The following is a 55,079-nucleotide window of genomic DNA, read 5'->3' as shown; positions in this document are numbered from 1 at the left end:
ACCTCGATGCCGCACTTGCCGAAGAAGCCCGCCTCCAACGCGAGATGGGCAACGCCAACGACTACCGCGAGGGCGTCGAAGCCTTCCGCGCCAAGCGCGCGCCGGTGTTCAAGGACCGCTGAGCCATGAATGACACCACCCGCACCCCGCAGCAAACCGCCGAGTACGTCCGCGACGGCATGTTCGCGAACGACAACGCGAGCAAGGGCCTCGGCATGCGCATCGTCGAGATCGCACCGGGCCAGGCCACGCTCGAGATGCGCGTGCGCACCGACATGCTCAACGGCCACGCCATCTGCCACGGCGGCTTCATGGCCACGCTGGCCGATTCCACCTTTGCTTTTGCCTGCAACTCGTACAACGAACTGACGGTCGCCTCGGGCTTCTCGATCGACTTCATTGCGCCGGCGCGCGAAGACGACGTGCTCACCGCGCGCTGCTTCGAGGTTTCGAAAGCCGGCCGCACCGGCGTGTACGACGCCGAAATCACCAACCAGCGCGGCGAGCGCATCGCGATCTTTCGCGGCCGCTCCTACACCGCCAAGGGCCGCCCCGCCGTTGCCGCCTGAGGAGACAAGCCCATGACAGCCAGACACCCCGCGCCCGGCGAGCTCGAACCCATCGAAACCGCGAGCCGCGACGAAATCACCGCGCTGCAGATCCGGCGCCTGCGCGCCACGCTGCAGCGCGCATACGACAACGTGGCGCACTACCGCAAGGCCTTCGATGCCAAGGGCGTGCATCCGGAAGACCTGAAGACGCTCGCCGACCTGTCGAAGTTTCCGTTCACGGTGAAGAGCGACCTGCGCGACAACTATCCCTTCGGCATGTTCGCCGTGCCGCGCACGCAGGTTGCGCGCATCCATGCGTCGTCGGGCACCACCGGCAAGCCGACCGTGGTGGGCTACACGCTGAAGGACATCGACACCTGGGCCAATCTCGTCGCGCGCTCGATTCGGGCAGCAGGTGGGCGGGCCGGTGACATGGTCCACGTGGCCTATGGCTACGGACTTTTCACAGGCGGCCTTGGTGCGCACTACGGCGCCGAGCGCGCGGGCTGCACGGTCATCCCGATGTCGGGCGGCCAGACCGAGAAGCAAGTTCAGCTGATCCAGGACTTCAAGCCCGACATCATCATGGTCACGCCCAGCTACATGCAGGTGATCATCGAGCAGTTCGAACGCCAGGGCCTCGATGCGAAAGACAGCTCGCTCAAGATCGGCATCTTCGGCGCCGAGCCCTGGACCGAAGCGATGCGCCGCGACATCGAGGGCAAGGCCGGCATCGATGCGGTCGACATCTACGGCCTCTCCGAAGTGATGGGCCCGGGCGTGGCCAGCGAATGCGTCGAGAGCAAGGACGGCCCGGTCATCTGGGAAGACCATTTCTACCCCGAGATCATCGATCCCGACACCGGCGAATTGAAGGCCGACGGCGAAGAAGGCGAACTGGTCTTCACCTCGCTCAGCAAGGAGGCCATGCCGATCGTGCGCTACCGCACGCGCGACCTCACTCGATTGCTACCACCCACCTCTCGCGCCTTCCGCCGCATGGGCAAGATCGTCGGGCGCAGCGACGACATGATGATCATCCGCGGCGTCAACGTCTTTCCAACGCAGGTGGAAGAAATCGTGCTCGCGCACGAGCGCCTGTCGGGCATCTACCAGGTGCACGTGCGCCGCGACGGCCTGCTCGATGAGGTCGAGGTGCATTGCGAACTGGATCACCGCAACGCCGCCATCGACGAAGCCGATCGCAAGGCCATCGCCGCCTGGGTGCAGGAACGCGTGAAGACGCTGGTCGGCATCTCGACGGCGGTGCGCGTGTTCGACCCCGATTCCATCGAACGCACGCAGACCGGCAAGGCCCGCCGCGTGATCGACACGCGACCGCGCTGAGCGCCGCGCGCCGTTCATCAACCCCTTTTGCAAAGGACACGCACATGTATACCCAGGCGATGGACACCGTGGGCAAGGACGCCGGCGAAGACGGCAAGAAGAAAGCGGTGCGCTCGGCCGAAGAAATGCGGCTCGAGGAGCGCTTCGACGCGCACATCGACGCCGGCGATTTCATCGAGGCCAAAGATTGGATGCCCGAGCACTACCGCAAGACGCTGGTTCGCCAGATCAGCCAGCACGCGCATTCCGAGATCGTCGGCATGCTGCCCGAGGGCAACTGGATCGGCCGCGCGCCCACGCTCAAGCGCAAGGCCATCCTGCTGGCCAAAGTGCAGGACGAAGGCGGCCACGGGCTCTACCTGTATGCCGCCGCCGAGACGCTGGGCACCTCGCGCGACCAGATGTTCGACGCACTGCACACCGGCAGGGCCAAGTACAGCTCGATCTTCAACTACCCCACGCTGACCTGGGCCGACATGGGCACCATCGGCTGGCTGGTGGACGGCGCGGCCATCATGAACCAGGTGCCGATCTGCCGCTGCTCGTATGCGCCGTATGCACGCGCCATGATCCGCATCTGCCGCGAGGAAAGCTTTCACCAGCGCCAGGGCTATGAAGCGCTGCTGACGATGATGACTCGCGGCACCGAGGCGCAGAAGGCGATGGTGCAGGACGCGGTCAACCGCTGGTGGTGGCCTTCGATCATGATGTTCGGCCCGCCGGACGACCAGTCGCCCAACAGCGCGCAGTCGATGCGCTGGGGCATCAAGCGCTTCAGCAACGACGAATTGCGCCAGAAGTTCATCGACGCCGCCGTGGAGCAGGCGCGCATCCTCGGCGTCACGCTGCCCGACCCCGACCTGAAGTGGAACGAAGAGCGCCAGGCGCACGACTTCGGCACCATCGACTGGAGCGAGTTCTGGCGCGTGATCGGCGGCGACGGCCCCTGCAACCGCGAGCGCCTGCAGGCCCGTGTCGATGCATGGGAAGAAGGCGCGTGGGTGCGCGAAGCCGCGATGGCCCACGCCAACAAGCAACCAATGAAGGAGGCCGCATGAGCGCCGACATCCAGCAAGAGTGGCCCCTGTGGGAAGTGTTCGTGCGGAGCAAGGCCGGGCTCGACCACAAGCATTGCGGCAGCCTGCATGCGGTCGATCCGAAGATGGCAATCCAGATGGCGCGAGACGTGTACACGCGCCGACAGGAAGGCAGCAGCATCTGGGTGGTGCGCTCGGAACAGATCGTGGCGAGCGATCCGGGTGACAAGGACATGTTCTTCGATCCGGCGGAGGACAAGGTGTATCGCCATCCGACCTTCTATTCGCTGCCCAAGTCAGTCGACCACATGTGAGACTTTGATGAGCGCCCACGAGTGGACTTCGTGTTGTCCCCTCTCCCTCTGGGAGAGGGCTAGGGTGAGGGCCGCCGGCCTTCGCTACAGACAGATCTCTTCCACCGCCCGCGCCCTCACCCCCACCCTCTCCCCAAGGGGAGAGGGAGCAAGACAGAGTTGGAACCACTGAATGCAAGCCTCTATCGAACTGAACCGCACCCCCACAGTGCAATACCTGCTGCGCATCGGCGATACCTGCCTGGTGCTCGCGCAGCGCCTCGGCGAATGGTGCGGCCATGCACCCGTGCTGGAAGAAGACATCGCGATGGCCAACATCGCGCTCGACCTCGTCGGGCAAGCCCGCGCGCTGCTCACGCATGCCGGCAAGCTCGAAGGAGAAGGCCGCGCGCACGACGAAGACCAGCTCGCCTATCTTCGCGACGAGCGCGACTACTTCAACCTCACGCTCGTCGAATTGCCGCGAGGCGACTTCGCCTTTGCCGTGGTGCGCAACACCATGGTCGCCACGCTGCTCAAGCTGCTTTGGCAACGCCTTGCCGCATCGAACGATGCCGAGGTGGCCGCCATTGCCGGCAAGGCCGTGAAGGAAGCGCGCTACCACCAGCAGCATTCGGGCGACTGGGTGGTACGGCTTGGCGATGGCACCGAGGAGTCGCGCCGTCGCACCGAGCGTGCGTTGAAGCAGCTTTGGCTCTACGTGCCCGAGCTGTTCGAAAGCGATGCAGTCGATGCAGAAGCCAGCGCAACAGGCCTCGGCCCCGCGTGGAGCGAACTGCGCGAACCCTGGTTCGCCGAGATGCAACAGGTGCTAGACGCCGCCAATCTCGAGATGCCGAAGGAGGCCGCCTTCCGCAGCACCGGAAAGCAAGGCGTGCACACCGAACACATGGGCTACATCCTGGCCGAGATGCAGCACCTGCAGCGCTCTTACCCCGGAGGCGTGTGGTGAACAACGCCGTCGCATCTCGCGTCGACGCGGCCTGGGCCGTGCTGCACACAGTGCTCGATCCCGAGGTGCCGGCCGTGTCGGTCTGCGACCTGGGCATCGTGCGCGAAGTGATCGAACATGACGACGGGCTGGAGATCGTGCTCACGCCCACCTACTCGGGATGCCCCGCGACCGAAGCCATCGAGCAAGACGTGCTGGCCGCCATCGAAAAAGCCGGCCTCGGCCGCGCACGCGCAACTTTGCGCCGCGCGCCGGCCTGGAGCAGCGACTGGATCAGCGAAGAAGGCCGCGCAAGGCTCAAGGCCTACGGCATCGCACCGCCGGCCCACCTTACCCCCGAAGCCGCCGCCGGCACCGCGATGCCCATCCGCCTGTTCGGCCGCATTGCCGGCGTGAAAGAAAGCATCGCCTGCCCGCGCTGCGCGAGCGAGCGCACCGAACGCCTGTCCGCCTTCGGCTCCACCGCCTGCAAGGCGCTCTACCGCTGCATGGCCTGCCGCGAACCCTTCGAACATTTCAAGCCGATCTAAGCGATGAGCACCCTCTTCCACCCGCTGCGCGTGAAGGCCGTCGAGCCCGACACCTCGGAGGCCGTCGTCGTCTCGTTCGAGGTACCGCCCGAGCTTCGGGAAGTCTTCGGCTTCACGCAGGGCCAGTACCTCACATTGCGCCGCGACATCGACGGCCAGGACCTGCGCCGGTCGTACTCGATCTGCGCCGGCCTCGACGACGGCGAGCTGCGCGTGGGCGTGCGCAAGGTGCGGGACGGCGTGTTCTCCAACTGGATCAACGCGCACCTTCAGCCCGGCGACACGGTGCAGGTGATGGCGCCGCAGGGCCGCTTCTTCGTGCCCATCGAGCCGGCTTCCGCGCGCCACCACGTCGGCATTGCGGGCGGCAGCGGCATCACGCCGATCCTGTCGATCATGAAGACCGTGCTGGCGCGCGAACCCAGGAGCCGCTTCACGCTGATCTACGGCAACCGTCAGTTGCAGTCCACGATGTTCAAGGAAGAAATCGAGGACCTGAAGAACCGCTACATGACGCGCCTCGTGCTGCAGCACGTGTTCTCCGACGAGCACACCGATTCGCCGCTGGGCTTCGGCGTGATGAACCGCGAGAAGATCGGCGAGTTCCTGGGCACGCTGGTGCCGGCCGCGAGCATCGACCATGTGTACATCTGCGGCCCGTTCCAGATGAACGACGAGGCCGAGGCGGCGCTGCTCGCAGCGGGCGTGCCCGAAGAGCGCATTCACATCGAGCGCTTCGGCGTTGCACTGCCTTCCGGCGCTTCGGCCGGCGAGGTGGGCGCGGTGGTGCACGAGGCCCTGCCCGGCGACGCCAAGCAGGCGCGCATCACCATCGTGCGCGATGGCTTGCAGCGCGAGATCACTTTCACCGAAGGACAGCCGAGCATCCTCGATGCGGCTTCCGCAGCCGGGCTCGAGGTGCCGTTCTCTTGCACCTCCGGCGTGTGCGGCACCTGCCGCGCCAAGCTCGTGGAGGGGGAAGTCCGCATGGAAAGAAACTTTGCGCTCGACAAGAATGAAGTGGCCGCGGGCTTCGTGCTGACCTGCCAGTCGCACCCTCTCACCGAACGCGTGACACTGTCCTTCGACGAGCGCTGACCCCATAACAATTTTTCAACCGGAGACAAACCAAAATGAAATTCTTCAAGCCCCTGCTGATCGCGGCGCTGTGCGCCACCGCCGTTGCCGCATGGGCCGACATCAATGTCGGCGTGACGCTCTCGGCCACCGGTCCGGCTGCCTCGCTCGGCATTCCCGAGAAGAACACCATCGCGCTGATGCCCAAGACCATCGCCGGCCAGAAGATCAACTACATCGTGCTCGACGATGCCTCCGACACCACGGCGGCCGTGGCCAACACGCGCAAGCTCATCGCCGAGAACAAGGTCGACATCGTGCTGGGCTCCACCACCACGCCCAACTCGCTCGCAATGATCGACGTGGCCAGCGAAGCCAAGACGCCGATGATTTCCATCGCCGCCTCGGCCCGCATCGTGGAGCCGATGGACGCCAAGAAGCAGTGGGTCTTCAAGACGCCGCAGAACGACATCATGATGTCTCTCGCCATTGCCGAGCACATGGCAGCCAACGGCGTGAAGACAGTGGCCTTCATCGGCTTCTCCGACGCGTACGGCGAAGGCTGGTCGCAGGAATTTGCCAAGGCGGCGGAGCTGAAGAAGCTCAAGATCGTCGCCAACGAACGCTACGCGCGCACCGACACTTCGGTGACCGGCCAGGCCCTGAAGATCATGGCGACCAAGGCCGATGCGGTGCTGGTCGCGGGCTCCGGCACGCCGGCCGCGCTGCCGCAGAAGACGCTGAAGGAGCGCGGCTACACCGGCAAGATGTACCAGACCCATGGCGTGGCCAACGCCGACTTCCTGCGCGTTGGCGGCAAGGACGTGGAAGGCACCTTCCTGCCGGCCGGTCCCGTACTCGTGGCCGAGCAGCTGCCCGCAAGCCATCCGGTGAAGAAGTCCGCCTTGGCCTACGTCACCGCCTACGAGGGCGCGAACGGCAAGAACACGGTGTCGACCTTTGGTGCGCATGCGTGGGACGCGGGCCTCTTGATGACATCGGCCGTGCCAGTTGCGCTCAAGAAGGCGCAGCCGGGCACGCCCGAATTTCGCGCCGCGCTGCGCGACGCGCTCGAGCAAGTCAAAGACGTGTCTGGCGCTCACGGCGTATTCAACATGACGGCCAACGACCATCTGGGCCTGGACCAACGCGCCCGGGTCATGGTGAAGATCGAGAACGGCGCCTGGAAATTCCAGCCCTGAACGGTCTCGCTCCCTCCCCTCCCGGGGGAGGGTTGGGGTTGGGGCACGACGGCACGAACGTCCGCGCGGCTTTGAATGCAGGGATGCCCCCATCCCAACCTTCCCCCGGAAGGGGAAGGAGCAACACAACGCCCGGCTGAAGACGCAGGCGCCGGACACTGATTCGACACACGGGCAAGGCTCGAAGGTTTTTTTATGGATCTGCAGATCGCCCTTTTGCTAGGGCAGGACGGCATCGTGAACGGTGCCGTCTATGGACTGATGGCGCTCGCCTTGGTGCTGGTGTTCTCTGTCACGCGCGTCATCTTCATTCCGCAGGGCGAGTTCGTCGCCTTCGGCGCGCTGTCGATGGCCATGCTGCAGACTGGCCGCGTGCCGGCCACACTGTGGCTGCTGGTCACGCTCGCGGCCATGGTGCTGGTGGTGGAAGCCTGGCGCTGGAAGCGCGGCACGGTGGTGGACTGGGGTTCGGCGCTCACCTGGTGCGTGGCGCTGCCGGCGCTGGCCTGCGCGCTTGTGCTCGGACTCAAGCCGACCTCGATGGCAACCCAGTCGATCACAACGCTGGTGCTGATCGCGCCGCTCGGTCCGTTGCTCTATCGCCTCGCCTACCGGCCGCTGGCCGATGCCAGCGTGCTGATGCTGCTGATCGTCTCGGTCGCGCTGCACGGCGTGCTGGTGGGGCTGGGCCTGCTCTTCTTCGGCGCCGAAGGCTATCGCACCACGGCGTTCTCCGAAGAGCGCTTCGACGTCGGCGGCATTCCAGTCAGCGGACAGTCGCTGGTGGTGGTCGGCATCACGCTGCTGCTGGTGATTGCGATGTTCTTTTTCTTCGGCCGCTCGATGGTCGGCAAGGCACTGCGCGCCACCGCCATCAATCGCGTGGGCGCGCGGCTGTCGGGCATTCCAACGGAACTGTCGGGCGATCTGAGCTTCGCGCTCGCGGCACTTATCGGCGCGGTCTCGGGCCTCTTGATCGCGCCGCTCACCACGGTGTATTACGACACTGGATTCCTGATCGGCCTGAAGGGCTTCGTCGCCGCCATCGTGGGCGGGCTCGCGAGCTATCCGCTGGCGCTGGCCGGCGCGCTGCTGGTCGGGCAGCTCGAGGCCTTTGCCTCGTTCTGGGCCAGCCCGTTCAAGGAGGTGCTGGTCTTCACGCTGATCATCCCGGTGCTGTGGTGGCGCTCGCTGCACAGCCGCCATGTGGAGGACGAGGAATGAGCGCGCCGTCGAATCCCATCACCGCCCACCTGCCGCCCGCGGGCAAGCCGCTGGTCACCTCGCGCCAGCTCACGCTGGTGCTGGTCGTCGCGATGGCGCTGGCCTGGGGCTTCCTGCCCGAGTTCACGGTTTCGGTGCTCAGCAACATCGGGCTCTATGCGCTGGTTGCGGCCGGCCTGGTCATGCTGACCGGCGTGGGCGGCATGACCTCTTTCGGCCAAGCCGCATTCGTCGGCGTGGGTTCCTATGCCACCGCATGGATCTGCACCTCGCCCACTGTCGCGGCATGGATGGGCGGCTTCGTGGGGCCCGCGTTGCTGCCATGGGCAGGGCTGTTGCTCGGCCTGGTGCTGACCTTCGCGCTCGCATGGGCGCTGGGTGCGGTCACGCTCAAGCTGCAGGGCCACTACCTGCCGCTGTGCACGATTGCGTGGGGCCTGAGCCTGTACTACCTGTTCGGCAACATGGATTTCCTCGGCGGGCAGACGGGCATCACCGGCGTCCCGCCGCTGGTCATCGCGGGCTTCTCGCTGGCCACGCCGCGCGCACTCGGCATCGTGATCTGGGCCGTGCTGCTGCTCGCGCTCTGGGCCCTGCACAACCTGCTCGATTCGCGCGAAGGCCGCGCCATTCGCGCGCTCAAGGGCGGCCGACTCATGGCCGAGTCGATGGGCGTGGACACGGCGCGCCACCGCGTGAAGCTCTTCGTGCTCGCGGCCCTGCTGGCTGCCGTGTCGGGCTGGCTTTATGCACACCTGCAGCGCTTCGTGAACCCTACGCCCTTCAACCTGAACATCGGCATCGAGCTGCTGTTCATGGCGGTGGTGGGCGGCGCGGGCCACCTTTGGGGGGCGGTTCTGGGGGCCGCGCTCATCACGCTGCTGAAGGAAAAACTGCAGGACGTGCTGCCTTCGCTGCTCGGCAGCAGCGGCAACTTCGAAGTGATTGTGTTCGGCCTGCTCATGCTCTTCGTGCTGCAGCGTTTTGCGGAGGGCCTCTGGCCCACGCTGGCGCGCATCGCGAGCCGCTGGGTACGCCCGCATGCCGCTGCTGCGCCCGATGTGGCGCGGCCCGCCGTCCCGACCGTGCAACTTGCGCAGCGCAACCTGCCCGCCAAGGGCGAGGTGTTGCTGCAAGCCACCAGCGTCAGCAAGCACTTCGGCGGACTGGTAGCCAACAACGACATCTCGATGACGCTGAAGGCCGGCGAGATCCACGCGCTCATCGGGCCGAACGGCGCGGGCAAGAGCACCTTCTTCAACATGATCTCCGGCGTGGACGATCCAAGCGCCGGCGAAGTGCGGCTTGCGGGCCAGACGATGACTGCAAAGCCTTCTCGCGTGTTCGCCGCGCTGGGATTGGGCCGCACCTTCCAGCACGTGCGCCTGCTCGGCCAGCGCAGCGTGGTCGAGAACGTGACGCTCGGCGCCCATCTGCGCGCGAAGCGTGGCTGGCTTGCCGCCATGCTCAGGCTGGACCGTGCCGAAGAAGCGGCACTGATGGCTGAAGCTCGCCGGCAGATCGAACGCTGCGGCCTCGGCGCGCACGCCGACACGCCGGCCGCATCGCTCTCGCTGGGCCAGCAGCGCGTGGTCGAGATCGCGCGCGCCTTGGCCGGCCAGCCTTCGGTGTTGCTGCTCGACGAGCCCGCCGCGGGCCTGCGGCATCTGGAGAAGCGCGCGCTTTCCGTGCTGCTGGGACAGCTGCGCGCGGAAGGGCTCGGCATCCTGGTGGTGGAACACGACATGGAATTTGTGATGAACCTCGCCGATCGGATCACGGTGCTCGAATTCGGCACCGTCATTGCGACCGGAACGCCGGCCGAAGTGCAGGCCAACCCGCGCGTGCTCGAAGCCTACCTGGGCGGCGCAGACGACGAACTGCTGGAGGAGACACGATGAGCATGCCAGTTCTCCAGCTCGACGGCTTCAGTGTTGCCTACCGCACCGTCGAGGCAGTGCACAGCGTGCAGCTGCATGTGAACGAAGGCGAGATCGTCACTGTCATCGGCCCCAATGGCGCCGGCAAGACCACGCTGCTGTGCGCAACGATGGGCCTGCTGCCCTCCACCGGTAGTCTTGCGCTGCATGGCGAGCGCATCGCGCGGCCGGGCGTGGAGACCATGGTGGCGCGCGGCGCTGCGCTGGTGCCCGAAAGGCGCGAGCTGTTCGGCGACATGTCGGTCGAAGACAACCTGCTGCTGGGTGGTTTCTACCAATGGCGCAAGGGCACACGCGACCAGCGAGCGCGCATGGACGAAGTGTTCGAGATCTTTCCGCGCCTGCGCGAGCGGCGCCCCCAATTGGCGTCGACGCTTTCAGGCGGCGAGCGCCAGATGCTCGCCATCGGCCGCGCGCTCATGGCGCGTCCGCGGCTCCTGATGCTCGACGAGCCCTCGCTTGGCCTCGCGCCGCTGGTGGTGCGCGAAGTGCTGCGCGTGGTTTCTCAGCTGCGCAGCCACGGCGTCTCGGTGCTGCTGGTGGAGCAGAACGCGCGCGCCGCATTGCAGGTGGCAGACCGCGCCTACGTGCTCGAGATGGGTGCCGTGGCGCTCCAGGGCAATGCGCGCGACTTGATGCACGACCAAAGAATCATCGATACCTACCTGGGCATCGGAAAGAAGGAATGACCCGGTTTTTTCTCCCTCCCCTTTCGGGGGAGGGCTGGGGTGGGGGCATCACGGCGTTCGATAGAGCACTGTGCCGAATGAACGCCGTCTGCCCCCATCCCAGCCTTCCCCCGGGACGGGAAGGAGCAATACCTAGACATCGAAAGGACACCGCATGACCACCACCCTTCAGAGCTACATCGCCGGCCGCTGGATCGGCCAGGAGCGCGCGCAGCAATTGCGCAGCGCCATCAACGGGCAGGCCGTGGCCAGCACGCATGCCGAAGCCATCGACTTCGCCGAAGCGCTGAACCACGCACGCCGTGTCGGCCTGCCCGCGCTGATGGCGCTCGACTTCCAGCAACGCTCGGAGCGCCTGAAGGCCCTCGCCAAGTTTCTGGCCGTGAACAAGGAAACGCTCTACGCCATCTCGGCCCACACGGGTGCGACCCGCACCGACAGCTGGATCGACATCGAAGGCGGCGCCGGCACGCTCAGCGCCTATGCCGGCATAGGCACCAACGAGCTGCCGTCGGGCAACCTGGTACACGAAGGTCCGGCCTTCCCGCTCGGCAAGAAGGGCGGCTTCGCCGGCACGCACATCCTGGTGCCGCGCGGTGGCGTGGCGGTGCACATCAACGCGTTCAACTTTCCGGTGTGGGGCCTGCTTGAGAAGTTCGCGCCCAGTTTTCTCGCGGGCATGCCCTGCATCGGCAAGCCGGCCACGGCCACCAGCTACCTCACCGAAGCGCTGGTGCGGCTCATCGTGCAGTCGGGCATCCTTCCCGAAGGAAGCCTGCAGCTGGTGATCGGCGGCACGGGCGACTTGCTCGACCGGCTCGAGGGCGCCGACGTGGTCACCTTCACCGGCTCGGCCGACACCGCGGCCAGGCTGCGTGTGCATCCGAACCTGGTGCGCCAGTCGATCCCGTTCAATGCCGAGGCCGACTCGCTCAACTGCGCGATCCTGGCGCCCGACGTCACGCCCGACGACGAGGAGTTCGATCTCTTCGTGAAGGAGGTGGCACGTGAGATGACCATCAAGGCCGGCCAGAAATGCACCGCCATCCGTCGCGCCATCGTGCCGCGCCAGCATCTCGATGCGGTGGCCGAGCGCCTGCGGGCGCGGCTCGCCAAGACCGTCATCGGCGATCCGTCGCGCGAAGAGGTACGAATGGGCGCCCTCGCCTCGCATGCGCAGCAGGCCGACGTTGCCGAGCGCGTGGCCACGCTGCTGCAAGAGGCGGAGCTGGTCCATGGCGAACGCGACGGCTTCTCGCCCGTGGGCGACGGCGTCGCCGAAGGCGCCTTCTTCGCGCCCACGCTGCTGTTGAGCCGCAAGCCGCTCGAACACGATGCCGCGCACGACGTCGAGGCCTTCGGCCCCGTCAGCACGCTGATGCCGTATGACGGCATCGACGAAGCCCTGGCACTCGCGGCACGCGGTCGCGGCAGCCTTGTCGGCACGTTGGTCACGCGCGACCCGGCCATTGCGGCCCGGGCCATTCCGGTGGCCGCCGCATGGCACGGCCGCCTTCTGGTGCTCGACCGCGAGGCGGCGGCCGAATCGACCGGCCACGGATCGCCGCTGCCGCAACTCAAGCACGGCGGGCCGGGCCGCGCGGGCGGCGGCGAAGAGCTCGGCGGCCTGCGCGCGGTGAAGCACTACCTGCAGCGCGCCGCGGTGCAGGGCTCGCCCACCATGCTGGCCGCGATCACCGGCGAGCACGTGCGCGGCGCGGCCGTGCGCGAGAGCGAGGTGCATCCGTTCCGCCGTTACTTCGAAGACCTGCGGATCGGCGACTCGCTGCTCACGCACCGCCGCACCGTCGGAGAGGCCGACATCGTGGCCTTCGGCGGCATCTCGGGCGACTATTTCTACATGCACTTCGACGAGGTGGCGGCGAAGGAATCGCCCTTCGGCAAGCGCATCGCGCATGGCTACTTCGTGCTGTCGGCCGCGGCCGGCCTGTTCGTCTCGCCCGCGCCAGGGCCGGTGCTGGCCAACTACGGCCTGGACACGCTGCGCTTCGTCAAGCCCGTGGGCATCGGCGACACCATCCGGGCACGACTGACCTGCAAGCGCAAGACCGACCGCAACAAGAAGGACGCGAGCGGCCACGGCCAGGGCGTGGTGGCATGGGACGTGGAGGTGACCAACCAGGACGGCGAGCTGGTCGCGAGCTACGACATCCTGACCCTCGTCTCCAAGAAACCTCACGCCGCCTGATAACCGGCACAGCGATTCCGGTGGACGGCGGGGTTTTCTATCTCTGGCTGAAGCCGGGCGGGCCGTGTAAATTCGGCCGCCATGCTTCTCTGGTTCCAGATCTTCCTTTTCGTCGCCGGCTCGGCCGCTCTGCTGTATGTCTCGCGCGGGCCATTGAGCCAGCCCGGATCGCACGGCTTCTACCGCTTCTTCGCCTGGGAATGCATGCTGGTGCTGATCATCGTGAACCTGCCGGTGTGGCATCTCGATCCGCTGTCGCTCACCCAACTGCTCTCCTGCGTGTGCCTCGCGCTATCGATCTGGCTGCCGATCCACGCGGTCAAGCTGCTCAAGGCACAGGGCAAGCCGACCGCGGCGCGCAACGACGACCCGGCCCTCTACGGTTTCGAAAAAACGTCGTCGATCGTCAGCACGGGCGCATTCCGCTACATCCGCCATCCCATGTACACGGCGCTGATGCTGCTTGCCTGGGGCGCCTTCCTGAAGCAGTTCACCTGGCTCACGCTGGCGTTGGTGCTGGCCGCCACGGTGCTGCTGTTCCTGACGGCGCTGCGCGACGAGCAGGAATGCATCGCGCATTTTGGCGACGCCTACCGCGAGTACATGCGCGGCACGCGGCGCTTCATTCCGTTCGTGCTTTAGCTGGCTGCGACGGGCTTCAGCGGGCGATCCTGCGGTGGCGGATTGCCGCCGCGGGCCGTCCAGGGTCGCTCAACGGTAATATTCGCCTCTACCCTCGGCGCCCGAAGACCTCCATGCCCTCCCCGAAAAGCAAGGCATTTCCCTCTGCCACGCAGGCCGCGCTGCTGTTTCTGGCGGTATTCCTCTGCGAATTCGTCATTGGCGTTGCGCTGCGCGACGCCAACCGCTGGCTCGGGCTCAACGCCATGCAGCTCGGCGTTCTGTCCGCGGTGCTGGGCAACGGCTGCGTGTTCGCCGTGGTCATGCACCACCAGAAGCTCACCTACCGCGAACTCTTCCACCAGTCGCCCGCCTCCGCAAGGGCCACGCTGATGCTGGTCGTGCCGCCGGTGCTGCTGCTGGTACCGGGGCTGATGGTGGTGATGACGGCCGTGCTCAACCTGCTGGTGTTCATCGCGCCGCTCTCGGCCTGGGAGGAGTCGATGTTCAGCCGCATGGCCGATGGCAGCGTCGCGGCCACGCTGGCGGTGTGCCTGATGGCGCCGCTCCTGGAAGAAATGCTGTTCCGCGGCATCGTGCTGCGCGGGTTTCTGCTGCGCTACTCGCGGTGGCAGGCCATCCTGGGCTCGGCGCTGCTCTTCGGCGCTGCGCATCTGAACATCTACCAGTTCGTCGTGGGCCTGGTCATGGGCACGGTGCTCGGCTGGCTCTATGAGCGGACCCGTTCGCTCATTCCATGCATCGCGCTGCATGCAGCCTACAACAGCGGCACGATCTTCATCGGCGACTGGCCTGAATCCGCATCGACGGCGGACGCGGCGTGGGCCTTGCTGCTGGTCTTGCTGGCCGGTGGGTGCGGCGTGCTGGCATTGCGCCGCATGCTCGTGGTGCCGGTGATACGCACGCCTGTGCCCTGACTGACCCGGGACCGGGACCAGGACCGGCCGCCAGAGAAAAACCTAGGGCTGCGTGGGCGGCAGTGGCCGCGCATCGACGGCCTCGCCATCGACAATGAAATGCCCACCCGCCACATGATGCAGCGTGCGCAGATCGTCGTGGCCCTCGAAGTGCCAGCGGCCCTCGGAGAACACCCGCTCATCGGCCTGCGCCGCGATCACTTCGCCAAGGAACAGGTCGTAGCGCTGCTGTATCGGCGGTTCGGGCAATAGCCGGCATTCGAGCCAGGCCGCGCAACCTTCGAGCAGCGGCGCATCGGTCGCCACGCCCGCGAAGGTCTGGAGCCCATAGGCCGCGAACTTGTCACGGCCCGAACGCTCGACGATCTCGCGGCCCGAGCTGTTGCCCAGCGCCTCGGTCAGGTCGAGCTGCGCGCGCGTGGGCACCTGCAGCGCGAAGGTGCCCGCGCCCTCGAGCAGCACGCGCGTCCAGGTGCTCTTGTCGAGCACCACGGCTACCTTGGGTGGATCGAAGTCCAGCGGCATCGCCCAGGCCGCGGCCATGATGTTGCGCTGGCCGCCGTGCGCGGCGCTCACGAGAACGGTGGGGCCGTGGTTGAGCAGGCGGTAGGCCTTGGCGAGCGGAACGGGCTTGCGGTGAATGGCGTTCATGCACCGCATCGTACCGGCGCGCGCTGCCCCCGCATCTGCTATGCGCCGGCGCGCGTCAGCATGCGGCCGGCTCGCGCGAGCACGCTGGCTCCCTCGCCTTGCCCGCCGCAATACGCCAGCATGCCGTTCACGAACACGCGCTCCACGCCCAGGCTCACGCCGTGCGGCTTGTCGTAGGTGGCGGTATCGGCGATGGTCTCGGGGTCGAACACCACCACGTCGGCCATGGCGCCCGCGCGCAGCAGGCCGCGGTCGGCAATTCGCAGGTTGCGCGCGGTCATGCCGGTCATCTTGTGCACGGCCTGCTCGAGCGTGAACAGGCGGCGCTGGCGCCAGTAGCGCGCGAACACGCGCGGGAATGCCCCCCACAGGCGTGGATGCGGATGGCGGTCATGCGGCAGACCGTCGCTGCCAATCATGGTGAGCGGGTGCGCGATGACGCGCTCGACGTCCTCTTCCTGCATCTGGAAATAGCAGGCGCCGCCGGGCTTCAGGCGCAGGCAGGCTTCCTGCTCGGTGGTGCCCCACTCGCGCGCAATGTCGGAAATCAGGCGGCCCGTCATCTCGGGATGCGGGTCGGACCACGTCAGCAGCACGTCGATGACGCCGTCGACCAGGTCTTCGCGCAGCACGGTGGAGCCGGCCACGTAGGGGTACACGTCCATCGAGATCTTCTGCCGCTCGGCGAGCGCCTCGATCAGCGGCAGCGTTTCCTTCGTGCGGCCCCAGTTGGCGGGGCCGGCGCACTTGTGGTGCGAGATGACCAGCGGCACGCCGGCGCTGAAGGCCGTGTCACCGGCTTCGTGCAGCGCCTCGATGATCTGCTGCATCTCGCTGCGCAGGTGCGTGGCGTAGATGCCGCCGTGCCTTGCCACGATGCGCGCGAGCGCGGTCACTTCTTCGGCCGGGGCGGCAAACGCTTCTTCGTAGAAAAGGCCCGACGACAGGCCATGCGCACCGTCGGCCATGCAGCTGTCGAGCAGTGCCGCCATGCGCGCGAGCTCGTCGCCGCTCGCGGGCCGGTCGAGCGCCTCCATGGCCGCGAAGCGCAAGGTGGTGTGGCCCACCAGCGCCGCCACGTTGAGCGCCGGCTGCGCAGCATCGACGGCCGCGCGGTACTCGGCCATGGTGGCATGCTTGAACGACTCCGCGCCCAATAGCGTGAGCGGGGGCTTGGACTGCGGCGTGCGGAAGGGCGCGAGCGAAATGCCGCAGTTGCCGGTCACCACCGTGGTGATGCCCTGCGACACCTTGGGCAGGCACAGCGGATCGCGCAGCACGATGGCGTCGTCGTGCGTGTGGGCGTCGATGAAGCCGGGCGCGATCACCTTCGTGCGGCAATCGACGATGTCGAGGTCGCCGAGTGCGACCCCTTCCGGCAAGCGCTCGCGCAGCCCTTCGCCGAGCGCGACGATGCGGTCGCCCTGCAGCAGCACGTCCCCCGGCCACGAAGGCCCACCCGAACCATCGACCACAAGGCCGGCCTCGAGCAGGATGGCTTTGGCGCCGCTCACGATGCGCGGCCCTTGCTGTTGATGCCGCCCCCGTCCCAGCTTTGCAGCGGGTGCGTCGTGGCGTCGATGCCGTGGCGCTGGAAGGCTTCGCGCGCGCGCTGCAGGCGCTGCACCGCGGGCTCGCCGCGGCGCTGGGCCACCAGCACCGTGAGAATTTCGATGGCGGTGAGGTGCGTCAGGTAGGCGTCGATGCCCACGTGCATCACGGCGTCGTCGGGCACCGAAAGGCCTAGCAGGAAGTCGGCCTTGGCTGCCAGCGCGGTGCCCGGCCGCGTGAGCGCGACCACCTTGGCGCCTTGCCCGCGTGCGATGTCGACGGCATCGAGTAGCGAAGGCATGCCGCCCACGTGCGAGATGGCAATGACCACCCCGCCCGGACGCTGCGCCGCACCCGCCACCTGCTGCAGGTGATAGTCGGTCCAGGCGTTGGCCGAGAGGCCGAGTCTGAAGAGCCGCGCCTGCAGGTCGTTTGCCATGAACCACGAGGTGGCGCCCGCACCATAAAGGTCGACGTGCGGCGCGGCGGCGATGGCGGCGACCGCGCCTTCGAGCACCTGCATGTCGAGCTGCCCGCGCACGCCCGACACCGAGGCCGCGGCGCTGCGCGCGATCTTGCCGACGACCTCGTCGGCCGCGTCCTCGATGTTCACGCGCCGGTGCAGGGGCGATCCACCGAGCGCGAGCTCTTGTGCCAGCGCGAGCTTGAATTCGCGCAGCCCCGCAAAGCCCAGGTCGCGGCAGGTGCGCATGATGGTGGGCACCGAGCTGCGCGAGCGCTCGGCCAGCTGCTCGAAACTCTCTTCCAGCGCGCGGTCGGGGTCTTCGAGGATCAGATCGAGAATCGCGCGCCGCGTGGCGGGCGCGCTGCTGCGGAGCTCGGCGATCTTCTGAAGCAATGAGGGAGTCATCGGCACGCGTTCAAAAATGCATGGCGACGGCGTCGCTCACGCGGTAGTTCTCTTCGACCACCGGCATCCAGTGCCATTTGTCGAAGGTGGTGCAAGGGTGCGAAATGCCGAGGCCGACGCGGTCGCCCACCACCGGGGCCTGCGCTTCTTCGTTGGCATCCCATCGCAGGTAGGCGTGCTGGTCGTTAAGGGCGGTGATCTTCCAGCCGGCGGGCACGGCCTCTGCTTCGAGCATGCCGCGTGCGGCGCGCGCGATGGGCACCGGCATCGAAAGGTCGAAGGAGATGTCGCGCTTGCCCACGGCCAGGATGGCCAGGCCGGGCTCGGGCCGCGACTGCACCGTGACCCACACTTCCATCGCGGGGCGCAGGCTCTCGCCGCAATCGCAGCCCAGGCGCTCGTCGACCACGCTCACCATGCGCTTGTAGAAGCCATGGTCGTGCGTGACATAGCAGCCCGAGCGCAGCAGGCCGCGAACCGGCGAACCGAGCGCGGGCTTCAGGCGGCCTGCCACGAGATCGAAGATGGCCGAACCGCCGGCCGAGACCAGCACCTCATCGGTCTCGAACAGCTGCTGCGCGTCGCAGTGGCGCGCGATGGCTTCCACGCGGTCCATCAGCGCGTTGGCGTAGGCGGTGTCGGGTTCGCTGGCGCCGGTGGCGCCTTGCCCTTCATACGTCTCGATGCCCACGAGCTTGACCGCGTCGCTGGCGCGCAGGCGCGTGGCGAGCGCCACCGCCTCTTCATGCGTGCGGCAGCCGGTGCGGGCGCCCTCGACGCCGATCTCGAGCATCACCTCGAAGGGCACGCTCTCGGGATGACGCTTCGACCAGTCTTCGATCAGCGCGAGCTGCGCGAGCGAATCGACCAGGAACACCACACGAAGGTCGGCATGTACCTGCAACAGCATCTGGATGCCGGCCAGGTCTTCATCGCTCACCACCTGGTTGGCAATGAGCGTGCGGCGCGCGCCCGCCGCCACACCGACGGCAAGCTGCGTGACCGTGGCGAAGGTCAGGCCCCAGGCGCCGGCATCGAGCTGGCGCTGAAAAAGCTGCGGCGACATGGTGGTCTTGCCGTGCGGCGCGAGGTCGATGCCCCATTCGCGCACGCGCGACTGCATCCACGCGAGGTTGTGCTCCAGCGCCTCGCGCTTGAGCACGGCCAGCGGCAGCGGCAGGTCACCGGCCAGCACGTTCCAGCCCGCGGCGCCGACTTCGCTGCGGCGACGCGGCGGCTGGGTGCGCGGGTAGCCTTTGAAGTTGCTGCCCAGCAGCGGGTCGTTGAAATCCTGGTCGGCGGTGGCGGCAGTGTCAGTCATGGTCATGCGGCAATGTGGGAGAGCAATTCCTTGCGGATGCAGGCGCTGTAGTGTCCGGGAGAAATCTCGTCGAGCGGCGGCACGGTCTGCGCGCAAGCGTCGATGGCATGCGGGCAGCGGGTGCGGAACACGCAGCCCGATGGCGGCGAGATCGGGCTGGGAATGTCGCCCTTGAGCGCGATGCGTTCGGTGGCGAGCGTCGGGTCGGGCTTCGGGCTCGCGGCCAGCAGCGCCTGCGTGTAAGGATGCGAAGGCCGCGCAAACAGCTCATCGGTGGTGGCCACTTCCATCACCTTGCCGAGGTACAGCACCACGACCCGGTCACACAGGTACTCGACCACATCAAGGTCGTGCGAAATGAAGAGCATGGTGAGGCCGAGCCGTTCGCGCAGGTCGGCCAAGAGGTTGATGACCTGCGACTGGATCGACACGTCGAGCGCCGACAACGGCTCGTCGGCCACGATGAATTCGGGCTCGACCGCAAGCGCCCGCGCCACGCCGATGCGCTGGCGCTGGCCGCCCGAGAACTCGTGCGGAAAGCGGTTCGCATGCTCAGCGCGCAGGCCCACGGTTTCGAGCAACTCAGCAATGCGTTTGTCGCGCGCGGCAGCGCCCTTGTGCAGGCCGTGTGTGGAGAGCGCCTCGCCGAGGATGGCGCTGATGCGCATCTTGGGGTTCAGGCTCGCATACGGGTCCTGGAAAATGATCTGCAGCTTGCTGCGCAGCTTGCGCATGCGCTCGCCCGAGAGCTCACCGATGTCGTCACCACGGTAGAGCACCTGGCCCTCGGTGCGTTCGACAAGGCGCAGCACGGTGCGGCCGATGGTGCTCTTGCCGGAACCGGATTCGCCGACGAGGCCCAGCGTTTCGCCGGATTGGATGGCGAACGACACGTCGTCGACCGCGCGCACCGGGCGGTCGCTGCTGCCGAAGTACTTCTTGAGTCCGCGGACTTCGATGAGGGGAGCGGCGGTGGTCATCGTGGGGATGTTGTATTGACTCCCTCCCCTTCCGGGGGAGGGTTGGGGTGGGGGCTCTGGGCGGTGGAGACCGTCGCGACGATGGAACGGCCGCGTGCCCCCACCCCAACCCTCCCCCGGAAGGGGAGGGAGCAAGACGGGGACAACGGCGCGCGGGTCATGCAGCTCTCGCGAGGGTTGCATCGGGCTGCACGCGAATACATCGCGCCTGGCGATCCTCGCGGATATCGATCAGGGGCGGTATCGCTTCCCTGCAGGCCTGCAGCGCATGATCGCAACGCGGCTCGAAAGCACACCCCGGCGGCGGCGCAAGCGGGCTCGACACCTGGCCGCGAATTGCGAACAGCCGCTTCGGCTTGGGCTGCCCCGGCAACCGCGCCTTGCCGGGCAGGCAGGCCAGGAGGCCCTGCGTGTACGGATGCTCCGGCTGCGCGAACAGCGGCCGCACGGGCGCGCTCTCGACCACGCGGCCCGCATAGAGCACCACCACGTCGTCCGCGTGGTGCGCGACCACGCCCAGGTTGTGGGTGATGAAGAGGATGCTCATGCCGGTCTCGGCCTGCAGCCGGCGCATGAGCTCGAGGATCTGCGCCTGGATGGTCACGTCGAGCGCGGTGGTGGGCTCATCGGCAATCAGCAGCGTCGGGTCGCAGGCCATCGCGAGCGCGATCATCACGCGCTGGCGCATGCCGCCCGAAAGCTGGTGCGGGTATTCGTGGATGCGTTGCGCCGCCGCGGGAATCTCGACCAGTTCCAGCATGCGCAGCGCGTGAGCCATGGCCGCCTTGCGGTCCAGGCCCTTGTGCAATCGCACGCTTTCGGCAATCTGTTCGCCGATGGTGAAGACCGGGTTCAAGCTGGTCATCGGCTCCTGGAAGATCATCGACAGCTGGTTGCCGCGCAGGCTGCGCATCTCGCGCTCGCTGATCTGCAGCAGGTCGAGCGTCTTGCCTTCGCGCGTGACGAAAGAGGCCGAGCCGCTGACCTGTGCATTCGCGGTCTTGGGCAACAGACGCATCAGCGTGAGGCTGGTGACCGACTTGCCCGAGCCCGATTCGCCCACCAGCGCCGTGGTCTTGCCGGGCTGGATCGAAAAGCTCACATCGGCCACCGAACGGATCAGTCCGTCTTCGGTGGGGAAGCTGGTGCTCAGGTTGCTGACCTGGAGACGGGGTGTTGTCGTGGTCGTGGTCGTCATCACAGCGTCTTCTTCAGCTTGGGGTCGAGCAGGTCGCGCACGCCGTCGCCCAGCAGCTGCAGCGACAGCGCCGTGAAGATGATCGCGAGCCCCGGGAACAGCACCACCCAGAAGGCCTGGTGCGCATACTGCTGGCTGCCCGCGACCATGGTGCCCCACGTGGGAATTTCGGGCGGCACGCCGACGCCGAGGAACGAGAGCCCCGCTTCGGCCAGGATGGCGTAGGCGAAGATGAACGACACCTGCACGAGGATCGGCGACATCAGGTTCGGCAAGATGTGGCGCCACAGGATGCGCGAGGTGCGCACGCCCAGCGCGCGCACCGCTTCCACGAACAGCAGTTCGCGCACCACCAGCGTCGAGGCCCGCACCACCCGCGCCACGCGCGGCGTGTACACCAGCACCAGCGCAAGCACGGTGTTGATGAGCGAGGGCCCGAGGATCGCGACCAGCGCGATAGCCAGCAAGATGTCGGGGAACGACATCATTGCGTCGACCACCCGCATCAGCGGCGTGTCGAGCCGGCGGAAGAAGCCGGCCATCAGGCCCAGCACGGTGCCGGCGATCACCGAACCCAGCGCGGTGAGCGCGGCAATGGCGAGCGAGTAGCGCGCGCCATGCACGATGCGCGAGTACATGTCGCGGCCGAGCTCGTCGGTGCCCAGCAGGTGCTCGGCGCTCGGCCCTTTCAGGCGTTGCAGCACGGCCGTGTCGTTGGGATCGATGGAGGCGAACAGCGGCGCGCCGATGGCGAGCACCGCAATCACCAGCAGCACCAGCGCGGAGACCATCACGATGCGGCGGTGCATCAGCTGGCGGAGCATTCGGGGCATTTGCATGGTGTTCTCTCAGACCTTCACGCGCGGATCGACGACGGCGTACAGCAGGTCGATCGAAAAATTGATCAGCACGTAGATCGCCGCAATCACGAGCAGCGCGCCCTGGATCACCGGGTAGTCGCGCCTGAGCACCGCGCTCACCACAAGATTGCCGACACCCGGCAGGCCGAACACGGTCTCGGTGATGACCGCACCGCCGATCATCAGCGCAACCGTGAGGCCGATCACCGTGACGATGGGCACCAGCGCATTGCGCAGCGCATGCTTGAGCACCACCGTGCTTTCGCTGAGGCCCTTGGAGCGCGCGGTGCGCACATAGTCTTCGCCCAGCACGTCGAGCATCGAGGCCCGCGTGAAGCGGATGATGAGCGCCGAGTTCAGGAGGCCCAGCACCGTGGCCGGCAGCACGAGAGCATGCAGCCGCTCGACGAACGGCGCGTCGGGCGCGCCGTAGCCCGACACCGGAAACCACCCGAACGACACCGCAAAAATCTGGATCAGCACGATGCCGAGCCAGAAGCTCGGGATGCTGGCGCCGAGCATCGCAATGCCGGTGAAGAGCTGGTCGACCATGCGACCGCGGAACACGGCCGAGACGATGCCGCAGGGCACGCCGATCAGCGCCGCGATGGCCACGGCCATCAGCGCAAGCAGCGTGGTGGGTTCGGAGCGCTCCCACAGCGCTTGCGTCACCGGCCGCTGCAGGAAGATGGAGGTGCCGAGGTTGCCCTGCAGCACTTCGCGCAGCCAGTAGCCGAACTGCACGGGCAGCGGCTTGTCCAGACCGTATTCCTTCTGCACGCGAGCAATGTCGGCGGCCGTGGCCTGGTCTCCCAGCAGCACCGAGACCGGATCGCCCGAGGCCGCGCGCGTGAGCACGAAAACGAGCACGGCCACGATAGCGAGCACGACGAGCATGCCGGCGGCGCGCGAGGCAAGATAGCGAAACATGAGTGGTTGGCTCCGTGGCGACCCGGGGGCTTACTTGATTCTTGCGTTCCAGAAGAATGGCCATGTCGCGGGCTGGTAGTTGTCCAGCGCCGGGCTCTTGGCCGACAGCCCGTTGAACTTGCCGACATTGATGTACGGCACTTCTTCATAGACCACCTGCTGCACCTTGCCCCACAGCGCGCCGCGCTTGGCCGGATCGCTTTCGACATTGAAGGCCTGCAGCGCCGACTTCTTGGCGGGCGAATCCCACCAGCCGGGCGCGCCGTCGCCCAGCTGCGGCGGCGAGAGCATCGGCTCGGGAAACTGGCCCGAGTGGGTGACGTAGATGTCCCACAGCTTCGGGTCGTTGCGGCGCTGCACCAGCGTGGCCCAGTCGACCACGTTCAAATCGACCTTGAAGCCGGCGCGCTTGAGCTGCTCGGCCATCAGGAGCGACATGTTGTAGTGGAAGTCGTACTGGCGGCTTGTGAGCACGCGGATCGGCTCGCCCTTGTAGCCGGCCTTGGCCGCGGCTTCCTTGGCCTTGGATGCGTTGCGCTCGTTGTAGAGCGTGGCGCCGGCGGTCGAATAGAACGGCGAGCCCTTGGGGAAGTGGTTGCCTTCGGCCACGAAAAAGCGCGTGTCGCCGAAGCCGGCGGCGAGCATCTCGCCTTCGCCGAGCGCGGACTGGATCGCCTGGCGCAGCGCTTGATTGGCGGCCACGCCCTCCTTGGTGTTGAGCACGAGGTACGGAAAACCGAACGACGGCGTCATGATCGGCACGGTCTTGCCGCCGGACTTTTCAAGGCGCGGCAGGGCCTCGACCGGCAGCAGGTCGGCAAAGTCGTACTGGCCGGCCAGCGCACCTTCGACGCGCGTGCTGGCGTTGGGCACAGGCACGAAGCGCAGTTCTTCGATGGCGGCTTCGCGCTTGCCGCCGTAGCCGCTTGCCGGCTCCTTGCGCGCCGTGTACTTGTCGAAGCGCGTGAGCAGCACGAACTGATCAGGGCGGCGCTCCTTGAACTTGTAGGGGCCGGTGCCGACGAACTCTTTCAACGGCGAAGCGATGGAATCCTTGGCCATGATGGCGGCCATGCCGCTGGGCAAGGCGAGCTGCGAGAGCAGCGGCGCATACGGTGCCTTCAGCACGATCTCCACGCCCAGCGGGCCCTTGGCCTTGAGGCTCTCGATTTCCTTGCCCACGGCCTTGCCGCGCGGCGACTGATCCATCCAGCGCTGCAGGCTGGCCACCACGTCGTCGGCGTTGAGTTCGCGGCCGTTGTGCAGCATCACGCCCTTGCGCAGGGTGATGGCGTAGCTCTTGCCGTCAGCGGAGATCTTGGGCATGGTCTCGGCCAGCATCGGCACCACGTTCCACTTGGCGTCGAAGGTGTAGAGCGTCTCGTACACGTGCTGCATGATGGTTCCGACCAGGTCGGCCGTCGAGGCCATCGGGTCGAGCGTCTGCGGTTCGGCCACCATGGCCAACGTGGCGAAGTTGCGCGGCCCCTGGGCATGCGCTTGCTGGTGAGGCAGCGCGGCACACAGCATTGCGAGCAGGGAAGCGCCCAGCAGGCTGCGCTTCGACAGCTTCGGCAGGCGCTGGACAAGACCGGCGTGGGACATGGGGACTCCTTCGTGGGGCAGGCGGTTTGTGAAAGAAATTTTCTCTTCTGCCTGCACTTTGAAGCACTATCCGTGCCAAATCATCCGTGTAAACCCTTGTTTGAGGGTTATTCTGAAAGAGATTTTCAGATTTGGCCGATACTGGCGATCCCCCTTTTCCTCTTTGTCTTTACTTCAGGAGTCCTCTCATGCCGCTCGAATACCTCGGCGCCCCGCCCGTCGCCTCCGACCGCCAGGCACGTCCTTTCTCCCCGGCCGTGCGCGCCGGCGATTTCATCTACGTGTCGGGTCAGGTGCCAGCCAATGCCGATGGCGAGATCGTGGCGGGCGGCATTGAGGCGCAGACGCGCCAGGTGATGGAAAACCTGAAAAAGGTGCTCGCGCTGGCCGGCGCCACGCTCGACGACGTCTGCAAGAGCACCGTCTGGCTGCAGGACGCGCGCGACTTTGGTGCCTTCAACCGCATCTACATGAGCTACTTCGGTGAAAACAAGCCGGCGCGCTCGACCACCGAAGCGCGGCTGATGGTCGACGCCAAGGTCGAGATCGACGTGGTGGCCTACAAGCCCAAATAACTACAGCAGCACCTACAGAAGCTCGGTCTTGCGCTGGATGATGCGCGAGACCAGCCCGTATTCGACCGCCTCCGTCGCCGAGAGCCAGCGGTCGCGCTCGATGTCGGCCAGCACCACGTCGATCGGCTTGCCGGTCTCGCGCGCGATCTCGTGCGCGATGCGATGGCGGGCCTTGATGATTTCCTGCGCCTGGATCGCGATGTCGGTCGCCTGTCCGCCCGCGCCGCCGCTGGGCTGGTGGATCAGGAAGCGCGTGTTGGGCAGGCACACGCGCCGCTCGCGGGGCGCAGCCAGGTAGAGGTGCGTGGCGGCGCTGCCGACCCAGCCGGTGCCGATCATGTTCACCGGTGCGCTGATGAAACGCACGATGTCGTGAATGGCATCGCCCGACTCCAGGTGGCCGCCGGGCGAGCTCACGAGAATGTCGATCGGTTTTTCGCCGCTGTCGGCATCCAGCGCGATGAGCCGGCGCGTCACGTCGGCGGCCACCGCGTCGGTGATGCTGCCGAAGATCAGCAGCGTGCGCGACTTGAAGGCCTTCTCTTCCAGGTAGGAATTGCGCGGTTCCGCAGTGGCCGCGGGTGGGGTGTCGTCGTCGGTTTCCATGATCAAGCAGCGCTCCTGTGATTGAACGGCATCTTGCCGGACAGACGGACAGTTTCGCGACATTGCAGGCACCGTGGCAAGCGGCAGCTGCAACTCAGCCGGCCAGCCTGCCCGCCACCAGTTGCAGCACGCGGTCGCAGCGCTTGGCGAGTTCCTGGTCGTGCGTGACCATCACGAAGGCCGTGCGGTGCTTGTGCGCCAGCTCGATCATCAGCGCAAACACGGTGTCGGCCGTGTTGCGGTCGAGGTTGCCCGTGGGCTCGTCGGCCAGTACGCAGGCCGGCTGCGTGACCAGCGCACGCGCAATGGCTACGCGCTGGCGCTCGCCGCCCGAAAGCTCGGCCGGGCGGTGGTGCAGGCGCTCGCCCAGGCCCACGCTTTCGAGGATCTTCGTGGCCGCGGCCGCCGCCTGCGCGGGCGCCATGCGCCGGATCTTGAGCGGCATCGCCACGTTGTCGAGCGCGCTGAATTCGGGCAGGAGGTGATGGAACTGGTAGACGAAGCCCAGGTGCTGGTTGCGCAGCCGCCCCTGCTCGGCCGCGTCGGCATGCGCGATGTCCTTGCCGAGCAGCTCGACCTTGCCGGCCGTGGGGCCGTCGAGCCCGCCCATCAGGTGCAGCAGCGTGCTCTTGCCGGAGCCCGAGGCGCCGACGATGGCCAGCGTTTCGCCGGCGCGCACATCCAGGTCGACGCCGTGCAGCACGGTGAGGTCGATGCGCCCTTCGTGAAAGCGCTTGGTGAGGCCGCGCGCCTTCAGCACCACGCCATTGCCCGGCGTGGCGGCATTTTTTTGTTCACTCATAGCGCAGGGCCTCGGCGGGGTTGACGCGGCTCGCGCGCCAGCTCGGGTACAGAGTGGCCAGGAAAGCCAGGACCAGGGAAATGATGGCGATCGGCATGATGTCGCTGCGCTGCGGATCGCTCGGCATCTTGCTGATCAGGTAGATGTCCTTCGGCAAAAAGCTGGCATGAAAGAGCCGCTCGAGCGCCGGCACGATCACGTCGATGTTGTAGGCAATGCCCAGCCCCAGCAGCAGCCCGCCCACGGTGCCGATCACGCCGACCATCGCCCCCTGCACCACGAAGATCCCCATGATGCTGCGCGGCGAGCTGCCCAGCGTACGCAGGATGGCGATGTCGGCGCGCTTGTCGGTCACGGTCATCACCAGCGTGGACACCAAGTTGAAGGCGGCCACCGCCACGATGAGCGTGAGGATGATGAACATCATGCGTTTCTCGACCTGCACGGCCGCGAACCAGGTCTTGTTCTGGCGCGTCCAGTCGCGAATGAGGAACTGGCCCGGCAGCGTGACGGCCATCTGGTCGGCCACCTCGCGTGCCTCGTTCAGGTCCTTGAGCTTGATGCGGATGCCGGAGGGCCCGTCGAGCCGGAACACGCGCTGGGCGTCTTCCTCATGGATCATGGCCAGCGCGGAGTCGTACTCGTAGTGGCCCGAATCGAAGGTGCCCACCACGGTGAACTGCTTCAGCCGCGGCACCACGCCCGCAGGCGTGACCTGCCCGCCCGGCGCGACCAGCGTGACCTGGTCGCCCGGCTGCACGAACAGCGAGCGCGCCAGCTCGCCGCCCAGCACGATGCCGAACTGGCCCGGCACCAGCTTGTCGAGCGTGCCCTTCTGCGCCGTGGTGTCGATGTCGGTCACCTCGGGTTCGAGCTTGGGCACGATGCCGCGCACCAGCGTGCCTTTCATGTCCTCGCCGCGCGCGATGAGCGCCTGGGTGGCAATGAAGGGCGCGGCGCCGATCACCTCGGGGTTCTTGCGCGCGGCCGCCGTGATGGCGTCGATGTCGGGCAGTGCCTGCCCGTCGCGCGAAATGATCTCGATGTGCGACACCACGCCGAGCATGCGGTCGCGCACCTCTTTCTGGAAACCGTTCATCACGCTGAGCACGATGATCAGCGCCGCCACTCCCAATGCGATGCCGAGCATCGACACGCCGGAGATGAAGGAGATGAAGCCGTTGCGCCGCGTCGCCCGGCCTGCGCGGGTATAGCGCCAGCCGAGCTGCAGTTCGTAAGGAAGTCGCATATTTTCAGTTTGAGCTCAGCCAGGTGCACCCGCGGATCCGGCTTTGCCGGGCTGCCGGGTGCGCCCCCCAATGGAGAGATGCGCCAAAGGCGCTGCGGCGGGCTTTTCATCCTAGCATCCCGGACAATAGGGAAATGGCCGAACCTCTCCCCCGTCATCTGTTGATTCCTTTTGCCGGCCGCGGTTCCCCGGCATGCCGCGCGGCATGGCCCTCCCTCCGGCTGCCCAACCTCGAGGCCCTGCTCTCCCGCCTCTCGATCGCGGAGACCGACACGCAGGACGAAAGCACGCGCTCACCGCCCCATGAACGGGCGCTCGCCAAGGCGTTGGGCATCTCGGCGCCGGACGGCTGCATTCCCTGGGCCGCGTTGGAAGCTGCGCAGAGTGGCATCGCCGAACCTGGCGACAGCGAAGGCTGGGGCCTGGTTTCGCTGAGCAACTGGCAGGTGGGCATCGACGATGTGGTGCTGGGCGACCCGGCTGCCATCGAGATCGACGCAGCCGAATCGGCCGCGTTGCTGGCCGCCGCCAACCCCTTTTTCGAGGAAGACGGAATTGCGCTGCATCCCTCGGCCACGCCCGGCCGCTGGCTGGCGCGCGCGCGCATCTTCGACGGCCTGCCCACGGCTTCCATCGACCGCGCGGTGGGCCATCCGATTTCGCAATGGTCCCCTCTCGCCGAAGCGGCGCGGCCGCTGCGCCGGCTCCAGAACGAAATGCAGATGCTGCTCTATACCCAGCGCGTGAACGACGACCGTGCCGCGCGCGGCGTGCCGCCGATCAACTCTTTCTGGCTCAGCGGCACCGGCGCGCTGCAAGCAGGCATTCCTGTGACCGACACGGCGCCGCCGACCGTGAGCGACGCGCTGCGCGTGGCCGCGTTGCGCGACGACGGACCGGGCTGGGCCGAAGCCTGGCAGGCGCTCGACGCAAGCACCCTCGCGAGCCTGCTGGCCGAGTACACCGCTGGCGCCGACGTCATGCTCACGCTGTGCGGCGACCGCGCGGCGCAGCGCTACGCGGTGCAGCAACGCGGACTGGTGGGCTGGGCCCGAAGCCTGTTCGACCGGCCGCGCGCCGCCATTGTGCTGGAGGCGCTATGAAGATCATCGCCAGGGAGATTCCGCCCCGCACGGTCTGGGCGCTCGAGCAGGCCGGCGTGCATCCCCTGCTCGCACGTCTCTTTGCCGCGCGCGGCGTGCTTGCCAAGGACGACCTCGACGACGGCCTGGCGCGCCTGCTGCCGCCCGACACGCTGCACGGCGCGCGCGAGGCGGCGGTGCTGCTGGCCGATGCGATGGCACAGGACAAGCGCCTGTGCATCGTGGCCGACTACGACTGCGACGGCGCCACCGCCTGCGCCGTCGCGGTGCGCGGCCTGCGCCTGCTCGGCGCAAAAAACGTGAGCTACCTGGTGCCCGACCGCGTGGTCGACGGCTACGGCCTCACGTCGCCCATCGCCGAGCGGGTGGCGGACAGCGGCGCCGACATGCTGATCACCGTCGACAACGGCATTGCCAGCGTCGAGGGCGTGGCCGCCGCCAAGGCGCGCGGCCTGCAGGTGCTGGTGACCGACCATCATCTGCCGGGTCCCGAACTACCGGCCGCCGACGTGCTGGTGAATCCCAACCAGGTCGGCTGCGGCTTCGAGAGCAAGAGCATCGCCGGCGTGGGCGTGATGTTCTACGTGCTGCTGGCGCTGCGCTCCGAACTGCGCGCACGCGGCATCTTCACCGCGGCCACGCAGCCCAAGCTGGACGTGCTGCTTCCGCTGGTGGCACTCGGCACCGTGGCCGACGTGGTGAAGCTCGACGCCAACAACCGCCGGCTCGTCGCGCAGGGCCTTCGGCGCATTCGCGCTGGCGCGCTCCCGGCCGGCATTGCGGCGCTGTTCAAGGCGGCCGGGCGCAACGCGGCGGTGGCCACCACCTTCGACTTCGGCTTTGCACTGGGGCCCCGCATCAATGCTGCCGGCCGCTTGGCTGACATGACGCTCGGCATCGAGTGCCTCTTGACCGACGACGCGGGCCGCGCCGATGAACTGGCGCGCATGCTCGACGGCATCAACCGCGAGCGGCGCGACATCGAGGGCGGCATGCGCGACCAGGCGCTGCTGCTGGCCGAATCGCTGTTCGGCCCCACGGCCGATGGCGGCGAAGCACCGCCGGCCGCCATCAGCGTGTTCGATGCCGACTTTCACGAAGGTGTGGTCGGCATCGTGGCCTCGCGCATCAAGGACCGCTTTCACCGCCCGACCTTCGTGTTTGCCGCTAGCGGCGCGCCGGGCAAGGAACATGAGCTCAAGGGTTCCGGCCGCTCGATTCCGGGCTTTCACCTGCGCGATGCGCTCGACCTGGTCGCGAAGCGCCATCCGGGCGTGCTGCTGCGCTTCGGTGGCCACGCGATGGCAGCCGGCTGCACCGTCGCGCGCGAGAAGTTCGAGATGTTCGAACAGGCGCTGGCCGAAGTGGCGCACGAGTGGCTCGACGCCGCCACCCTGACGCGCCGCCTCGACACCGACGGGCCGCTGGCCCGCGAATACATGCGCATCGACCTGGTCGACACGCTGCATCGCGAAGTGTGGGGCCAGGGTTTTGCCCCGCCCACTTTCAGCGAGGAAGTGGAGGTGGTGTCGCAGCGCCTGGTGGGCGAGAAGCACCTTGCGCTCAAGCTGCGGCACCAGGGGCAGCCGGTCGACGGCATCTGGTTCGGCCATACCGATCCGCTGCCCGCGCGCGTGAAGCTGGCCTTCCGGCTCGATGCCGACGAATGGCAGGGTGTGCGTCGCGTGCGCTTCCTGGTCGAAGGCGCAGAGCTGCCCTAGCGGCCGCGCTCCTCAACGGCGCTCCTCGTGCGAGGCCTCGGCCTCCACGATCTGGTGCAGCACTTTGCCAGGGTCGGTTCGCTCGGTCAGCGCCCTGACCTCGCTGTGCGACTCCTGCGGCACTTCCATCTTTTCCGCCATGCGGGTGGCGAGGCGCAGCAATGCGGTCATCTCGCGCTCGTTCAGCAGGTTGATCTGCAGGTCCAGGTGGTGCCGGCGCTCGCTCTCTTCGGCTGACATGTTCTGGCTGATCAGGATCATGATCGCCAGCACGATGGCCTCGATGGAAACCAGAAAGAGCAGGAACGTGAAGGGATAGGGATCGATCTGCCAGACAAACTGGTTGAGCAGGATCCATGCGGCAAAGAAGGCCAGGTTCCACCACAGAAAGGCCACCGTTCCACAGTAGCGCGATATGCGGGACACCAGCCGGTAGAGCAGCGGCTTGGCGCGCCGGTTTTCTTCCTCGAGTTCCAGGATGGACTCGATGTTCCGGTGTGTCAGCGCGTGGAGCGAGGGATGCTTTGCGCGGGCGGCCCGGTGTGCCTTGCCGTTGCCATTGCTGCTGTTTCCGTTGCCTTTGCCGTTGCCGCTGCCTTTGCGTTCGCCGGGTTCCTTCGTTTCCTTTTCAGGCTGCATCGCCCGTGCTCCAGAGTCGGGAAGCCATGACGATGCGCACGCCGCCATCGCCCGTGCGTAGGCATGCGTCGTTACTCCTTGCAAGCGAAGCGGAAATCGCGCGACACGGCGGGCGCGCAGTCGGGACGGATTCCTACGCAGGCGGGGCACCAGAGTTTTACGGTGGTCGTTCACACGAGGAGTCCACGCACCATGAAATCGACCACCACATCACCTGCAAAATCAGCCAAATCCCGGGGAGGAACAGCCCACGCGGCCTCCAGGCAGCGCGCAGTTCAGCGCGAGCAGGACGCGAAAGACAGCGCAAAGCCTGCCACCAAGAAGCCCAGCCAGCCGGCACAGGCAGGGCCGCGGCCCCAGCCGGTCAATCCCATGCCGGCGCAGCACCTCCGCAAACCGGGCCTGGAAGAGGAGATGGCGCTGCGCCCCCGTTTCGAGGCGCCGGATTACAAGGGCAGCGGCAAGCTCGAAGGCATGACGGCGCTCGTGACGGGCGGGGATTCGGGCATCGGCCGCGCCGTGGCGGTGCTCTATGCCCGTGAGGGCGCCGACGTGGCCATCGTCTATCTGGAAGAAGACCAGGACGCCGAGGAAACGCGGCGTCATGTCGAGGACGAGGGCGCGCGCTGCATCGTGATCAAGGGCGACGTCTCTGACCCGGCGTTCTGCCGCGAAGCGATCGACAAGACGCTCCAGGCCTTCGGCAAGCTCGACATCCTGGTGAACAACGCGGCGTTTCAGTTGCACGCGGCCTCGATCGAGGACATCACCGATGAGCGCTTCGACCTCACGCTCAGGACCAATGTCGCAGGCTACTTCCAGATGGCGCGCGCCGCGGTACCGCACCTGCGCCAGGGCGCGTCGATCATCAATACCGGCTCGGTCACCGGCCTGGAAGGAAGCGCCCACCTGCTCGACTACTCGACCACCAAGGGCGCCATCCACGCGTTCACCAAGTCGCTGGCCAGCAACCTGCTGCCCAAGGGCATCCGCGTGAACGCAGTGGCACCAGGGCCGGTATGGACGCCCTTGAATCCCGCCGACAGTCCGCCCGACAAGGTGAAGGACTTCGGCAAGCACACCGACCTGCAGAGACCGGCGCAACCGGAGGAGCTGTCTCCCGCCTATGTGTTCCTTGCCGCGCCGAGTTGCGCCAGCTACATCACCGGCATCGTGCTGCCGATCACGGGCAGCGTGGGCGCGATCTGAGGTCGCTCGCCGGAGCGAGCTTTCAGCTTTCGGGCGACGAATCGGTGTGCGCAGGCGGGTGCCTGGAGGGCACCTTCACGCCGAGGGCGGCGAGAAGCTTCTGCAGCGTCCTGGAGCGCGGCAGGTCGCGCATGAGCGGCGGTATCGAAATGGCGAGCAGCAACGCCGCGAGCGGCACCACGCACACAAAGCCGATATAGCTGAAACCGAGCGCGCCGACGATACCGCCCAGAACGAACATGCCGATCAACCCGCCCGCCATCCGCATCCTTCGGCGGTCGTGTCGAACCATGGCATGCGCCGGCGTGGCATGCCTGTTCCAGTAGATCAGCTTGCCCAGCTCCATGCCCACGTCGGTGATGTTGCCCGTCATGTGGGTGGTGCGGACGCTGCCCCCGGACGTCTTGGAGCCGACGGCGTTCTGCAGGCCCATGATGAAGGAGAGCAGCAGCACGGTGAGCGGCACGGCAAACGGCGTCGACCAGGTCAACGTGATGGCGCCCATCAGGCCGAACGGAAACATGAGTGCCGCCTCGAGCAGCAGGGGCACCGCGTAGACGCTGCGCAAGCGGTGCTGGCGGCCCCAGTTCACCAAAATTGCGCAGACGGCCGCGCCCGACAGAAACGCGAGGATGGCGCCCAGTGCGTTCAGCAGAAGCTTCGTGTTGCCCAGCACCAGCCCGTCCGCAAACTGCGACGCGAAGCCCGTCATGTGCGAGGTGTACATGTGCAGCACCAAGAAGCCCCCCGCGTTCACCGCGCCGGCATTGAAGGCCAGCAGCAGGCCGAGCGCCCGGTTCGTGGAAGGGGCGCGGTGGCGGTGGGTCAGGAAGCGTAGTCTGCGCATCGGCATGCGGGGTGCGCCTGGACTCTAGCACCTGGTGAAACGGTCGCGGCCCTTGCGTACCACGGTTCAGCCGCGGACGGCCCTGAGGAATGTTCTGATTACACTTTGCGCCGGCCTGCGTTGTGCATGCGTGTTCTCAACTTCAAGGGTTTCAATGAAAGTCTCCACTCTCCTCGCAGCCGTCGCGCTGGCCGCGTCTGCCCTGCCCGCCGCGGCACAGGTCTCGGTCAATATCAATGTGCCTGGCCTGATCCAGGTCGCACCTCCCGCGCCCCGCTACGAGCCCATGCCAGGGCCGCGGGCGGGCCAGGCCTGGGTGCCCGGCCACTGGCAATGGAACGAGCGCGCCTACGTCTGGCGCTCCGGTTACTGGCAGGCGGCACGGCCCGACCACGCATACGCACCGGGCCGCTGGGTTCAGGCCGACGGTGGCTGGCGATGGATGGAAGGCAACTGGCGGCGCGCGGAACAACAACCGCATCACGCCGAACGCGAAGGCCATGGCGGCGGCGGTGGAGGCCACTGCCCGCCCGGACAGGCCAAGAAGGGACGTTGCTGATCCCTTTGGGGAGATGGTGCCGCTTGTCGGAATCGAACTGACGACCTTCCGCTTACAAGGCGGGTGCTCTACCAACTGAGCTAAAGCGGCACGAATTTTCTTTTTGGATTTTAGCGGTGCGGCGAAAGCCGCCCGTCCAGGTCCGTCCTGCTGTTCTTCTGCTACTTCACGCGCTTGAGCGACGGACGGCTGCCGCCTCCGGCCGGTGGGCGCGGCGGCTCATCGTCGGGGTCGACGGGCGAGCCGATGTCGTTGCCGCCATCGGCCGCTTCGTCCGTCACGAGGTGAACGATCTTGCTGGCATCGCCCTCGCTGCCGCGCGACGCGTCGCGCAGCGGCATGCGGGCAGGCCCTTGGGCTGCCGGCGCACCGCCAGCCGGCGATGCGGCGCCATTGCCATCGGCATTGCTGCCGGTGGGTACGGGCGCCGGAAACGCCATGCCCTGGCCGTTCTCGCGCGCATAGATGGCAATCACCCGGCCCACGGGCACGACGATTTCGCGCGCACTGCCCGCAAAGCGGGCTTTGAACTCGATGAAATCGTTGCCGAGCTTGAGCGAGCTGGTCGCATCGAAGCTGATGTTCAGCACGATCTCGCCGTTTTTCACGTACTCGCGCGGCACCTGGACGGTGTCGTCGACCTGCACTGCGACATAGGGCGTGAACCCGTTGTCGGTGCACCATTCGTACAGCGCCCGGATGAGGTACGGGCGGGTGGAGGACGACTCGAGCGCGTTGATCATGAAAGCAGCGGAGAACGGTTGGACGCAGTCTTACTTGCGCATGACCTTTTCAGAGGGAGTGAGCGCTTCAATGTAGGCTGGGCGCGAGAAGATGCGCTCGGCGTACTTCAGGAGCGGCGCCGCATTCTTGCTGAGGTCGATGCCGTAGTAGTCCAGGCGCCAGAGCAGCGGCGCAATGGCCACGTCGAGCATCGAGAAATTGTCGCCCAGCATGTACTTGTTCTTGAGGAACACCGGGGCGAGCTGCGTCAGGCGGTCACGGATGTGCGCACGGGCCTTTTCGAGCGCCTTCTCGTTGCCCTTGGCCGTGCGGTTCTCGAGCGTGGCCACGTGCACGAAGAGTTCCTTCTCGAAATTGAGCAGGAACAGACGCACGCGCGCGCGGTCGACGGGGTCGCCGGGCATCAGCTGCGGATGCGGGAAGCGCTCGTCGATGTACTCGTTGATGATGTTCGACTCGTACAGGATCAGGTCGCGCTCGACCAGGATCGGCACCTGGCCGTACGGGTTCATCACGCCGATGTCTTCGGGCTTGTTGTAGAGATCGACGTCGCGGATTTCGAAGTCCATGCCCTTCTCGAACAACACGAAGCGGCAGCGGTGGGAAAAGGGGCAGGTCGTTCCTGAATACAAGACCATCATGGCGAGAGACTCCTAAAAATCAAAAAGAGTGGGTCGCGTTGGCAACCCACTCTGTGGGACCGGGCGCGCACAGCGTCCGGTCGGCGTGGACGGAACTACTTGACGTCTTTCCAGTACGAGGCGTTCAGTCGCCACACGAAAACCAACGACATGAGCAGGAACAGCAGCACCCACACGCCGATGCGAATGCGCGTGTTCTGCGCCGGTTCGGCCATCCATTGCAGGTAGCTCACCAGGTCGCCGACCGCTGTGTCGAACTGCAGCGTCGTCATGGTGCCGGGGGTGACTTGCTCCCAGCCCTTGAACACTTCGGTCTCGTGGCCATGCTGCACGACCTTGGTGTAGACCGGACGGCGTTCGCCTTGCAGCTCCCACAGCGGGTTGGGCATGGCGACGCTCGGGAACACCAGGTTGTTCCAGCCGGTGGCCTTGGTGTCGTCGCGATAATAGGTGCGCAGGTAGGTGTACAGGTAGTCGGCACCGGTACCGCCGTGGCCGGCGCGCGAACGTGCCACCAGCGTGAGGTCGGGCGGCGTGGTGCCGAACCAGTCCTTGGCCTGGCGCGCGTCGATGTTGGCCTTCATGGTCTCGCCGACCTTGTCGGTCGCGAACAGAAGGTTGTCCTTGATCTGCTGCTCGGTGATGCCGATGTCCTGCAGGCGGTTGTAGCGCATGAAGGCTGCCGAATGGCAGTTCAGGCAGTAGTTGACGAACAGCTTGGCGCCGTTCTGCAGCGAGGCCACGTCGGTGGTCTTGTTGGGCGCCTTGTCCCAGGCAAGGCCGCCGGACTCGGCCGATGCGGCTGCGGAGAAGGTCAGGCCCAATGCCAGGCCCACAACCGCGAGCCAGCCGGAAATGCTTTTCTTCATCGTGTTTCTCTCAAGCTCTCTTGGGCTTTTCAATGGGCGGCGAAGGTCACGCGGTCGGGCACGGTCTTGAACTCGCCCTTGCTGCTCCACCACGGCATGAGCAGGAAGAAACCGAAGTAGAAAAGCGTGCCGATCTGCGAAATGGTCTGCGCGATGTCCAGCACGAACGAACCGATGACCAGGTTGCCCCAGACGCCAGGCGCCTGGATACCCAGGTAGCCCAGGATCAGGAAGAGGAACACGAAGACGCCATAGACATACTTGTGCCAACTCGGACGGTAGCGGATCGACTTGACCTCGCTCTTGTCCAGCCAGGGCAGGAAGAACAGGATGATGACCGAGCCGCCCATCACCAGCACGCCCCAGAACTTGGCGTCGAAGGACTTCAGCAGGAAGATCGCCACGGCTGCCACCACGACGAGCGCGATCTTCAGTGCCGTGCTCGACTTGCCCTTGACGAAATTCAGCACGGCGGCCAGGCCGATGATCAGCGCGAACACGTTGACCATGTCGTCGGTGGTTGCACGCAGCATCGAGTAGAACGGCGTGAAGTACCAGACGGGTGCGATGTGGTTCGGCGTCTTGAGCGAGTCGGCCGGAATGAAGTTGTTGTACTCGAGGAAGTACCCGCCCGCTTCCGGCGCGAAGAAGATCACGGCCGAGAAGATGGTGAGGAACACCACCACGCCGAAGATGTCGTGCACCGTGTAGTAAGGGTGCGACGGAATGCCGTCGAGCGGATGGCCATCGGGGCCGCGGTTGGCCTTGATCTCGATGCCGTCGGGGTTGTTGGAACCCACTTCGTGCAGCGCGATCAGGTGGGCCACCACGAGGCCCAGCAGCACCAGCGGCACGGCAATGACGTGGAAGCTGAAGAAGCGGTTGAGCGTGGCGTCGCTCACCACGTAGTCGCCGCGGATCAGCAGCGCAAGGTCAGGACCGACGAACGGAATGGCGGCAAACAGGTTCACGATCACCTGGGCGCCCCAGTAGCTCATCTGCCCCCAGGGCAGCAGGTAGCCCATGAAGGCCTCGGCCATCAGGCACAGGAAGATCGCGCAGCCGAAGACCCAGATCAGCTCGCGGGGCTTGCGGTAGCTGCCGTACATGAGGCCGCGGAACATGTGCAGGTAGACCACGATGAAGAATGCCGAGGCGCCCGTCGAGTGGATGTAGCGGATGAGCCATCCCCAGGGCACGTCGCGCATGATGTACTCGACCGAAGCGAACGCCTGGTTGGCATCGGGCTTGTAGTGCATCACCAGGAAGATGCCGGTCACGATCTGGATCACCAGGACCAGCATCGCGAGCGAGCCGAAGATGTACCAGAAGTTGAAGTTCTTCGGCGCGTAGTACTTGCCCCACTGGTCGTTCCAGAGCTTGGTCAGCGGGAAGCGGTTGTCGACCCAGTTGAGAAGCTTTTCGCCCGCGGGCGCATTGGGGGAAATTTCGTGGAATTCAGCCATGTTCTTCTTCTGCCTCAGGCCTTCTTGGAGTCTTCACCGATCAGGAGCTTGGTGTCCGACAGGTACATGTGCGGGGGCACAGGCAGGTTGTCGGGCGCGGGCTTGTTCTTGAAGACACGGCCGGCCAGGTCGAACGTGGAACCGTGGCAAGGGCACAGGAAGCCGCCTTCCCAGTCGCTGGGCAGCGAAGGCTGCGGGCCGGCCTGGAGGCGGTCGACCGGCGAACAGCCGAGGTGGGTACAGATGCCCACCACCACCAGCACGTCGGGCCTGATCGAACGGTGTTCGTTCTGCGCGTACTTGGGGGTGAAATCGTCGGGATGCCGCTTGGAAAGCGGATCGGCCAGCTGGCCGTCGAGCTTGGGCAGCCCAGCCAGCTGCTCGGGCGTACGCTTGAGAATCCACACCGGCTTGCCGCGCCATTCGACGGTGATCTTCTCGCCGACCTTCAGGCCTGCGATGTCCACCTCGACCGCAGCGCCTGCGGCTTTGGCCTTCTCGGAAGGCTGGAACGTACTCACAAAGGGAATCGCGGTGGCCACGCCTCCCGCTACGCCGGCACAGCTGGATGCGATCAACCACGTCCGCTTGCTTGTGTCGATCCGGGGGGAGCCGGAGGTCATGTCACTCATGGGGATCCTCTAAGTCTTCTTCGCTGGAGCAGGGTCAACCGGCGATTGTAGCGGGCTGTTGCGCGCATATTCAACGGCTCCGGTCGGAGCGGGTGCGAATGCCTGTCTCGGCCCCCCTGCAAAGCCCAATTAAGAACAATTAATTAATTTGGTTTTGCAAGACATTTGGACACAAGGAATTGCACGCACATCGATTGTAAAAAAGGCTAACTTAGTTGCGGCACACTTCGCCAGCTGCTAATCTTGGCCCAACTGTCAATTGCTAATTACGAGGATATCCGCCATGAAAATTAAGTCATTGGTTTCCGCAGCCTTTATTGCCGCCTTGGGTATTTCTTCGGCGCTGGCTCAAAACCCACCCCAGAATCCACCCCCCGTTCAAACGCCCGGCCCGCAACCCGCCAGCGCCACGGGTGCAGCCAATTCCGCGTCCGGCCGCATCACGGCAGGACAGGCCGGCGGCATCGCAGCCAGCGTCGGATTGGCCGCTGCCATTGGCAGCGGCAATGGCGGCAACAGCGGTGGCGGTAGCGGTACGGGCGGCACGAGCGGCACAGGCGGCACGGGCACCACCGGCACGAATTAATCGTGCGGGCCCTCCTGCCGGGAGGGCATTCGCTGAAAGCTCCGCGCGTTGGTTTCGCCACGCGACTTATTGAATGCTGTCTTTTGTCGGCATTTCTTTTGGGCGTTGGCGGCTGTTCTTCCGGATCTTCGGCCATGCTGGCGACGGCGCGGCATCTCTATAGCGGCGGCGCCGCGGCGCCCGAGCCCGCTTTCAACCCGAATTACCGTTACCTGCGCGTAGTCGTCGGCAGCCAGACGGTCTACATGGTGCTCGGCTACGTCGACAAGCGCCCTGAGGGTGCCGTCGAGGTCTGGTACAGCAACGCCGGCGAAGTCGTCAGGCTGCTCGACGGTCGCCTCGTGGGAACGACCGGCCTCACCATCGACTGGCGCGAGGTGCGCTTTTCCGGGCTGCCGGCGTGGGCCGACGCTGCGAATGCCTCGCGGCCCAGGGCCTATCAGCGCGAGCGCGACATGATGCCCGGCTACCGTTTCGGCATTCGCGACGACATCGTGCAGACGCCCATTGCCACACCCCAGCAAGCCGTACTGGCCGGCACGGCCGCCGCGTCCTTGCGCTGGTACGAGGAGCGCAGCGTTTCGCGCCCTTCGAGCGCCTCGCTGCCTCCCGCGCGCTTTGGCGTTTCGCTAGCGGGCGGCACGCCCCGGGTCGTTTATTCCGAGCAATGTATTTCCAATGACCTGTGTATGAGCTTCGAGCAGTGGACGCCTTCCCCCCCAGCACCCGTCGCAGCGGCGAGCGCTGGTACATGAGCAGTTTGCTTCCCCGTGGCTTTCGCAGACATCCCTGGCCGCTTCGCGCAGCGGTGGCCTGCGCGCTGGCGGCGAGTTGCGCCGCCGGGGCCCAGCCCCTCGGCGGCAGCACCGTCGACAACAAGACCCCGGCCAACGACGCGGACATCCGTCCCGGCGAGCGGCTCAGCGCCTGGTTGCTGCGCCAGCCGGCCGAGACTGCAGCGCCCGGTCTTGCATGGCGCGTTCCGCAGGAGCGCCTGGCACAGCAGTTTCTCAAGAACCAATTGCTGCTGCGGCTCGACGCCGCCAGCCGGCGCGCACGCCGCGAGCAACAAGGCCAGCGCCAGCAACTGATCAAATGGCTGCAGGGTCTCCCCGTGACCGGCCGCGTCGCGCTCGGCATCGTCGACCCGCGCTGGCTCGAGGCGCATCCGGAAGAAGACCCGGTGCTGAAGGCCGGCCAGCAACTCGTCGCGCCTCCGCCCGTCCTGAAGACGATCTCGGTCGTGCAGCCCGACGGGCAGCTCTGCCAAGTGGTCCACGAACCGGGACGCACGGCATGGGACTACGTGGCGGCCTGCGACCCCGGGGGCAAGCATGACTGGGCATGGGTCGCGCAGCCCGATGGCCGCATCGCCCGCGTGGGCGTGGCGGGATGGAACGCACATCCCGCGGACGAGCCGGCACCCGGCGCATGGGTCTGGGCAGCGCCTCGCGGCATGGACGACCTGAACGCGATTTCCGAGGGCCTGATCAAGTTTCTGGCCACGCAAGGGCCGTCGCCGCAAGGCGGCAGCACGATTTCGGGAACGCCCGTTGCGGCAGTACCCGTTGCCGCTCCGGCAGAAGCCGCAGCCGCGCTCTCGGCCGAGGTTCCGCCCGCCCCCGCGGCACCGGCCTCGGCCGATGCCTTCGCGCCAACCGCCATATCGGTCCGCCCCGAGGCGGCGCCGCAGTACCGCGCGCTCCAGTCCAGCGGCAACGACTGGGGCGAGACCGGCTTGCTTCAGACACCCACGGCACGCATGGGCCAGGCGGGGGACATGCGCACTTCCCTCACGCATGTTTCGCCCTACACGCGGCTGAACGTGATGTTCCAGCCGCTGGACTGGCTGGAAGCGGGTTTCCGCTACACGTCCATCAGCAACCGGATCTACGGCATTGGCCTCAGCAACCAGGGCTACAAGGACAAGAGCATCGACCTCAAGGCGCGACTGTGGAAAGAGTCGGCCTACCTTCCCGAGGTGGCCCTCGGCTTTCGGGACATCGGCGGTACCGGCCTCTTTTCATCCGAGTACCTGGTGGCGAGCAAGCGGCACGGCGATCTGGACTTCAGCCTCGGCATCGGCTGGGGCTACATGGGCAGCAGCGGAAACATCGGCAATCCGTTCAATGCGCTGAGCAGCCGTTTCAAGACCCGCGTCAGCGAGACCACATGGGGTGGCGCCAACTTCGGCCGGCTCTTTCGCGGACCCGCCGCGCTCTTTGGCGGCGTGCAATGGCGCACGCCCTGGGACCCGTTGACGCTCAAGCTCGAGTACGAAGGCAACGACTACAAGAACGAGCCGCTCAACAACAGCCAGCCGCAGCGCTCGCCCCTCAACATCGGCCTGGAGTACCGATATGCCCCGGGCGTAACCTTCTCGGCCGGCTTCGAGCGCGGAAACAAGGTGATGGTCGGCCTCACGCTGCAGACCAACCTCGCGACGACGCAGATGCCCAAGACGGCGGACCCTCCGGCGCCGCGCTTTTCGCCGACGCCCCCCGCCACATCGCCGGGCTGGGCGGCAACCGCGGCCGATATCGAAAGCCGCACCGAATGGACCGTTCAGCGCATAGCGCCGCAAGGCCCGATGCTGCACGTGTGGATCACCGAAAGCGCCACCGTTTATCGGAATGCCCGCGTCGAGCAGATCATTGCCGTGCTGCATCGCGATGCGCCCGCTTCAATCAAGAATTTTGTTCTTCACTATTCGGAGCGGGGCCTGGCGCTGCACGCGCAAGTGGTCGACCGGAACGAATGGGTGACAGCGCACTACCAGGCGCAGGCGCCAAGTGAACTGCGGGCGGCGACCCAGCGCGACTATGCGCCTCCGCCGGTCGGTGCCGACGCGCCGGCCCTCAACGTTGCGAAGGGCGGCGGCGCCGGCACTCCGGCTGCGGCCAAGGATGCCGCGTCCGTGGACGACAAGGCGCTGGCGCCATGGGAGCGCCCGGTGCAGAAGTTCAGCATCGGCCTCACCCCGAGCCTCGGCCAGATTCTCGGCGGCCCCAACTCCTTCGTGCTTTTCCAGGTCGGCGTGCAGGCGGTTGCCGAATACCGCTTCACGCCGAGCACGTGGGTCAACGGCGCGCTGAACCTGCGCCTCGTCGACAACTTCGACAAGTTCACCTACACGGCGCCCAGCAACCTGCCCCGCGTACGAACCTATCAGCGCGAGTACGTCACCACGAAGCGGCTGACCATGCCGGTGCTTCAGCTGACGCACGTCGGCCGGCTGACGGACAACCAGTACTACAGCGTCTACGGCGGCGCGCTCGAAAGCATGTACGCGGGTGTCGGCGGGGAATGGCTCTATCGCCCGTGGCGCAGCCGGATGGCGATTGGCGTCGACTTCAACCACGTGCGGCAACGCGACTTCGAACAGGACTTCGGCCTGCGCGACTACAAGGTCAACACCGGCCATGCGACCCTCTACTGGGACACCGGCTGGAACGGCGTCCTGGCCAAGGTCAGCGCGGGCCAGTACCTGGCAGGCGATCGCGGGGTCACCATCGACATCAGCCGCCGCTTCGACAACGGCGTGGTGCTTGGCGCTTACGTCACCAAGACCAATGTGTCGGCCAGGCAGTTCGGCGAAGGCAGCTTCGACAAGGGCATCTATCTTTCCATCCCCTTCGACGCACTGCTGCCGCGCTCGAACAAGTTCACCGCCAATTTCGCGTGGGCGCCATTGGTGCGCGACGGCGGTGCGCGACTGGCCCGGATCCACCCGCTCTACGAAATGACTTCCGCGCGCGATCCGAGCGCCTACAAGTTCGAGCCGCCCGACAGTGGCAGCCCGAAGGCGGGCGACAACATCCTGAACTTCGAACGCCCACGGTGATCGGTGATCGGTGAGCGATTGCGCCCGGTTGCCCGAGCGCAAATCGCCTACCCGTGTAGCGGAAGCTCTGGAAGAACGGTCAGCGGACCTGCGCGGCCGCCCTGGGACCGCGCATGATGACGAACAGCCAGCCGATCATCATGGCAGCCATGCAGGCAAAACCAAGCGTCATCGCGTTGATGGTCTGGATGTAGGAGATGGGCGGCTTGGCCACGAGCATGCACGCCGCGAAGACCAGCGCGCCGAAAATCGAGCACCACAGCAGAGCCCCGGGCCGCGCAGCCGCCCTGAAGCCCGTTCGGAGGCACATCGTGAGGCCGAAGATCGCGGGCGCGTAGAAGAACGGCGAAAAATCCATGCCGCCGTAGTTCTTGCCGAACGCCAGAACCACCAGATAGGGCCCGAGCAGGCCCAGCAGCACGCCCCCGATCTCGGCCACCATAAAGCCGAAGATCACGAACTTGATGAAGAGATGGAAAGCGTCCCTTCGGCCCTCGGAGTTCCAGCTGGCCGCCAGCTTGGGCAAGATGTAGTAGCCCAGCGCGAGCAGCACGTACTGCATGGGCAGCAGGAACGTGATGTAGATCTTCAACAGGCCGCCTTGCACAGAATCTGCCGAGGAACCCAGCAGCAGGATCGCACCTCCCGTCATGATCCAGCTCATGAGCTGCGAAAGACTGGCCTTCCAGCCATAGCTGGCGGCTTCCTTCACGGTCAGCGCCTGGGCATCGGCGGGTGCCGGCAGCGGCGCGATCACGCTTTTCAGCGTCCTCGCAATCAAGAGGGCAAAAGGCAGCTGGATCACGGCGATCCACAACAGCGCCTGCGTCCACGTGGCCGGCTTCAAGCCGATCAAGACGGCCACGTATCCGATGCTGATCAAGATTCCGGAGATACAGAGAACCAGGTATCGGCGCCCCACGAGCAAGACGCTGCGGAAGAGCCAGAATATTTCGTAGCCCACGATGAGCGCCACGCCCGCCCAGCGCAGCGACCCCGGGAAGCTCGTGAACTGCCAGGCCAGAAAGCCGGCCAACGAGACGGCCAGCACGAGCGCCCAGCTCCACCAGGCGGCGGACCGATCTGCGTAATGGCGCTTGATCAGCAGCGGCTCGTGAACCACCGCGGTATGCAGGATGTACTGGAAACTGACGATCGCCAGGAACGCCGACGCAATACCGAAATCCGAGGGCGACAACGCCCGTGCGAGCGCAAAGCTCAGCAGCAGCTGGCTCGCGCTATAGATGCATTGGTCTGCGACGGCATAGATCGGACCTCCGAGGCGCTTTCGAATTCCGGACGCCATCCCCTAGTCCGCAACGGAGAACAGCACCGGGTAGCTCGAAGCCTTGGCAGCAACGCCCCCTTCCACCGGATTGCCGCAGCTCCCGTGATGCACCTGCGGGAAGAAGTCGACCCGCGTGCACTTCTTGCCCTTGGCTGCGGGAATCAGCACGTTCTGATCGGAGTTTTGCGTCCACACCACGTGCAGCAAGGTCGTTCCGCGGCTCAGCACCAGCTTGTTCAGGCTTCCGTTGCTGTCGTATGAAACCTTCTTCGAAGTACGGGCGATCTTGAGGAATTCGGTCAGGCTAGCAAACGCCTCTTTCTTCTCGCCGCCCTTCGACTTGAGTCCGAAGTTGTCTTCTCTCGAAATGACGGACGTTCCCCGGTCCTTCCAGGCGTAGAGGTTCAAGAGCTTGATGCCGGCGGCCACGTTGGTCAGGTATTCACGCAGGATCAGCGAAGCCTGGGTGTTGCGGTCACGGACGGGCAGGTATGACGCGTAACCCCATTCGGAGGCCACGATGCCAACCTTGCCGAGCTGCAGCTGGTCCAGCTTGGCGCGCAGCTTTCCGTAGTCGGCAATGGCCGTTTCCGGAATCGAGCGGTAGGGGTGGATCGATATGTCCGTCAGGCAATTGGCCTTGGCCCCCGACACAAAGGCATTCTCGAGTTGCGGCGGCACTTGCCCCTGGTTGAAAGGAAGCTTCGCAAAGCCGAACCCCATGACGATCTTCGGCGGGTTCTTCAGTTGCGCGATGCTGCTGCAAAACTCCGCGGTCGCGGTTTCGAAGTTCGAGAAAAGCGCCGGATTCAGAAAGGTCTTGTAGTCGGGCTCGTTCCACAGTTCCCACACCGCCACATCGGCGACGTGCGCGTTCATGAATTCAGCAGCGAAGTTCGCGAACAGTTTTTCCCTTTGGCCGCCGCCGAGGTCCGTGGGTTCGTGGCCCCAGATCTCCCTGCCCCCGAACAGCGTCACGATGGCGTCGAGCCTCGCGTTCCGCACGCGTCGGATCAATTTCGAGTAGTCGATCTGCCCGGGATTGACGCTCTTCAGCGGTGGCCGCACGCCGAATCGGACGAACTCGAATCCCGCCGCCCTGATTTCGTTCAGGTCTTCATCCGAAATGTCGCTCGGGTCGATCTGCACGCTCAGCGCCGTCGGATAGTCGGTGCTCAGCTCGCTGATCCCCCTGGCCTGGGACGCGCACGAAAAGGCAGCAATGGCTGCCGAAGCGCAGAGCACCCTGAAGAGACCGGAGAAGCGCCCCGAGATGGGAACAAGGGATGAAAACTTCATCAGAGTACCGACTCCCTGTACAAATCGACGATGGCGGAGTTCATCCGGTCGGCGGTGTATTTCTTTTCGAAGATCTCCCGCCCGGCCCGCCCCATCCGCACCATGTTTTCGTCGGAAAGCTGGTCGATTTCGCGCAGCATTTCGTCGAGCCGAGCAAGCGGAAACAGCCGTCCGCTCCGGGTGTCTTCGACGATATCGACGAGGCCACCCACCGCCGATGCAAACACCGGCTTGCTCCGCGCCATGGCTTCGACCGCGACAAGGCCGAAGCCCTCCCATCGCGAGGGAACGATGATCGCGTCGCAAGACCTGTAGGCGGCGTCGAGTTCGTCCTTTTCGAGCCATCCCTTGAACTCTATGTCTTCGGAATGGGCGAGGGAAAGATCGTTTCGAACGGCGCCGCCGACGACGATCAGCTTGAAGTCGGGTCGAACCCGCGCATAGGACTCGAGCAATGCATCGATGCCTTTTTGCCGGTCCAGCCGGCCTACGAACAGGATTCTCCTGGGGTGCGGCGAAGTCTTGGGAAGGGCCGCGTGCTCCTGGGTGGCCAGCGCAGGGGTGATTCCGTTCGGAATGCACGTGCAGCGCTTGATGCCGAACTTTTCCGCAATCCGCAGTTCATGGTGGCTGATGCAGATGATGGCGTCGCTGCAGTACGAAAGCAGCCATTCGATCCATCGATAGATCGACTTCTTGTACGAAGGCCCGATCTGGTCGAATGCCCATCCGTGAGAGCAATAGACGATTTTTGTCTCTTGCGGCACTTGGCCGAACAGCGCCATGGCCCGAACGATTCCGCCCGCAATCGAGCTGTGCAGATGAAGCACCGCGGGGCGCTCCTTCCGGATGATCTTGCGGACTTCGGCGGCGTACGTCGCAAGGGCCAACGGACTGCGCGCCGTCGGAACCACGTGGGTGTCCTGCGAGCTCAGCCACTCCACAGGCCCGGGAAGAATGAACTTCGCCTGGCTGATCACCGGAGAGTTCTGCTGGAACCCGGAGACCATCCGAAGATAGGTTTCCAGCCCGCCCTTGAGTGTTTCGGCAATGTGCAATATTTTCATGGCCCGCTCCATCAGATCAAGGCATGAACTCCGGCAACCACTTCGCCTCTCAGCAAATCCAGTGTTTGCCGGTCCGGGGTCTTTTCGTTCAACACGCCCAGCACCGAAGCCTCGAGTTTTTCGACACGGGGCGACAAATCGAAGAGATAGCGCTTTCGCTTCGTCAATTCGAAGAACGATTCGACCTTTTTGTCCCAGTTCATTCCTATGGATGGAATGTTCAAGCTGTAGGCAACGATGTTTGCGTGGAGCCGATGGGCAACAATGCAGGAACATGCGCTGATCAATGAAACGAGTTCATCGGGATGCCGGGGAACGAAAAAACCCGATTTCACGGCCCCCGCCCCCGAAGAAATCTCGCTCAGTACCTTGTTGTCTTCGGACGCGCCGTTGGTGAAATAAAGCACCCGCTTTCCTTGGGCTTGCAATGATTCGGCAAGCGCCGAAAAAAACCTCGCGGACTCCGTTGAATTGGAGTTCGAGTATTCGGAGTTCATGACCAGGGCATCGAGGCTGCTCACGCAAATTCCGATATCCCAGTTCTTTTCGGGCGAGAGCTCGTCCGAGAATGCGTCGGCGCAAACAAGCGCCGGATCTGGAACGACCCGTATGCTGCCTCTTGGAATTCGGAAGTGGGTGTGCAGGTTGTGTGCCGATTCCTTGTCGCGCGTCGCGTAGAAAACGGGCCTTGCATTCCTGATGAAGCGCTTGACGAGGAAGCGGCCCCAGAATGACCATTTGGCCGTGACGCCGACCGAAACGACCACCACGCGCTTGCCGCGCAGCAGCCTGCTCAAAAGAAACAGTTTGGCCGGAAAGTTGAGCGCCACATCGCAGAAGAGTTGTCCGCCGCCAATGACGACTAGGTCGGCGTCGCTGACTGCGGCCTTCCAGTTTTTTCGCCAGGCAAGAAAATAGCCTTTGATGCAATACAAGAAGACGATCAACGACCGCAGCAGCGACGGCAGTTTTGCAAAAACCTCGAATGCGCCGCCGCCACGCAGGTTTTCTTCCTGGAAGCCGACCCGACCGGCAATGTCCAGAAATTCGACGTTGGCTTTCGGATACTTCAGGCCGGCAATATGGGCCAGGGATGCGGCAATGACCCCGTCGCCGAGGTTGTCGCTGAAGGGCACTGCGCAGATCAGGATTTTTTTCATCGTTGATCCGGTTTCACCGTGAACCATGGCCGACGGCGACCACCCAGATGGTTCTGATGAAGATGCCGATGTCCCTGCCTACGGAGAGGGTCTCCACGTAGGTGACATCCAGTGCCACGCGCTTCTTGTAGCTGAGCTGGTTGCGTCCGCTCACTTGCCAAAGTCCGGTGATTCCGGGCCGCACGGCGCAATAGAACGACCAGTCCGCGCCGTACAGGCCCTTCTGGTCGAGCATGCAGGGCCGGGGGCCGACCAGGCTCATGTCGCCCACCAGCACGTTCCAGAACTGCGGCAGTTCGTCCAGGCTGGTCTTGCGGATGAACTTGCCGAAGCGGGTGATGCGCGGGTCGTTCTCGAGCTTCTGATAGTCGTCCCACTGCTGGCGTGCCACGGGGTCGTTCCTGAGGTGCTCCTCGAGGATCTGGGCCGAGTTCGGCAGCATCGAGCGGAACTTGTAGAACTTGAACACCCGCCCGCCTCGCCCGAAGCGCGGCTGCGAATACAGGACCGGCGCGCCGGAACTGATGAATACACCGATCGCGATCAGCACATAGAGCCAACCGAAGACGCAGAAAAAGAACAGGGACGCACTGATATCGACTGCTCTTTTTCCGGCACGCAGCATGGCCGGATGGCGAACCTTGATCCAAGCCAGCTCGTCCGCAATTCCGCTGCCCACCGCTTCGCCTGGAGGTGCCATCGACTCCTCGCGAGAGAAATTGGTCATACGTACGCCCCGTTTCCACATTTGCAACGAAGGCGGATTTGTAGTTTGTTGAGAACTCTCATTGCAGAGCACCTTTCGTCTTACAAGCAAGCGCTTGCCCCTTTCGGGTTCAGTGACACGTGTCGGCCCAATGCCAAGCCCAAAATGGCTTTTGCAACGTGGAGCCTTGAAGGCTGCAGCGCCGTAATCAGCGCGCTGGCCGAGCGATTGAAATATCTAATACAAAAGAATGACGCATTTGGTCGTAGGCCTTTTTTATTAGCATTTAATCGACAGCACCGAATTAGTGCGTCACGCGATAATTAGGACAATTCCACTGAATTTTCTCAGAAACCGCCTATCGACTAGGTGGTATCCCTGTTGTTTTTATATTTATAATGTGTGTAACGGTAACCACCGTATTTATAGCTGCTGCTGCCGGCATGTCTGCGAGATAAGTCCATAGCATTCAAAATTACGCCATTGGCGGTGCAGCCCGCGTGCGCCAATCTCCTGACGCTCTCGTTCAATTCGCCAAGCTGGGTCTTTTCCGCCCGTGCAACGAGGAGAAGTGAACCCGCCAGTGGCGCCACCGAAGCGGTATCCGCAGCCACGAGCACCGGCGCGGTGTCGATAATCACAAGGTCGTAATCGGGCGACAGTTTTTCCAGGATCTGGGTGAAGGAATCGCTCAGCAGCAATTCCGCGGGATTGGGTGGAAGCATTCCAGTCGTGATGACGTCCAGGTTCGGCAAGACCGACGGGCGAACGGCTTTTTCGCAACTCAGCGTGCCAGCAATCAATTCCGACAGGCCGGACGATCGCGACATGGAGAAGAATTGATTGACCCGGCCCTTACGCAAGTCCGCGTCGATCAGAAGAACCTTTTTGCCTGATGCGGCAGTGATCGCCGCAAAATTCACGGAAACAAAAGTTTTCCCGACTCCCGGCGTCGCGCCCGAAATGAGCAGGCGATTGTTGGCGGCTTCCAGCATGGCGAATTGCAGTGCCGTGCGCAGGCTGCGCAAGCTTTCGACAGCGGGGTCCTCGGAATGCTGAAGCGCGAGGATGTGCGCGCCGGGCGCCCTGCTTTCGATGTTCTTGTCGATCGTCCGCTGGGCGGGGCTCAGCGGAATGCTGCTGTAGACGTTGAGCCCCGTGTGCATTTCGATCTCGCTCGGATTGCGGATGCCGCCGAAGAGCGCATTCTTGGCAATGGCGGCGGCGGCACCCGCCATCAGCCCCAGAAGCAGCGCCACCGCGATGATCAGCGGCCTCTTCGGCCACACGGGCTCTTCGGGAACAATGGCTTCGTCGAGCAGGCGCACGTTGCCGACCTTGCCTTCCTTGGCCAGCCGCATCTGCAGCGAGCTGTTGAGAAGTGACACGTAGAGGTCGGTGTTGACCTTGATGTCGCGCTGCATCTGCACGGTGTTCTGCTGGAGCAGCGGCATTTTCCGGATGCGCGAATCGACCGAGCCGATTTCGCCCTTCCAGGCCGAGATCTGCGTATCCAGCGTCTGGATGGCGGGATGCAGGTCGGTGAAGCGCGCGGAGAGTTCGCGCCGCTTCTGTTGCGCCTCGAGCAACTTGGACTGCAGGTCGACCGTCTGGGTCAAGGCGTTCTTGGCCTCATCGTCCAGGCTGACCGTGCCGTTCTCGTTTCTGTAGCGGTTGTAGAGGTCCTCGGATTGCTCGAGCTGCTTCTTGAACTGGGGCAGGGCCGTATCGAGGAAGCCCAGGGTCTTTTCGGCCTCGGCCGCCTTGCGCTCGATGTTCTGGCGCACGTAGAGGCGCCCGATTTCGTTGAGGAGCTGCGTCAGCTTTTCGGGGCTCGGGCTCTTCCAGCCCACGTCGAGCACACCCGACTGCTTGCCTTTCTCGACGACCTTGAGGCTGTCCTGCAGCGTCAGGAGCGTCAGTTGCTTCGAATAGCGCACGAGCTGGAACTGCGCACCCGGCTTGGCGCTGATGGTGCTCACAAGCAGCCGGAGGTTGCCGCTCGGCAGGTTGGCGAGCAGCGGAGTTCCCACCGTGCCCTTGAGCGGGGCCTTGAGCTCCGGGTTGGCAAGCTCGTAGCGGTTGTCCGGCCCCAGGGTCAGCGTGAATGGCTTCTCCTCGAAATCCGCGGGCACGTCGAACTGGGGAACCATGATCTTCTCGGCTCCGGTGACGTAGCCCGAAAGCCCCATGAAGCCGGGTTCCGACAGATCGGTGGCACGCCGTGCAAGCCAGCTGCCCACGACGGGCGCATAGCGGGGCACGGCGCTGATGTACAGCTTGGTGTTCTCCACCGCCTGGCCGAGGATGGCGCGCGACTTGATGATTTCGATTTCACCCGCGGCTGGCGTCTTCACGCTCAGCAGCGACGATGCGGCATCGCCCAGGAAGCTGCCGGCCGAATTGCCCGAGTCCTCGACCTGCACGGCCACGTTGGTTTCGTACATGGGCTTGCCGAAGAAGGCATAGGCCACACCCAGCAACAGCATCACGCCAACCACGATGGCAATGAGCCAGCGGTTGTCGATCAGGATGTCCAGGTACTCGACGAAGCTGAATTTTTCGCCCTCCTCTTCCAGCGCTGGCATCGGCAGGGCGGCTTGCTGGGTTGCGTTCATGTCGGTTGCTGCTCAGGTTTCGTAATTTTCAGAATGCGGTCGATCCACGTTCTGGCGCCCACATCGATGAGCGCCAGCGCATGCGCGAAGGCCGCTTCGTCCTCCCGGTAGGGATCGGGCACGTCCTGCTTGGCGGCCTCGGCAATGCGAAAGACCTTGCCGCGCACGAAGGGGTAGGTCGACTCGAGGTGGCGGCGCTGTTCCATGTCCATGACCAGGATCAGGTCGGCCTGCCGGCACAGCATCTGGCTGACCTGCTGCGCGACGTGGCCCGAAATGTCGATGCCGCGCGCCTGCATGAGCTTCTGCGCCGTTGCATCGGCCGGCTTGCCCACGAGGGCGCCGGTTCCGGCCGACACCACGCGCAGGTGCGGCAGACCCGCGGCCAGGATGCCTTCGGCCATCGGGCTACGGCAGATGTTGCCGATGCAAACTGTCAGGATCGATTTCATCTGTGGCGGCTCCAGACTTCGTCGCCCGCATTGATGACCTGGGCGGCCGGCAGGATCAGGCTGGCCAGGCGGTTCCAGGTGACGAGCGGCACGGAGTCGATGTAGACCACGTCTCGCGGCTGCAGCGGAAAGCGCTCGGCCAGCCCCAGTGCCGCCGGATTCTTGGCGTTCAAGTGGAAGATGGCCGGCAAGCCCCTGCCGTTGTTGCGGATGACGTAGATCTGGCCCGTGTGGGCCGAATTCAGGTTGGGGCCGCCTGCCTCGCCAAGCGCCTCGTTGAGGGTGAGCCGTCCGTTGTGCATGAGCAGCGCCGAGGGCCGCGCGATTTCGCCCATCACGAACACCTTGCTCTCGTCGCGGTGCCGCACCTGGATCATGTCGCCATTGCGCAGCGGGATGCGGCTGGCATCGGCACCCAGTTCCTGGAGGTTGGGCAAGTTGATCAACGTGGTCTTGTCGCCGCGTGTCAGCGTGACGAACGAGCGGTCCCCGTTGGCGGTGATGCCGCCCGCGCGACTGATGGCCTCTGCCAGCGTCATCGGCACGTCGGTGAAGATCTGCAGCCCGGGGGTGCGCACCTCGCCTTCGACGAACGCGCGGCGGCTTCTGAAGGACTGGATGCGCACCGTCACCTGCGGATCCTTGATGTACGCGGCAATGCGGCGCGCGATCAGGTCGGAGGCCTCGATTTCGGTCAGGCCCTGGAGCTTGACGCGGCCGATGTAGGGAAAGGTGATCTGCCCGTCCGCACCGACGATGAAGCCGGGCGCCACGCTGATGCCGGTCGGATCGGCCTGCTGCGTGATCACCGCGCCCGCATTGGGCAGCAGTTCCGGATGGTCGTAGACGATCACGCCCACCACGTCGCTGGGCCCGATGGTGTAGACCGGCGCTTCGCCGAAGAGCGACTTCACTTCCGGCGAAACGGAGGCCGGCTGCGCCTCCGCCATCGCACGGATGAGCGCCGGCGATATGGAGGTGATGACTCCGTCCGGCGCGCCATCGGCCGGCAGGTACTGGAACTCCGGCGGCAGGCTCTGGTCTGCCTCATAGGCAGCCACGGAACTGAAGCCCGGTGCGCAGCCCTGCAGCAATAACGCGCCCATTAGGGCAAAACCCCACCCCATCGGGTACACGAAGCGTGTCAAATTGATCCCCATTGCACATATTGGTTTTCGGCAACCGCAATTTCATATGCAAGGCCCGAGCCCGGTTGGTATTTGGGCCGAGCCTTTTTGCCGCGGTTCGTCAAAGCAAGCCTGCGCATGAACGGCAGACGGGCTGGGCTGAATTGTCGCTGCCGCGGCAACGCCCACTTTCCGTGCAATAGGTGCAAAAAATGTGTCTATTTGCAGATCAACCCTGAGGACTTAAGGGTTATCTAAAAGATCAATAGCTGAGCCCCCTTTTTCATTGGGAACGAAGCCTTTTATTGCGCAGGCGAAGCCGTCCCTTGCAATTCGAAGGTGTGAACTATTAATTGACAGCCCAAATTGGTGAGTTGTGGCACTGAAACTACAAAAGCCTCACTCGATCAGGTTTCCGAAAGGTTTGCTCTTTTGTAAACAGTTGTGTGCTCAGGCCGGACCACGGGTTGGCTCGCGCGCTTGCAACAGGTCGGCACGCGTGAACGGGCGCTCGATGCCCGCCATCCAGACTGCCAGTTTCTCGAGCACATACTGTGTGGGGGCGGGGCGTCCCACTATCAAAAACAATAGCGGCAGCACCAAGCCCAGCGCGAGCCATCGAGGTGTTCGTACCCTTAGCTGCCGGTGCCACTGCAGTCTCAGAAAACTGGCGCTCACCAGGGTTCCGAGTGCGGCACCCGCGACGACTTCGGCCGTGGAGTGAACTTCGAGCGCCAGTCTCGACACGCCGATGAAGACGGCCCATCCCCATCCCGATATTGCGGCAGCCATGCGCACCGATGGTGCACCGCGCAGCGCCACGAGCCAGAAAATGACCGGCCAAAGGCTGGTCGCCAATGCAGTGTGTCCGCTGAAACCAGTGAAATCAAAGCGCCTGCTGCCAATTCCCCAGCCCATGAAAGCCAGCTTGGAAAGCATCACGACAAGCCCGCAAGCGCCAAATAGCAGCACCCAATGCACCGCGGCCGGGCGTGTGCCCCGATCGATTGCGAGCCAGATTGCAACCCCGAATGCGGCAGGCAACAGGAAGCCGCTGTCACCGAATCCGGTGGCAATTAACCAGAAACTATTCATTTATTTGAAAAGAGATTGCGCGCCTTTATTGGTGCGCTGGTGCCGATTGATCAGCCCTCATTTAAGCAGATCATCGAAGAAAAGAAATCTTTTGCATTACCCATCGAGGGCTTCACAGTTCGAACTGGCGGATTCCGCAGGCATACTGGCGGCAGTTCAACCCCAGCCTCCGGAGCATATTGATCATGAGCATCATCAGCGAGTTCAAGGAATTTGCCGTCAAGGGCAACGTCATCGATCTCGCCGTGGGCGTGATCATTGGTGCGGCCTTCGGGAAGATCGTCGACTCCCTGGTGGCCGACATCATCATGCCGATCGTCGGCCTGGTGTTCGGCAAGCTCGACTTCTCGAATCTCTACCTGGTGCTGGGCAGCGTGCCGGCCGGCGTGCCGAGCACGCTGGCCGACCTCAAGAAGGCCGGGGTGCCGGTGCTCGCCTATGGCAACTTCATCACCATCGCGGTCAACTTCGTCATCCTGGCTTTCATCATCTTCATGATGGTCAAGCAGATCAACAAGCTGCGCAAACACCAGGCGGACGCGCCCGCGGCACCGGTGGCGCCGCCTGAGGACATTGCCCTGCTGCGCGAGATCCGCGACAGCCTGAAGCGGCCCTGAACGCTTCTTCTCAGCCGCCCGACAGCTTTCTGGCCATGCGCAGGGCTTCGACGAGGCTCGAGGCATCGGCCCGGCCGGTGCCTGCAATGTCGAACGCGGTGCCGTGATCGGGGCTGGTGCGCACCAGCGGCAGGCCCAGCGTCACGTTCACCCCCTTTTCCACGCCAAGATACTTGACCGGAATCAGGCCTTGGTCGTGATACATCGCGATCACCACATCGAATTCGCCGCTCCCCGGCACGCCGCCCTTGTCCCGCGCGCGCATGAAGACGGTGTCGGGCGCGTAGGGCCCATCGGCGTCGATACCTTCGGCGCGCGCAGCCTCGATGGCCGGCGCAATGATGTCGCCCTCTTCGGAACCGAACAATCCGCCCTCGCCCGCATGCGGATTGAGGCCCGCCACGCCGATGCGCGGCGCCCGCCCGAGCACGCGGTGCAAGGCACGGTGGGTGATGCGCAGCGTCTCCAGCACGCCGGCGAAGCTCACCGCGGCGATGGCGTCGCGCAGCGACATGTGGATGCTCACCAGCACGGTGCGCAACTCGTCGTTGGCCAGCATCATGCGCACCGGCATGCGGTCCACCGCGAGACCCGCATGCGCGGCAGCTTCGGCCTGCAGCAGTTCGGTATGCCCGGGATACGGGAAACCCGCCGCGGCCAGCGCCTCCTTGTGAAGCGGCGCGGTCACGATGGCGGCGATCTCGCCTTGCAAGGCGGCCCGCGCGGCCCAGACCACGCAATTGCCAGCCACGCGGCCGGCTTCGGCGCTGATCCGGCCGGGCACGATGTCCTTGGGCGACGCCACCACCTGCAGCACGGGGATGCATCCGGGCGGCACGGCAGCCGCTTCGGCGATCTGCCCGATTTCGGCCACCGGCCAGGCAGGTCGTCCGGGTTGCGCCACGGCTTGCGATGCGCGGCGCATCGTGCCCACGTCGCCGGCCACGAAGGCGCCGCGGG

Annotated in this window: 53 protein-coding genes and 1 tRNA gene (2 of these 54 only partly in view); 24 read left to right on the top strand and 30 right to left on the bottom strand. The window is 65.2% G+C overall.

Features of this window, described 5'->3' with window-relative positions; all coding sequences use genetic code 11:
* The 15 genes from BLR24_RS20045 to BLR24_RS19975 form a co-directional block, all read left to right on the top strand.
* On the top strand, positions 1 to 122 hold the 3' end of the coding sequence (locus BLR24_RS20045; RefSeq protein ID WP_093020071.1) for an enoyl-CoA hydratase-related protein. 682 nt of this gene lie to the left of the window's left edge; the window shows 122 of its 804 coding nt (coding positions 683–804); the start codon falls outside the window, past its left edge; the stop codon is at positions 120 to 122.
* Between the two features lie 3 nt (positions 123 to 125).
* Complete coding sequence (gene paaI, locus BLR24_RS20040; protein WP_093020069.1) at positions 126 to 569, top strand: hydroxyphenylacetyl-CoA thioesterase PaaI; 444 nt, start codon at positions 126 to 128, stop codon at positions 567 to 569.
* Between the two features lie 12 nt (positions 570 to 581).
* Complete coding sequence (paaK, locus tag BLR24_RS20035; RefSeq protein ID WP_093020067.1) at positions 582 to 1,898, top strand: phenylacetate--CoA ligase PaaK; 1,317 nt, start codon at positions 582 to 584, stop codon at positions 1,896 to 1,898.
* 44 nt (positions 1,899 to 1,942) lie between these two features.
* Complete coding sequence (gene paaA, locus BLR24_RS20030; RefSeq protein WP_093020065.1) at positions 1,943 to 2,956, top strand: 1,2-phenylacetyl-CoA epoxidase subunit PaaA; 1,014 nt, start codon at positions 1,943 to 1,945, stop codon at positions 2,954 to 2,956.
* Entirely contained in the window at positions 2,953 to 3,249 is a 297-nt protein-coding gene (gene paaB / locus BLR24_RS20025) for a 1,2-phenylacetyl-CoA epoxidase subunit PaaB (protein WP_093020063.1), read from the top strand. The genes paaA and paaB overlap by 4 nt, the downstream gene beginning before the upstream one ends.
* A 172-nt stretch (positions 3,250 to 3,421) precedes the next feature.
* Positions 3,422 to 4,201, top strand: coding sequence for a 1,2-phenylacetyl-CoA epoxidase subunit PaaC (gene paaC, locus BLR24_RS20020; protein WP_093020061.1), 780 nt, complete (start codon positions 3,422 to 3,424; stop codon positions 4,199 to 4,201).
* Positions 4,198 to 4,731 carry a 1,2-phenylacetyl-CoA epoxidase subunit PaaD gene (gene paaD, locus BLR24_RS20015; protein ID WP_093020192.1) on the top strand — a complete coding sequence of 178 codons (534 nt, stop codon included), beginning with the start codon at positions 4,198 to 4,200 and terminating at the stop codon, positions 4,729 to 4,731. Before paaC ends, paaD begins: the two co-directional genes overlap by 4 nt.
* A 3-nt stretch (positions 4,732 to 4,734) precedes the next feature.
* Positions 4,735 to 5,829 (top strand): 1,2-phenylacetyl-CoA epoxidase subunit PaaE, encoded by a 1,095-nt coding sequence (gene paaE / locus BLR24_RS20010; protein ID WP_093020059.1) that lies wholly within the window; start codon positions 4,735 to 4,737, stop codon positions 5,827 to 5,829.
* 35 nt (positions 5,830 to 5,864) lie between these two features.
* A complete protein-coding gene (locus BLR24_RS20005; protein ID WP_093020057.1) occupies positions 5,865 to 7,010 on the top strand; it encodes an ABC transporter substrate-binding protein in 1,146 nt (381 codons plus the stop codon).
* A gap of 195 nt (positions 7,011 to 7,205) precedes the next feature.
* Entirely contained in the window at positions 7,206 to 8,234 is a 1,029-nt protein-coding gene (locus tag BLR24_RS20000; protein ID WP_093020055.1) for a branched-chain amino acid ABC transporter permease, read from the top strand.
* Positions 8,231 to 10,135: a branched-chain amino acid ABC transporter ATP-binding protein/permease gene (locus tag BLR24_RS19995; RefSeq protein WP_093020053.1), complete on the top strand. Its 1,905-nt coding sequence runs from the start codon at positions 8,231 to 8,233 to the stop codon at positions 10,133 to 10,135. The genes BLR24_RS20000 and BLR24_RS19995 overlap by 4 nt, the downstream gene beginning before the upstream one ends.
* Positions 10,132 to 10,863 carry an ABC transporter ATP-binding protein gene (locus BLR24_RS19990; protein ID WP_093020051.1) on the top strand — a complete coding sequence of 244 codons (732 nt, stop codon included), beginning with the start codon at positions 10,132 to 10,134 and terminating at the stop codon, positions 10,861 to 10,863. The genes BLR24_RS19995 and BLR24_RS19990 overlap by 4 nt, the downstream gene beginning before the upstream one ends.
* 154 nt (positions 10,864 to 11,017) lie before the next feature.
* The gene (gene paaZ, locus BLR24_RS19985) at positions 11,018 to 13,072 is read left to right on the top strand and encodes a phenylacetic acid degradation bifunctional protein PaaZ (RefSeq protein WP_093020049.1); all 2,055 of its coding nucleotides are present in this window, start codon (positions 11,018 to 11,020) and stop codon (positions 13,070 to 13,072) included.
* 81 nt (positions 13,073 to 13,153) lie between these two features.
* Positions 13,154 to 13,714, top strand: a complete 561-nt coding sequence (locus BLR24_RS19980; RefSeq protein ID WP_093020048.1) for a methyltransferase family protein — start codon at positions 13,154 to 13,156, stop codon at positions 13,712 to 13,714.
* 113 nt (positions 13,715 to 13,827) lie between these two features.
* Positions 13,828 to 14,631, top strand: coding sequence for a CPBP family intramembrane glutamic endopeptidase (locus BLR24_RS19975; protein WP_093020046.1), 804 nt, complete (start codon positions 13,828 to 13,830; stop codon positions 14,629 to 14,631).
* A gap of 42 nt (positions 14,632 to 14,673) precedes the next feature.
* Here the strand turns inward: BLR24_RS19975 and BLR24_RS19970 are convergent, their stop codons facing one another.
* From BLR24_RS19970 to BLR24_RS19930, 9 genes are all read right to left on the bottom strand, one after another.
* Complete coding sequence (locus BLR24_RS19970; protein ID WP_175543312.1) at positions 14,674 to 15,282, bottom strand: flavin reductase family protein; 609 nt, start codon at positions 15,280 to 15,282, stop codon at positions 14,674 to 14,676.
* 38 nt (positions 15,283 to 15,320) lie between these two features.
* A complete protein-coding gene (locus BLR24_RS19965; RefSeq protein ID WP_093020190.1) occupies positions 15,321 to 16,799 on the bottom strand; it encodes an N-acyl-D-amino-acid deacylase family protein in 1,479 nt (492 codons plus the stop codon).
* Entirely contained in the window at positions 16,793 to 17,704 is a 912-nt protein-coding gene (locus BLR24_RS19960) for a MurR/RpiR family transcriptional regulator (protein WP_093020042.1), read from the bottom strand. Before BLR24_RS19960 ends, BLR24_RS19965 begins: the two co-directional genes overlap by 7 nt.
* Before the next feature lie 10 nt (positions 17,705 to 17,714).
* On the bottom strand, positions 17,715 to 19,025 hold the full coding sequence (locus tag BLR24_RS19955; RefSeq protein WP_175543311.1) for an amino acid deaminase: 1,311 nt from the start codon (positions 19,023 to 19,025) through the stop codon (positions 17,715 to 17,717).
* Between the two features lie 2 nt (positions 19,026 to 19,027).
* A complete protein-coding gene (locus tag BLR24_RS19950; protein ID WP_093020038.1) occupies positions 19,028 to 20,005 on the bottom strand; it encodes an ABC transporter ATP-binding protein in 978 nt (325 codons plus the stop codon).
* A gap of 157 nt (positions 20,006 to 20,162) precedes the next feature.
* The gene (locus tag BLR24_RS19945; protein WP_093020036.1) at positions 20,163 to 21,203 is read right to left on the bottom strand and encodes an ABC transporter ATP-binding protein; all 1,041 of its coding nucleotides are present in this window, start codon (positions 21,201 to 21,203) and stop codon (positions 20,163 to 20,165) included.
* Entirely contained in the window at positions 21,203 to 22,042 is an 840-nt protein-coding gene (locus BLR24_RS19940; RefSeq protein ID WP_093020034.1) for an ABC transporter permease, read from the bottom strand. The genes BLR24_RS19945 and BLR24_RS19940 overlap by 1 nt, the downstream gene beginning before the upstream one ends.
* Before the next feature lie 9 nt (positions 22,043 to 22,051).
* Entirely contained in the window at positions 22,052 to 22,993 is a 942-nt protein-coding gene (locus tag BLR24_RS19935) for an ABC transporter permease (RefSeq protein WP_093020032.1), read from the bottom strand.
* A 30-nt stretch (positions 22,994 to 23,023) separates the two neighbouring features.
* Complete coding sequence (locus tag BLR24_RS19930; protein ID WP_093020030.1) at positions 23,024 to 24,598, bottom strand: ABC transporter substrate-binding protein; 1,575 nt, start codon at positions 24,596 to 24,598, stop codon at positions 23,024 to 23,026.
* Between the two features lie 188 nt (positions 24,599 to 24,786).
* On the opposite strand from BLR24_RS19930, the gene BLR24_RS19925 reads away from it, so the two are divergent.
* Complete coding sequence (locus tag BLR24_RS19925) at positions 24,787 to 25,173, top strand: RidA family protein (protein WP_093020028.1); 387 nt, start codon at positions 24,787 to 24,789, stop codon at positions 25,171 to 25,173.
* Between the two features lie 12 nt (positions 25,174 to 25,185).
* On the opposite strand, the gene BLR24_RS19920 is transcribed toward BLR24_RS19925, so the two are convergent.
* The 3 genes from BLR24_RS19920 to BLR24_RS19910 form a co-directional block, all read right to left on the bottom strand.
* On the bottom strand, positions 25,186 to 25,779 hold the full coding sequence (locus tag BLR24_RS19920; protein WP_093020026.1) for an ATP-dependent Clp protease proteolytic subunit: 594 nt from the start codon (positions 25,777 to 25,779) through the stop codon (positions 25,186 to 25,188).
* Between the two features lie 94 nt (positions 25,780 to 25,873).
* A complete protein-coding gene (gene lolD, locus BLR24_RS19915) occupies positions 25,874 to 26,581 on the bottom strand; it encodes a lipoprotein-releasing ABC transporter ATP-binding protein LolD (protein WP_093020024.1) in 708 nt (235 codons plus the stop codon).
* The gene (locus tag BLR24_RS19910; protein WP_093020022.1) at positions 26,574 to 27,830 is read right to left on the bottom strand and encodes a lipoprotein-releasing ABC transporter permease subunit; all 1,257 of its coding nucleotides are present in this window, start codon (positions 27,828 to 27,830) and stop codon (positions 26,574 to 26,576) included. Before BLR24_RS19910 ends, lolD begins: the two co-directional genes overlap by 8 nt.
* 134 nt (positions 27,831 to 27,964) lie before the next feature.
* Between BLR24_RS19910 and BLR24_RS19905 the strand changes: the two genes are divergently transcribed.
* Together BLR24_RS19905 and recJ are read left to right on the top strand one after the other, a co-directional pair.
* Positions 27,965 to 28,933: a hypothetical protein gene (locus BLR24_RS19905; protein WP_093020020.1), complete on the top strand. Its 969-nt coding sequence runs from the start codon at positions 27,965 to 27,967 to the stop codon at positions 28,931 to 28,933.
* Positions 28,930 to 30,654: a single-stranded-DNA-specific exonuclease RecJ gene (gene recJ, locus BLR24_RS19900; RefSeq protein WP_093020018.1), complete on the top strand. Its 1,725-nt coding sequence runs from the start codon at positions 28,930 to 28,932 to the stop codon at positions 30,652 to 30,654. The genes BLR24_RS19905 and recJ overlap by 4 nt, the downstream gene beginning before the upstream one ends.
* Positions 30,655 to 30,666: 12 nt before the next feature.
* Here the strand turns inward: recJ and BLR24_RS19895 are convergent, their stop codons facing one another.
* The gene (locus tag BLR24_RS19895) at positions 30,667 to 31,293 is read right to left on the bottom strand and encodes a DUF1003 domain-containing protein (protein ID WP_175543310.1); all 627 of its coding nucleotides are present in this window, start codon (positions 31,291 to 31,293) and stop codon (positions 30,667 to 30,669) included.
* Positions 31,294 to 31,485: 192 nt separating this feature from the next.
* Between BLR24_RS19895 and BLR24_RS19890 the strand changes: the two genes are divergently transcribed.
* Entirely contained in the window at positions 31,486 to 32,502 is a 1,017-nt protein-coding gene (locus tag BLR24_RS19890; protein ID WP_093020014.1) for an SDR family oxidoreductase, read from the top strand.
* A gap of 22 nt (positions 32,503 to 32,524) precedes the next feature.
* Here BLR24_RS19890 and BLR24_RS19885 read toward each other — a convergent pair whose 3' ends face one another.
* Positions 32,525 to 33,349: a YoaK family protein gene (locus tag BLR24_RS19885; RefSeq protein WP_254787460.1), complete on the bottom strand. Its 825-nt coding sequence runs from the start codon at positions 33,347 to 33,349 to the stop codon at positions 32,525 to 32,527.
* 154 nt (positions 33,350 to 33,503) lie between these two features.
* Here BLR24_RS19885 and BLR24_RS19880 point away from each other — a divergent pair, with 154 nt between their 5' ends.
* The gene (locus BLR24_RS19880) at positions 33,504 to 33,908 is read left to right on the top strand and encodes a YXWGXW repeat-containing protein (RefSeq protein ID WP_093020012.1); all 405 of its coding nucleotides are present in this window, start codon (positions 33,504 to 33,506) and stop codon (positions 33,906 to 33,908) included.
* A gap of 14 nt (positions 33,909 to 33,922) precedes the next feature.
* Here BLR24_RS19880 and BLR24_RS19875 read toward each other — a convergent pair.
* The 6 genes from BLR24_RS19875 to petA form a co-directional block, all read right to left on the bottom strand.
* A tRNA-Thr gene (locus BLR24_RS19875) sits at positions 33,923 to 33,998 on the bottom strand.
* A 71-nt stretch (positions 33,999 to 34,069) separates the two neighbouring features.
* Positions 34,070 to 34,651, bottom strand: coding sequence for a ClpXP protease specificity-enhancing factor (locus BLR24_RS19870; protein ID WP_093020010.1), 582 nt, complete (start codon positions 34,649 to 34,651; stop codon positions 34,070 to 34,072).
* A 30-nt stretch (positions 34,652 to 34,681) separates the two neighbouring features.
* Positions 34,682 to 35,293 (bottom strand): glutathione S-transferase N-terminal domain-containing protein, encoded by a 612-nt coding sequence (locus BLR24_RS19865; protein WP_028260168.1) that lies wholly within the window; start codon positions 35,291 to 35,293, stop codon positions 34,682 to 34,684.
* Positions 35,294 to 35,388: 95 nt separating this feature from the next.
* Entirely contained in the window at positions 35,389 to 36,162 is a 774-nt protein-coding gene (locus BLR24_RS19860; protein WP_093020008.1) for a cytochrome c1, read from the bottom strand.
* Between the two features lie 29 nt (positions 36,163 to 36,191).
* Positions 36,192 to 37,628 (bottom strand): cytochrome b, encoded by a 1,437-nt coding sequence (locus BLR24_RS19855; RefSeq protein WP_028260170.1) that lies wholly within the window; start codon positions 37,626 to 37,628, stop codon positions 36,192 to 36,194.
* Between the two features lie 14 nt (positions 37,629 to 37,642).
* Entirely contained in the window at positions 37,643 to 38,260 is a 618-nt protein-coding gene (gene petA, locus BLR24_RS19850; protein ID WP_093020006.1) for a ubiquinol-cytochrome c reductase iron-sulfur subunit, read from the bottom strand.
* 283 nt (positions 38,261 to 38,543) lie between these two features.
* Here petA and BLR24_RS19845 point away from each other — a divergent pair, with 283 nt between their 5' ends.
* The 3 genes from BLR24_RS19845 to BLR24_RS19835 all read left to right on the top strand — a co-directional run bounded on the left by BLR24_RS19845 (position 38,544) and on the right by BLR24_RS19835 (position 42,690).
* Positions 38,544 to 38,846, top strand: coding sequence for a hypothetical protein (locus BLR24_RS19845; protein ID WP_093020004.1), 303 nt, complete (start codon positions 38,544 to 38,546; stop codon positions 38,844 to 38,846).
* 134 nt (positions 38,847 to 38,980) lie between these two features.
* Positions 38,981 to 39,601: a YjbF family lipoprotein gene (locus tag BLR24_RS19840; protein ID WP_175543309.1), complete on the top strand. Its 621-nt coding sequence runs from the start codon at positions 38,981 to 38,983 to the stop codon at positions 39,599 to 39,601.
* Positions 39,598 to 42,690 (top strand): YjbH domain-containing protein, encoded by a 3,093-nt coding sequence (locus BLR24_RS19835; RefSeq protein WP_093020188.1) that lies wholly within the window; start codon positions 39,598 to 39,600, stop codon positions 42,688 to 42,690. Before BLR24_RS19840 ends, BLR24_RS19835 begins: the two co-directional genes overlap by 4 nt.
* Before the next feature lie 79 nt (positions 42,691 to 42,769).
* Here the strand turns inward: BLR24_RS19835 and BLR24_RS19830 are convergent, their stop codons facing one another.
* From BLR24_RS19830 to BLR24_RS19790, 9 genes are all read right to left on the bottom strand, one after another.
* Complete coding sequence (locus tag BLR24_RS19830; protein WP_093020000.1) at positions 42,770 to 43,996, bottom strand: lipopolysaccharide biosynthesis protein; 1,227 nt, start codon at positions 43,994 to 43,996, stop codon at positions 42,770 to 42,772.
* A gap of 3 nt (positions 43,997 to 43,999) precedes the next feature.
* Positions 44,000 to 45,277 (bottom strand): glycoside hydrolase 5 family protein, encoded by a 1,278-nt coding sequence (locus BLR24_RS19825; protein ID WP_093019998.1) that lies wholly within the window; start codon positions 45,275 to 45,277, stop codon positions 44,000 to 44,002.
* Positions 45,277 to 46,344, bottom strand: a complete 1,068-nt coding sequence (locus BLR24_RS19820) for a glycosyltransferase (protein ID WP_093020186.1) — start codon at positions 46,342 to 46,344, stop codon at positions 45,277 to 45,279. Before BLR24_RS19820 ends, BLR24_RS19825 begins: the two co-directional genes overlap by 1 nt.
* Before the next feature lie 11 nt (positions 46,345 to 46,355).
* Entirely contained in the window at positions 46,356 to 47,504 is a 1,149-nt protein-coding gene (locus BLR24_RS19815; RefSeq protein ID WP_093019996.1) for a polysaccharide pyruvyl transferase family protein, read from the bottom strand.
* A gap of 13 nt (positions 47,505 to 47,517) precedes the next feature.
* Complete coding sequence (locus BLR24_RS19810) at positions 47,518 to 48,231, bottom strand: sugar transferase (RefSeq protein ID WP_093019994.1); 714 nt, start codon at positions 48,229 to 48,231, stop codon at positions 47,518 to 47,520.
* A 344-nt stretch (positions 48,232 to 48,575) separates the two neighbouring features.
* Positions 48,576 to 50,828 carry a polysaccharide biosynthesis tyrosine autokinase gene (locus BLR24_RS19805; RefSeq protein ID WP_093019992.1) on the bottom strand — a complete coding sequence of 751 codons (2,253 nt, stop codon included), beginning with the start codon at positions 50,826 to 50,828 and terminating at the stop codon, positions 48,576 to 48,578.
* Positions 50,825 to 51,280: a low molecular weight protein-tyrosine-phosphatase gene (locus BLR24_RS19800; RefSeq protein WP_093019990.1), complete on the bottom strand. Its 456-nt coding sequence runs from the start codon at positions 51,278 to 51,280 to the stop codon at positions 50,825 to 50,827. Before BLR24_RS19800 ends, BLR24_RS19805 begins: the two co-directional genes overlap by 4 nt.
* On the bottom strand, positions 51,277 to 52,440 hold the full coding sequence (locus BLR24_RS19795; RefSeq protein ID WP_093019988.1) for a polysaccharide biosynthesis/export family protein: 1,164 nt from the start codon (positions 52,438 to 52,440) through the stop codon (positions 51,277 to 51,279). The genes BLR24_RS19800 and BLR24_RS19795 overlap by 4 nt, the downstream gene beginning before the upstream one ends.
* A 417-nt stretch (positions 52,441 to 52,857) precedes the next feature.
* Positions 52,858 to 53,502, bottom strand: a complete 645-nt coding sequence (locus BLR24_RS19790) for a phosphatase PAP2 family protein (RefSeq protein ID WP_254787458.1) — start codon at positions 53,500 to 53,502, stop codon at positions 52,858 to 52,860.
* A 185-nt stretch (positions 53,503 to 53,687) separates the two neighbouring features.
* Here BLR24_RS19790 and mscL point away from each other — a divergent pair, with 185 nt between their 5' ends.
* Positions 53,688 to 54,119 (top strand): large conductance mechanosensitive channel protein MscL, encoded by a 432-nt coding sequence (mscL, locus tag BLR24_RS19785; protein ID WP_055804352.1) that lies wholly within the window; start codon positions 53,688 to 53,690, stop codon positions 54,117 to 54,119.
* A gap of 10 nt (positions 54,120 to 54,129) precedes the next feature.
* On the opposite strand, the gene pdxA is transcribed toward mscL, so the two are convergent.
* Positions 54,130 to 55,079: the 3' portion of a 4-hydroxythreonine-4-phosphate dehydrogenase PdxA gene (gene pdxA / locus BLR24_RS19780; RefSeq protein WP_093019986.1), read on the bottom strand. Its footprint extends 115 nt past the window's final position; the window shows 950 of its 1,065 coding nt (coding positions 116–1,065); the start codon falls outside the window, past its right edge — the gene reads right to left on this strand; it ends in the stop codon at positions 54,130 to 54,132.

The organism is Variovorax sp. OV700 (genome assembly GCF_900099805.1).
In the GTDB taxonomy this organism is placed as follows: Bacteria; Pseudomonadota; Gammaproteobacteria; order Burkholderiales; family Burkholderiaceae_C; genus Variovorax.
This window is presented reverse-complemented; position numbering and strand designations above follow the sequence as displayed.

What these genes read in the sequence shown, in the direction of transcription:
- paaI (WP_093020069.1), top strand. Translation starts at nt 126, where the DNA reads ATGAATGACACCACCCGCACCCCGCAGCAAACCGCCGAGTACGTCCGC.
- paaK (WP_093020067.1), top strand. Translation starts at nt 582, where the DNA reads ATGACAGCCAGACACCCCGCGCCCGGCGAGCTCGAACCCATCGAAACC.
- paaA (WP_093020065.1), top strand. Translation starts at nt 1,943, where the DNA reads ATGTATACCCAGGCGATGGACACCGTGGGCAAGGACGCCGGCGAAGAC.
- paaB (WP_093020063.1), top strand. Translation starts at nt 2,953, where the DNA reads ATGAGCGCCGACATCCAGCAAGAGTGGCCCCTGTGGGAAGTGTTCGTG.
- paaC (WP_093020061.1), top strand. Translation starts at nt 3,422, where the DNA reads ATGCAAGCCTCTATCGAACTGAACCGCACCCCCACAGTGCAATACCTG.
- paaE (WP_093020059.1), top strand. Translation starts at nt 4,735, where the DNA reads ATGAGCACCCTCTTCCACCCGCTGCGCGTGAAGGCCGTCGAGCCCGAC.
- BLR24_RS20005 (WP_093020057.1), top strand. Translation starts at nt 5,865, where the DNA reads ATGAAATTCTTCAAGCCCCTGCTGATCGCGGCGCTGTGCGCCACCGCC.
- BLR24_RS20000 (WP_093020055.1), top strand. Translation starts at nt 7,206, where the DNA reads ATGGATCTGCAGATCGCCCTTTTGCTAGGGCAGGACGGCATCGTGAAC.
- BLR24_RS19995 (WP_093020053.1), top strand. Translation starts at nt 8,231, where the DNA reads ATGAGCGCGCCGTCGAATCCCATCACCGCCCACCTGCCGCCCGCGGGC.
- BLR24_RS19990 (WP_093020051.1), top strand. Translation starts at nt 10,132, where the DNA reads ATGAGCATGCCAGTTCTCCAGCTCGACGGCTTCAGTGTTGCCTACCGC.
- paaZ (WP_093020049.1), top strand. Translation starts at nt 11,018, where the DNA reads ATGACCACCACCCTTCAGAGCTACATCGCCGGCCGCTGGATCGGCCAG.
- BLR24_RS19980 (WP_093020048.1), top strand. Translation starts at nt 13,154, where the DNA reads ATGCTTCTCTGGTTCCAGATCTTCCTTTTCGTCGCCGGCTCGGCCGCT.
- BLR24_RS19975 (WP_093020046.1), top strand. Translation starts at nt 13,828, where the DNA reads ATGCCCTCCCCGAAAAGCAAGGCATTTCCCTCTGCCACGCAGGCCGCG.
- BLR24_RS19970 (WP_175543312.1), bottom strand. Translation starts at nt 15,282, where the DNA reads ATGAACGCCATTCACCGCAAGCCCGTTCCGCTCGCCAAGGCCTACCGC.
- BLR24_RS19960 (WP_093020042.1), bottom strand. Translation starts at nt 17,704, where the DNA reads ATGACTCCCTCATTGCTTCAGAAGATCGCCGAGCTCCGCAGCAGCGCG.
- BLR24_RS19955 (WP_175543311.1), bottom strand. Translation starts at nt 19,025, where the DNA reads ATGACTGACACTGCCGCCACCGCCGACCAGGATTTCAACGACCCGCTG.
- BLR24_RS19950 (WP_093020038.1), bottom strand. Translation starts at nt 20,005, where the DNA reads ATGACCACCGCCGCTCCCCTCATCGAAGTCCGCGGACTCAAGAAGTAC.
- BLR24_RS19945 (WP_093020036.1), bottom strand. Translation starts at nt 21,203, where the DNA reads ATGACGACCACGACCACGACAACACCCCGTCTCCAGGTCAGCAACCTG.
- BLR24_RS19940 (WP_093020034.1), bottom strand. Translation starts at nt 22,042, where the DNA reads ATGCAAATGCCCCGAATGCTCCGCCAGCTGATGCACCGCCGCATCGTG.
- BLR24_RS19935 (WP_093020032.1), bottom strand. Translation starts at nt 22,993, where the DNA reads ATGTTTCGCTATCTTGCCTCGCGCGCCGCCGGCATGCTCGTCGTGCTC.
- BLR24_RS19930 (WP_093020030.1), bottom strand. Translation starts at nt 24,598, where the DNA reads ATGTCCCACGCCGGTCTTGTCCAGCGCCTGCCGAAGCTGTCGAAGCGC.
- BLR24_RS19925 (WP_093020028.1), top strand. Translation starts at nt 24,787, where the DNA reads ATGCCGCTCGAATACCTCGGCGCCCCGCCCGTCGCCTCCGACCGCCAG.
- BLR24_RS19920 (WP_093020026.1), bottom strand. Translation starts at nt 25,779, where the DNA reads ATGGAAACCGACGACGACACCCCACCCGCGGCCACTGCGGAACCGCGC.
- lolD (WP_093020024.1), bottom strand. Translation starts at nt 26,581, where the DNA reads ATGAGTGAACAAAAAAATGCCGCCACGCCGGGCAATGGCGTGGTGCTG.
- BLR24_RS19910 (WP_093020022.1), bottom strand. Translation starts at nt 27,830, where the DNA reads ATGCGACTTCCTTACGAACTGCAGCTCGGCTGGCGCTATACCCGCGCA.
- BLR24_RS19905 (WP_093020020.1), top strand. Translation starts at nt 27,965, where the DNA reads ATGGCCGAACCTCTCCCCCGTCATCTGTTGATTCCTTTTGCCGGCCGC.
- recJ (WP_093020018.1), top strand. Translation starts at nt 28,930, where the DNA reads ATGAAGATCATCGCCAGGGAGATTCCGCCCCGCACGGTCTGGGCGCTC.
- BLR24_RS19895 (WP_175543310.1), bottom strand. Translation starts at nt 31,293, where the DNA reads ATGCAGCCTGAAAAGGAAACGAAGGAACCCGGCGAACGCAAAGGCAGC.
- BLR24_RS19890 (WP_093020014.1), top strand. Translation starts at nt 31,486, where the DNA reads ATGAAATCGACCACCACATCACCTGCAAAATCAGCCAAATCCCGGGGA.
- BLR24_RS19885 (WP_254787460.1), bottom strand. Translation starts at nt 33,349, where the DNA reads ATGCGCAGACTACGCTTCCTGACCCACCGCCACCGCGCCCCTTCCACG.
- BLR24_RS19880 (WP_093020012.1), top strand. Translation starts at nt 33,504, where the DNA reads ATGAAAGTCTCCACTCTCCTCGCAGCCGTCGCGCTGGCCGCGTCTGCC.
- BLR24_RS19870 (WP_093020010.1), bottom strand. Translation starts at nt 34,651, where the DNA reads ATGATCAACGCGCTCGAGTCGTCCTCCACCCGCCCGTACCTCATCCGG.
- BLR24_RS19865 (WP_028260168.1), bottom strand. Translation starts at nt 35,293, where the DNA reads ATGATGGTCTTGTATTCAGGAACGACCTGCCCCTTTTCCCACCGCTGC.
- BLR24_RS19860 (WP_093020008.1), bottom strand. Translation starts at nt 36,162, where the DNA reads ATGAAGAAAAGCATTTCCGGCTGGCTCGCGGTTGTGGGCCTGGCATTG.
- BLR24_RS19855 (WP_028260170.1), bottom strand. Translation starts at nt 37,628, where the DNA reads ATGGCTGAATTCCACGAAATTTCCCCCAATGCGCCCGCGGGCGAAAAG.
- petA (WP_093020006.1), bottom strand. Translation starts at nt 38,260, where the DNA reads ATGAGTGACATGACCTCCGGCTCCCCCCGGATCGACACAAGCAAGCGG.
- BLR24_RS19845 (WP_093020004.1), top strand. Translation starts at nt 38,544, where the DNA reads ATGAAAATTAAGTCATTGGTTTCCGCAGCCTTTATTGCCGCCTTGGGT.
- BLR24_RS19840 (WP_175543309.1), top strand. Translation starts at nt 38,981, where the DNA reads ATGCTGGCGACGGCGCGGCATCTCTATAGCGGCGGCGCCGCGGCGCCC.
- BLR24_RS19835 (WP_093020188.1), top strand. Translation starts at nt 39,598, where the DNA reads ATGAGCAGTTTGCTTCCCCGTGGCTTTCGCAGACATCCCTGGCCGCTT.
- BLR24_RS19830 (WP_093020000.1), bottom strand. Translation starts at nt 43,996, where the DNA reads ATGGCGTCCGGAATTCGAAAGCGCCTCGGAGGTCCGATCTATGCCGTC.
- BLR24_RS19825 (WP_093019998.1), bottom strand. Translation starts at nt 45,277, where the DNA reads ATGAAGTTTTCATCCCTTGTTCCCATCTCGGGGCGCTTCTCCGGTCTC.
- BLR24_RS19820 (WP_093020186.1), bottom strand. Translation starts at nt 46,344, where the DNA reads ATGAAAATATTGCACATTGCCGAAACACTCAAGGGCGGGCTGGAAACC.
- BLR24_RS19815 (WP_093019996.1), bottom strand. Translation starts at nt 47,504, where the DNA reads ATGAAAAAAATCCTGATCTGCGCAGTGCCCTTCAGCGACAACCTCGGC.
- BLR24_RS19810 (WP_093019994.1), bottom strand. Translation starts at nt 48,231, where the DNA reads ATGACCAATTTCTCTCGCGAGGAGTCGATGGCACCTCCAGGCGAAGCG.
- BLR24_RS19805 (WP_093019992.1), bottom strand. Translation starts at nt 50,828, where the DNA reads ATGAACGCAACCCAGCAAGCCGCCCTGCCGATGCCAGCGCTGGAAGAG.
- BLR24_RS19800 (WP_093019990.1), bottom strand. Translation starts at nt 51,280, where the DNA reads ATGAAATCGATCCTGACAGTTTGCATCGGCAACATCTGCCGTAGCCCG.
- BLR24_RS19795 (WP_093019988.1), bottom strand. Translation starts at nt 52,440, where the DNA reads ATGGGGATCAATTTGACACGCTTCGTGTACCCGATGGGGTGGGGTTTT.
- BLR24_RS19790 (WP_254787458.1), bottom strand. Translation starts at nt 53,502, where the DNA reads ATGAATAGTTTCTGGTTAATTGCCACCGGATTCGGTGACAGCGGCTTC.
- mscL (WP_055804352.1), top strand. Translation starts at nt 53,688, where the DNA reads ATGAGCATCATCAGCGAGTTCAAGGAATTTGCCGTCAAGGGCAACGTC.